Origin of the sequence: Microbacterium sp. USTB-Y, assembly GCF_023703415.1 — a bacterium.
Lineage (GTDB): Bacteria > Actinomycetota > Actinomycetes > Actinomycetales > Microbacteriaceae > Microbacterium.
Genome location: NZ_JAGMTU010000003.1, coordinates 1 through 57,671 on the forward strand (window position 1 = coordinate 1; position 57,671 = coordinate 57,671).

Here is a 57,671-nt window from a genome sequence, read left to right on the forward strand (position 1 = left end):
TGGGTTCGGTGCTGTGGCGGGGTTCGGTGCTGTGGCGGGGGTTCGGTGCCCTGGCGGGGGTTCGGCGCCGTGGCGGTGGGTTCGGTGCTGTGGCGGGGTTCGGTGCTGTGGCGGGGGTTCGGTGCCCTGGCGGGGGTTCGGCGCCGTGGCGGTGGGTTCGGTGCTGTGGCGGGGTTCGGTGCTGTGGGGGGGGTGTCGCGCACGCGCGCAGGTCGATCGCGCACGCGCGCGGGTCGATCGCGCACGCGCGCGGGGCTGCTCCCAGCATGGATCCGATCTCCCTGCAGGAAAAGCGATCATTCGCGCCGGGTATCATTCGGTTCTAACGAATGATTTGCCCGCACTGCCCGCGAGACCGAACTTCCGTTCCGAGACCGCCGATCTCCCCGTCGGTCTCGTGACGCAGGTTCGGTTTCGCGGACGATCATCGGGCGCAACGGCGCCGCGGAGACGCGCGCGGAAGGGGGCCGCCATGTTCGAACTGCGGAGGCTGCGGCTGCTGCACGAGTTCGCGCTGCGCGGCACGATCGCCGAGGTCGCGCACTCGCTCGCGTACAGCCCGTCCACGGTCTCGCAGCAGCTCGCCCTGTTGGAGCGGGAGGCGGGCGTCCCCCTGCTCGAACCGGACGGACGGCGGATCCGGCTGACCGCCGAGGGCCGAGTCCTCGCCGCGCACGCCGCCCGCGCGCTCGAGCTCGACGAGCAGGCCCGGCAGCTGCTCGCCCAGGCGCCCGCGGAGGCCGTCCGGATCAGCGCCATGCCGACCGCCGCCGAGACGATCGTGCCCGCCGCGCTCACCGCCGTCGCCGCAACGCACCCGCATCTACGCGTCGAGATGACCGAGGCGCCGCCCGAGGAGGGCCTGTTCGAGCTGACCGCGCGCCGCTTCGACCTCGTCATCGCGGAGCAGTACCCGGGTCACACCCGGGAGCGTCACGCCGGCAACGTGCACGAGCTGATCGGCGAGGATCGGATCCGGCTCGTGCTCCCTCCTGGCGAGGACCCCCTCCCCCTCGCGCTGCTGCGAGACCGGCCCTGGGTCATGGAGCCGGTCGGATCCGCCGCGCGGCAATGGGCGGTGCAGCAGTGCCGTGCGGCCGGGTTCGAGCCCGACGTGCGCTTCGAGGCGGCCGACCTGACCGCGCACGTGCGGCTCATCGAAGCCGGGCACGCGGTCGGGATGCTGCCCGACCTGATCTGGGGCGATGTCCCGCCGCCGGTGGTGCTGACCGACCTTCCCGGATCCCCCGTGCGCGAGGTGTTCACCGCGGTGCGCGAGTCGACACGCGGGTCCGAGGCGATCGCGGCCGTCCACGCCGCCCTGGCCGGCGCGTTCGCCCAGCACCGCCCCCGTCGCTGACCCCGCCGGGACGGGCGCCGGGTCGGTCGGGACGCCCGGACGGGTCGGGGCGCCGGTTCGGGGCGCGACTCCGACGCTGGGTCGGGGCGCCGGGTCGGGGCGCGGCGCGCGCGATTCAGCGCGCGGCGGGTCGTGGCGCGGCTCCAATACCGGGTCGACGCGCGCCGCGGGTCCGGGTCGCTCCCCCGCGAGCGAGCCGCTCAGCCGCGCGCGCAGTCCGAGCCGGGGACCCCAACCCTGCACCGTGCGACGATCCGCACACCCTGTGACGATCGGCACAGATCCGGTCCGCATCCGTGTGCCGATCGTCGCACGGTGTGCCGATCGTCGCACGGTGTGCCGATCGTGACAGCGCGCGGAGCGCCGCGCCGCCGCGGGAGCGGGCCGCTCAGCCTTCGCGCACCGTCGCGTGCGGGATCCGCTGGCGCATCACGCGCACCGCCTCCGCGCTCACGTCGACGAGCAGGGCGTCGCGGCCGAGCGCCGCGGCGACGGCGCCCGCGGTGCCGGATCCCGCGAACAGATCCAGCACCCGATCGCCGGGCCGGCTGGACGCCTGCACGATGCGGCGCAGGATCCCCTCCGGCTTCTGCGTGGGGTAGCCGGTCTTCTCCCGCCCCGTGGTCGGCACGATCGTGTGCCACCACACGTCGGTGGGGAGCTTGCCGCGTTCGCGTTTGGCGGCGCTGACCAGGCTCGGCGCCATGTACGGCTCGCGCTCGATGTCGTCGACGTTGAACACGTGCGCACCCGGGGTCTTCACGTAGACGAGGATCGTGTCGTGCTTGGTGGGCCAGCGCGTGCGCGGCTTGGCTCCGTAGTCGTAGGCCCAGATGATCTCGTTCAGGAAGCAGTCCCGACCGAACACGGCGTCGAGCATGACCTTGGCGTAGTGCGCCTCGCGGTAGTCGAGGTGCAGGTACAGCGTGCCGTCGTCGGCGAGCAGCCGCCAGGCCTCCTCGAGCCGCGGCATGAGGAAGTCGCCATAGTCGTCGAAGCGGTCGTCGTAGGCGTGCAGCAGCTCGCGCACGCGCTCGTAGCGGTGCCCGTGGAAGCCGTGGTTCACCTCACGCCCCGGTACAGAACGCAGGAGATCCGGTGTGTCGTCGGTGTTCGTCCCGCGTAATTCCGCGGGTCCAGGATCGCCGGCATCCGGCATCTCCTGCGTTGTGCCAGCCGGACGGTCGGCACGACGGCTCGAGACGGCGTGCCGCTCCTGCGTGCGGCCGGTGTTGAACGGCGGATCCAGGTAGATCAGCGTGAACGCGGAGTCCGGAAGGGTGCGGGCGACGTCGAGCGCCTCCCCGTGCACGATCTCGACGGCCCCCGGCGCGACCCCGGGCGACCCCGGCGACCCGGGCGACCCCGGCGCGGGCTCGACGGCCCCCGGCCCCGGCGCGGCGCCCGGCGACCCGGGCGACCCCGGCGCGGCCTCGACGGCCCCCGGCCCCGGCGCGGCACCGCGCGACCCAGGCGCGGCCTCGGCCCCGGGCGCCTCGACCGGCTCGGCGACCGGATCCGACGTCGTCCTCCGGCCCGGGGACACCCCCTCGGCGACCGGGCTCACGGGACCCGGTGCAGCCACGCCTCGGTGGCGAACTTCGTGCGCACGAGCTCCTCCGCGGCCGCGTACTCGTCGGCGGAGATCGTGCCGTCCTCGGCGCCCGTGAGCGAGCGGAACGTGCCCTTGAAGCGCTCGATGATCTCGGCGCGGCTGAGACCGGTCTGACTGCGCAGCGGATCCACCCGCTTGGCCGCCGACGCCGTGCCCTTGTCGCTGAGCTTCTCGCGTCCGATGCGCAGCACCTCGGTCATCATCTGACCGTCGATGTCGTACGAGAGCGTGGCGTGGTGCAGCACTCCGCCGTTGGCCAGCCGCTTCTGCGCGGCGCCGCCGATCTTGCCGCTGGGGCCGGCGATGTCGTTGAGCGGCTGGTAGACGGCGTCGATGCCGAGCGAGCGCAGGGCCTGCAGCACCCAGTCGTCGAGGAACGCGTAGGAGTCGGCGAAGGTCATCCCCTGTACGAGCGACGCGGGCACGTAGAGCGAGTAGGTGATGATCTGGCCGGCGGCCATCATCATCGCGCCGCCGCCGGAGATCCGGCGCACGACGTCGAAGCCGTGCTTCGCAGCCCCTTCCGGATCCACCTCGTTGCGGTAGGACTGGAAGGATCCGATCACGACCGCGGACTCGTCCCACTCCCAGATCCGCAGGGTCGGACGGCGCCGACCCTCGCCGACGCGGGTGGTGAGCACCTCGTCGAGCGCGAGGTTCATGCGCGGGGAGACCGCCTTCTCGTGCAGGATCTCCCAGTCGAAGTCGCGCCAGCCGGGCGCGGTCACCAGAGCGCGGCGGACGGCGGTGCCCACGGCCTCGGGCGTGAGGCCCAGCAGCTGCGCCCCCTCGGGGAGCGCCGCACGCACCGCGGCGGCGATGGCCGAGGCGTCGGTCTCCACAGGCAGGCCGGTGACGGCGGCGTTGATGTCGTCGAGCGCGTCGTCCGGCTCGAGGAAGAAGTCGCCCGCCAGCCGGAAGCCGGCGATCGCGCCGTCCGTCACCTCGAAGTCGACGACGACGAGCTTGCCGCCAGGAACCTTGTACTCACCGTGCACCGGTCCAGCCTACGCGGCGGCACGGCGAGCGGCGGCGTGCCGGAGCTCCGGCCGTTCTGCAGGGAGGCCGAGGCGTTGTGCAGGGCCGGACGGCCGAGACCGAGTCTCGACCCGCGGAACGGCGAGGATTTCCGGGCGACGCCCCTGCAGAACGCCGAAGGTCCCTGCAGAAGAGCCCGGGTGGGGATCTGCCTCAGTCGCGCGGCGGCACGTGCTTGTCGAGCCAGGCGAGCAGGTCGGCGCGCACCTCGGCCTGCTGCAGCTCGTTGAAGATCTCGTGGCGCGCATCGGGGTAGACGAGCGTCGTCACATCGGTGAGCCCCGACCGGTTGCGGTAGTCGTCGGCGAGACGGTGCACGCTGCGCGGCCCGCCGACCGGGTCGTCGCGGCCGACCATGAGCAGCACGGGCACGTCTTTCGGGAAGTCCTTGCCGGGCCGTCCGTACAGCCGCGCGGCCTCGATCGGCCCGAACAGCTTGAGCAGCGGCACCTCGGTCGTCAGCGGATCGGCGCGGAACGCTTCCCACACCGCCGGGTCGCGCGTGAGCCACTCGAGCCCGTGGGCGTCCGGACCCTTCCACCGCGCGTTCAGCGGCATCGAGTTGAGGTCGGTCGGGGTGCGGTGGGCGGATCCGGTGAGGATCACCGCGTCGTAGGCGTCGGGATGCGCATTGAGCACCATCTGGGCGAGGAAGGATCCCCAGGAGTGACCGAGCAGCACGAGCGGCAGCCCGGGGTTCTCCGCACGGATGAGGTCGGTCAGCTGCCATTCGTCGGCCACGACCGCGCGCATGCCGCCGGGGCCGAGCCGCCCCAGCTTCGCCGCGTCGCCGTGCTGCTTCATGCCCGTGCGCCCATGGCCGCGATGGTCATCGGCATAGACCGTGAAGCCGGCCGCCGTGAGCTCGGCGATCACCGCCCCGTAACGGCCCGCGTGCTCGCCGACGCCGTGCAGCAGCTGCACGACTCCCCGTGGGGTGACGCCGGAGGCGGCGGGGTGGACGTCGTAGACGATCGCGATGCCGTGTGCGTCGATGAACTCGGCGGTGCGGGACTCAGCCATGCCCCGAGTCTACGGATCCGGCTGCCGCACGCCGCATCGGGTCCGCAGATGACGCGGCCAGAGCCCCGCGGTCAGAGCCGCTGAGGCGCTCCGAGCCCGAGCGCGGCGCAGACGGCGCGGGCCTCCTCGAGGTCGGTCACCTCGTGGCCGCCGCCGTCGTCGGCCGCGGATCCCATCCGCACGGATCCCGAGGCCGCGACCGTGCGCTTGGCGGAGAAGTGCAGTGCATCGACGCCGGTCGCCGCGATCTCCGCCGCGTTCGCCGCGGTGATGCCGCTGCCGGCCATCACCTCGATGCGGCCGCCGGCGGTCGCGACCAGGGCGCGCAGCAGGTCCGCTCCGTCCTGCGCGGCCGAGGCGCCGCCCGAGGTCAGCACCCGGGTGAGGCCCAGGGAGACCGCGTGCCGGAGGCCCGCCAGCGGATCCGGGGTCACGTCGATGGCCCGATGCAGGGTGACCGCCGCCTCGGCGCGCACGTCGCGGGCCGCATCCCGCAGCCGCGCCAGGGCGTCGACTTCGAGCTCCCCATCGGCCGTCTGCGCGCCGATCACGACGCCGGTCGCGCCGTGGGCGAGCATCCACCGCACGTCCCGCACGGCGGTCGCGATCTCGTCCGCGTCGTAGTGGAACCCGCCGGCTCTCGGACGCACGAGCACGTGCACCTCGGGACCGCCGTGCGCCGCCTCCTCGACCGCGAGCTCGAGCGTCGCCGGCGAGGGCGTCAGACCGCCGAGTGCGAGCCCCTGCGTCAGCTCGACGCGGCGAGCGCCGATCTCGCGGGCGACGCGCACTCCGGCGGCATCCTGGACGGCGACTTCGAGCGCGAGGGGCATTCGTCCATTGTCACGGGCGGACCGCACGAGCGGAACGGACGCGCCGCGATTTGTTCGGCATCTTTCGGAACATCGGATCCCCGCATTCGACCCGGATCCGGCGAGCACTCCCCCGGTCCGAGCCCACGAGGGGGAATACTTAGTTAGGCTATCTAAGCAATGGATGCCGAGAGACTTCACGAGACCGCGACCGAACTGCGTCTCGCCACGTTCCGGCTCGCCCGCCGCCTGCGCTCCGTGCGCGCCGTGGACAGCCGCAACGCCGCGATGAGTGACGCCCAGCTCGCCGTGCTCGCCGCACTCCGCGCCCACGGCAGGCACTCCCTGACCGCCCTCGCCGACCGCGAGCGCGTCACGGCGCCGACCATGAGCGCGCTCGTCACCGGCCTCGAGGAACACGGGTACGCGGTGCGGATCCCCGACGACCAGGATCGCCGGCGCGTGCACGTCGAGATCACTCCCGCAGGCGAGAGCGTCGTGGCAGAGACCTTCGAGCGGCGCACGCAGCTGATCATGGCCGAGATCACGGAGCTCGATCTCACCGAGGACGAGCTGGGCGTGCTGCACGAAGCCAGCATCCTGATGCGGAAGCTGGCCGAGCTGTGAGCCAGATGTTCCGCTCGTTCGGGGCGTTCAACTACCGGATCTGGTTCTTCGGGGCGATCGTCTCCAACATCGGCGGGTGGATGCAGTCCACCGCGCAGGACTGGGTGGTGCTGACCGAGCTCACGCACAACGACGCCACGGCCATGGGCGCCACGATGGCCCTGCAGTTCGGGCCACCCCTCGTGCTCGTCGGCCTCACCGGCCGCGTAGCCGACCGCTTCGACCGGCGGCGCATCCTGCTCGTCACGCAGACGACGCTCATGGTGCTCGCGCTGTGCGTGGCGGGCCTGCTGCTCACGCACGTGATGACGCTGCCGCTCATGCTCGTCTTCGCGGCGTGTTTCGGCGTCGCGAACGCGTTCGACGCCCCAGCCCGGCAGGCCTTCGTCTCCGACATGGTCTCGATGGAGAACGCCTCGAACGCCGTGGCGCTGAACTCCGCCTCCTTCAACATGGCCCGGCTGATCGGTCCGGCCGTCGGCGGACTCGCGATCGTCGCCCTCGGATCCGGCTGGGTGTTCGTCGCGAACGCGGCGACGTTCCTGGCGATGATCGTCGCCCTGATGCTCATCCGCACCCGCGAGCTGATGCCCCGCCCGAAGAACCCCCGCGCCGGAGGGCTCATGGTGGGCCTGCGCTACGTGCGCAGCAGGCCCGATCTCATGGTCGTGTTCGTGATGGTGTTCCTCATCGGCGCGTTCGGCATGAACTTCCCGATCTTCGCGTCGACCATGGCGCTGGAGTTCCACAAGCAGGCCGACGGCTACGGCGTGCTGAGTTCGGTGCTCGCGATCGGATCCCTCACCGGCGCGCTGCTGGCTGCGCGCCGCGACCGGGCGAGGGTGCGGGTGCTCATGCTCGCGGCCGGCGGTTTCGGCGTCGCGTCGCTCGTGTCGGCGCAGATGCCGACGTACGTCTCGTACGCGATCACCCTCGTCTTCGTCGGCTTCTCCACGGTCACCATGCTCACCACCGCGAACGGGTACGTGCAGACCACCACGGATCCCGCCCTGCGCGGCCGGGTGCTCGCGCTCTACATGGCGGTCGTGATGGGCGCGACCCCGATCGGCGCCCCCATCGCCGGCTGGGTCGCCGACGCGTTCGGACCGCGCGCGGCGATCTCCGTGGGCGGCGCCGCCGGCCTCGCGGCCTTCGCGATCGGCGCGGGGTGGATGATGCATTCGGGTCGGCTGCACCGCCGGGAGGACGCGCGGTTCCTGCTGTCGCTGGACGAGACCCGTCCCGTGCGGGTCGTCGAGGCCATGCAGCGCGCGGTGACCCCGCCGATCACCAGCGCGAGCACGCCCATCCGCACGGAGCCGGAGGCGCCGCGCACCGAAGCCCCACGCACCAAGCCCCCGCGTGCGGAGCCCCCGTATGCGGAGAACCCGCGCACTGAGCCCGCGCGTGCAGAAGCCCCGCGGGCCGAGTCCGCGCGGGCCGAAGCGCCGCGCGCCGAAGCCCCGCGCTCCGACCGCGCGACCGAGCCGCCGCGCACCGAAGCGCCGCGGGCCGAAGCGCCGCGCGCCGAAGACCCGCGCTCCAACCGCGCGACCGAGCCGCCACGCACCGGATCGGGCGACGGCGCGTGAGCGGCGCCGCCGCCGAGGAGGCCCGCGCCCGCCGTTCGCTGCTGCCCGCGCTCGGCGCGCTCTCGGCGTTCGGGCCGCTCTCGATGGACCTGTACATCCCGGCGCTTCCCCAGCTCGGCCGCGACCTGCACACGACCGAGGCGCTCGCGCAGGTGACGATGAGCGCCTGCTTGATCGGGCTCGCCCTAGGCCAGCTGCTGTGGGGGCCGATCAGCGACCGCTACGGACGCCGCCTGCCGCTGCTCTGGGCCGTCGGCGGGTTCGCGGTCGCCTCGATCGCGTGCGCGTTCTCGCCGTCGATCGAGCTGCTCATCCTGGTCCGCCTGCTGCAGGGGCTCTGCGGCGCCGCCGGGATGGCGATCGCCCGCGCGGTCGTGCACGACGTGTTCAAGGGCCCCGCGGCGACGGCCGGGTTCGCCACGCTCACGGCGATCTCGGGGGCGGCGCCGGTGCTCGCGCCGCTGCTCGGCGGCGCGCTGCTGACGTTCACCGACTGGCGCGGCCTCTTCGTCGCCCTGGGCGTGATCGGCGCCCTGCTGCTGCTCACCGCGGCGCTGTACGTGCCCGAGACGCACCCGCTCGCCGAGCGGACCACGGGCGGGCTCGGCAACGATCTGCGCGGGATCGGCGCGGCCCTCGGCAACGGGCCGTTCCTGGTGTTCGCCCTCACCCTGGGCCTGGCCTCGGCCGGATTCTTCGCCTATCTGCAGATGTCCTCGTTCGTCCTGCAGAACCAGTACGGCGTCGACGCGCAGGGCTTCGCGCTCATCTTCGCGATGAACTCCGCGGGCATCGTGCTCGGCGCGTGGATCAGCCGCCGCCTCGCGCGTCGCCCTCCGCGCCCCGCGCGCACCCTCGGGGGCGCAGCCGCGGGGACCGCCGGCGAGCACCGCATCGACGGCCGCCGCATCGTGCTGACCTCGCTCTCGATCGGCACCGCGGCGGCCGCGGCCGTCCTGCTGAGCGCCCTGCTGCACAGCCCGCTGCCCTGGCTGCTCGCGCCGCTCTTCGTGCTCGTCGGCCTGCACGGCGTGAACAACCCCACGCTGACCGCGCTCGCCCTGTCCCGCATCACGCGCGGAGCCGGATCCGCCTCGGCCGTGCTCGGCACGCTCGCCGCCCTGCTGGGTGCGCTCCTGCCGCCGCTGCTATCAGGGACCGGGGTGTCGGCCGCGCTCATGGGCGCGACGATGCTGATCGCTTTCGCGTCCGCGCTCGTGCTGCTCGCCGCGACCGGACGCATCACGCGTGCGCGAAGCTGATGCCGCGAACTTCTTACGAATCCGTGATCTTCCCGAGCCGGGCGCCGCGAGGGTTCCTACGCTGAGGACATGACCGGATCCGCGTCGCGCGTCAGACTGCCGGCTGCCGCGGCCGGCGTCGCGGCGGCTCTGCTCGGCATCGGCGCCGGCGAGCTCGCCGCGACGCTGCTCGCGCCGTCGTCGAGTCCGTTCGCCGTCGTCGGCGGGTTCCTCATCGACGGCGCGCCCGCGTGGGCGAAGGACACGGCGATCGCGTGGTTCGGCACCGGGGACAAGGCGGCTCTGCTCACCGGGATCGCCCTCGTGCTGCTCGCCGCAGCCGGCGCCCTCGGGCTCCTGCAGCGACGCTTCCGCGGGGTCGGGGTCGCCGGATTCCTGGCGCTGGGCGCCGCCGTCGCGGTACTCGCCCCGCTGCGCGCCGACGCCGCCCCGCTGTCCTGGCTGCCCGCGCTGGTGGCCGGCATCGTCGCCGCACTCGTCGTGCGCGCCCTCGTGCGACGGCTCCCCGACCGCGAAACCGAACCTGAGTCCCGAGACCGCGCGACAGAACCGCTGTCTCGGGACGCAGGTTCGGTCTCGCGGTCCACCGCCCCGCAGCCCACCTCCCCGCCGTCAGCAGCCCCGCGCTCCGCCGCCCCACCGTCAGCAGCCCCGCGATCCACCGCCCCGCAGTCCGCAGCCCCGCCGCCCGTGGCCGCCGCCCCGGCAGCGGACGGTCCCACCCGCCGGCGCTTCCTCGCCTGGACCGCCGGGGCCGCCGCGGTCGGGATCCTCGCGACGGTCGCGGCGACGGCGGGCCGGGCCGGATCCGTCGCCGTGACCGCCGTGCGCACGGCGCTCCGCCTGCCGAAGCCGGCCGTGGCCGCCGCGCCGATCCCCGCCGGCGCCGCCCTGAAGGTCGACGGGATCAGCCCGCTGATCACGCCGAACGCCGACTTCTACCGCATCGACACCGCCCTCGTCGTGCCGCAGGTGGATCCGGCGCAGTGGCGGCTGCGCATCCACGGCCTCGTCGCGCACGAGGTCACGCTCACCTGGGACGAGCTGCTCGCGCTGCCGCTCGTCGAAGCGGCGGCGACCCTGTCGTGCGTGTCGAACGACGTCGGCGGCGACCTCATCGGCAACGCCGTGTGGCTCGGCTACCCGATCCGCGAGCTGCTCGCGAAGGCGCAGCCCGCCGCCGCCGCCGACATGGTGCTGTCCACCTCGGTCGACGGCTTCACGGCGGGCACCCCGATCGAGGCCCTGACCGACGACCGGAACGCGCTGCTCGCCATCGGCATGAACGGCCGGCCGCTGCCGATCGAGCACGGGTTCCCGGTGCGCATGGTGGTGCCCGGGCTGTACGGCTACGTCTCGGCGACGAAATGGGTCACCGATCTCGAGGTCACCCGATTCGACCGCGCCACGGCGTACTGGACCGCTCGCGGCTGGTCGGCGCGCGGCCCCGTCAAGCTCGAATCGCGCATCGACGTGCCGAAGTCCGGCCGCGCGCTCCGGGCCGGGGACACCGTGATCGCCGGCGTCGCCTGGCAGCCGCACGCCGGCGTCTCCGCCGTCGAGGCGCAGATCGACGACGGTCCGTGGCAGCGCGCCGAGCTCGCGCCCGCCATCTCGGCCGACACCTGGGTGCAGTGGCGCCTCCCGTGGGCCGCGACCGCAGGACAGCACACCCTCCGCTGCCGGGCGACGGGTGCGGACGGCACGGTGCAGACCGCGGATGTCGCTCCCCCGGCTCCCGACGGCGCGACCGGCTGGCACACGATCGACGTCTCGGTGAACGCCTGAGATCCTCACGGAATCCATGCGCTTCACTTCCTTCACGAATTTGTGAAATCGGCGTAGCATCGCCGCCATGAACACGATCATCCGCACCGACGGCCTCACCAAGCACTACGGCCGCGTGCATGCGCTCGACGGGCTGGACCTCGGCGTCGACGAGGGCCAGGTGCACGGCTTCCTCGGACCGAACGGAGCCGGGAAGTCCACCACGATCAGGATCCTGCTGGGCCTGGCCCGCAAGACGGGCGGCACCGCGACGGTCTTCGGCGAGGATTCCTGGACCGCATCCGTCGGGATCCACCGGCGCGTCGCATACGTCCCCGGCGACGTCAGCGTCTGGCCGAACCTCTCCGGCGGAGAGGCGATCGACTTCCTCGCGCGCCTCCGCGGCGCCTCGACGAAGGACCCCGGCTACCGCGCCGAACGCGAGCGCCTGATGACGGCGTTCCAGTTCGACCCCCGCAAGAAGGGCCGCGCCTATTCGAAGGGCAACCGGCAGAAGGTCGCGCTCATCGCCGCCTTCGCCGTGCCGGCCGAGCTGTACATCCTCGACGAGCCGACGAGCGGGCTGGATCCGCTCATGGAGGTCGTCTTCCGCGACGAGGTGCAGCGGCTCCGGCGGGGCGGGGCGACCGTGCTGCTGTCCAGCCACATCCTCTCCGAGGTCGAGCTGCTCTGCGACCGGGTCAGCATCATCCGCGCCGGGAGGATCGTCGAGTCCGGCACGCTCGCCGAGCTCCGCCACCTCACCCGCACCGAGGTGTCGTTCGAGGCCGCGGACGAGTCCGCGCTCGCCGGGATCCCCGGAGCGCACGACGGCACGATCGACGACGGCCGGGCTCGGTTCACCGTCGACAGCGATGCGGTCCCGGCCGTGCTCCCCGTGCTCGCCCAGCGCGCCGTCACCGGCCTGCGCATCGAGCCGCCCTCGCTGGAGGAGCTCTTCCTGCGGCACTACGGCGACGACCTCGCCGCCCTCCGCGCCGCCGAGGAGGACTCCTCGCCGCATTCCGGCACCCGCGCCTCGCGCCGGGCCGCTGTGAAGGGGTCCTGATGTCCGCCCTCCTCCGCCAGCGCCTGCGTCGCGACTGGCTGCAGGTGCTGCTGTGGATCCTGGCCACGGTGCTCATGGCGTACGCGGGTTTCGCGGGCGTCACCCAGTCCTACGGGACGCTCAAGGATCGCGTCGAGGTGCTCTCCGCCGTGATGGCGAATCCGGTCATCATGATGTTCCGCGGCCTCCCCTCCGGCGCCTCCGAGGGGCAGTTCCTCTCCTTCGAGATCCTGCCGTGGCTGACGATGCTCGCGGCCCTCATGAGCACGTTCCTCGCCGTCCGCCAAACGCGGGGCGACGAGGAGGCGGGTCGCACCGAGCTCGTCGCCGCCACGCCGGTCGGACGCGCGCTGCCCACGGTCGCGACGATCGTCCACGGTGTCGCCGCGAACGTCGTCCTCGGCGTGCTGGTCGCGCTGGCGCTGATCGGATCCGGGCTCGACCCCGCCGGATCCTGGCTCATGGGCGCCACCTCGGCGACCACCGGCATCGCCTTCCTCGGCATCGGCCTCATCGCCGCCCAGCTCATGCGCACCTCGCGCGGCGCCAACGCCCTGACGGTCTGGATCCTCGTCGGCACGTTCCTGATCAACGGCATCGGCAACGTCGCGGGGACCCCGAGCGACGACCTCACCCGCATCACCAGCTCCGGCCTCGTCTGGGCCTCGCCGTTCGGGTGGGCCGAGCAGGCCCGCCCCTATGACGCGGACAACGCCTGGCCCGCCGTGCTCGGACTGGTCGTCGGGCTCGTCCTCGCCGGGGTCGCGGTCGCCCTGCAGTCGATGCGCGACATCGGCGAGGGCTTCGTCCCGGCCCGCCCGGGTCGGGTGCACGCCCGACCGGCGCTGTCCACGCCGCATGCGCTCGTGTGGCGGCTCACCAACGGCGCGATCATCGGCTGGGCGATCGGCGGCGCGCTCACCGGGGTGCTCGCGACCACGCTGTCCGGGCTCGCCGGGCAGATCTCCGGGCAGAACCCGGCGGTGCAGCAGATCCTCGACAAGATCGGCAAGGCGGGCAACCTCGAGGAGACCGTGGTCTCGGTGTTCTTCACGATGATGGGGATCCTGGCCGCCTGCGCCGCGGTGCAGATCGTCGCGCGGGCACGGCAGGAGGAGGCGCACGGCACAGCGGAGGCCGTGCTGGCGCTGCCTGTCGGTCGCGTCCGGTGGCTCCTGGACTATCTGCTCGTCGCGACGTCCGCGATCGCGATCATCGTCGTGGCGGCGGCGATGCTTGCGGCCTACGCGGGTCTCGCGGGCAACAAGGACGCGGGGTCGCTCGTCCGGGTCGTCACGGTGGTCGGACTCGGGCAGGGCCTCGCCGCCTGCGTGTTCACCGTGCTCACGGCCCTGGTGTTCGTGCTGCTCCCGCGCGGCACGATCGGCATCGCCTGGGCTCTCGTGCTGCTCGCCACCGTGTTCGGCCTCTTCGGTCCGCTGTTCGGGCTGCCGGAGTGGACCACGCGGTTCTCGCCGTTCGCGGTCACCCCGATCGTCGACGGCAGCGGGACCGACCTCCGCGGGACGTGGTGGCTCGTGCTCGTCGTGGTCGCGGGCGCGGCCGCGTCGCTCGCCCTGATGCGCCGTCGCGAACTCCAGACCGCGGGATGATGGGGTCATGAAGGCGAAGGATCCGGCACCCGCCGTGCACCACGGTGTCGATGCCGCGGAGGCCGCGGCGGCGATGATCGCCGCCGTCGGCTTCCCGCGCATGCCCGGGCGCGTGATGATGGCGCTCATCGCCGCACCCGCGGACGGGTACACGGCGGCGGAGCTGGCCGATCGGCTGGGCGTCAGCGCGGCCGCCGTCTCGGGGGCGGTGCGCTATCTGCAGACGATCCAGGTGATCCGCCGCGTCTCCCGGCCCGATCGCCGGCGCGACCACTACGTCATCATCCCGGACACCTGGTACGGGCTGATGACGAACAACGGCCCCATCTACGAACGCCTCGCCGCGCACATCGAGGCGATCGGCGCGGAGCACGACGAGGACCACGCCGCCCGGGACCGGGCGGCGGAGATGGCCGAGTTCTTCCGTTTCATGGCGGGACGCATGCCCCAGCTGATCGCCGAGTGGGAAGCCCTGCGCGCGGCGCGGCGCGCGCCGGACTGACCCGGCGACTCCCTTACCCGTGGTTCCCTGACCCGTGGTTCCCTGACCCGTGGTTCCCCTACCAGTGGTTCCCTTGCCCGTGGTTCCCTTGCCCGTGGTTCCCTTGCCCGTGGTCCCCTTGCCCCAGGGGTGCCGCCCGCGGGTTCCCCCGCCATCCGCGGTTCCCCCGCCGTCCGCGGGTTCCCCCGCCATCCGCGGTTCCCCCGCCGTCCGGGACACAACGCAGGAGAATCCCGTGGATTGCCGCCGGATCCTCTCCCGCGCCGGGGGTTCTCCTGCGTCATGTCCCGGATCCCGGCGTGCCGGGTCGACACCAGGCCGGATGCGAGCCGCCCCCGCCGTGCGGTGCCGGAACCGGGTGCGGCCCGCACGACGCACTGCCTCCTACGCCGAGACCCCCACGTGGCGTCGAAACCCCCACGCCGCAGCGACTGCGTGTGGGGGTTTCGACGCGCCGTGGGGGCCTCGGCGAGACCGGCCGTGCGCCACTCGGGCGTGCGCCACTCGGCCGGGCGAGACCGGCCAGACGCCACTCGGGCGTGCGCCACTCGGCCGGGCGAGACCGGCCAGGCGCCACTCGGGCGTGCGCCACCGGGGCGCTGCGGCGTCAGTGCTCCAGCACGAACCTCAGCTGCTCGAGCGCCCAGTCCAGCTCGGTTGCGCGCACCACGATCGGCGGCGCGATCCGGATCGTCTGGCCGTGCGTGTCCTTCACCAGCACGCCGCGGTCGAGGAGCTTCTCCGCGATCTCGCGGCCGGTGCCGCGGGACGGATCGATGTCGACGCCGGCCCACAGCCCCGCGACGCGCACCGCGGTGACACCGTGGCCGATGAGCGCTTCAAGCCCCTCGCGCAGGTGCACCCCGAGCGCCTTCGCGCGCTCCTGGAACTCGCCCGACTCGAGCATCTCGACGGCGCGCAGCCCGACGGCCGCCGCCAGCGGGTTCCCGCCAAAGGTGGATCCGTGCTCGCCCGGACGGATCACGCCCAGGACGTCCTCGTTCCCGACGACCGCCGAGACGGGCAGGATCCCGCCACCGAGCGCCTTGCCGAGCAGATAGAGGTCGGGAACCACGCCCTCACGATCGCACGCGAAGGTCTCCCCGACCCGTCCGAGCCCGGACTGGATCTCGTCGGCGATGAACAGCACGTCGCGCTCGTCGCAGATCTCGCGGATGCGGCGCAGGTACCCGTCCGGCGGGATGATCACGCCGCCCTCGCCCTGGATAGGCTCGATGAGCACCGCGACCGTGTCCTCGGTGATCGCGGCCGCGATCGCCTCGGCGTCGCCGTAGGGCACGGCGTCGAAGCCGGGCGTGAACGGACCGAACCCGTCGCGCGCCGAGTCGTCGTCGCTGAAACCGACGATCGTCGTGGTGCGGCCGTGGAAGTTGCCGTTCGCGACGACGATGCGCGCCGCTCCCTGGCGCACGCCCTTGACCCGGTACCCCCAGGCGCGGGCGACCTTGATCCCGGTCTCCACCGCCTCGGCGCCGGTGTTCATCGGCAGCACCAGATCCTTGCCGCACAGCCGGGCGAGCGCCTCGGCGAACGGCTCCAGGCGGTCGTTGCGGAAGGCGCGGCTGGTGAGCGCGACCCGGCCCAGCTGCTCCTCGAGCGCGGCGACGAGGGCGGGGTGGCGGTGCCCGAAGTTCACGGCCGAGTACGCGGCGAGCAGATCGAGGTAGCGCTTGCCCTCGACATCGGTCACCCAGGCGCCTTCGGCGCGGGCGATCGTCACCTCGAGCGGCGCATAGTTGCGGGCGACGTGCGGCTCGGGTGCTCCCGGTGCCTGAGCCTCGGCGGCCGAGGCCTCTCGGACGGCGGCGGCTGTCACTTCGCACCGCGCAGTTCGAGCGTGCAGCACTTGATGCCGCCGCCGCCGAGCAGCAGTTCGCTGAGGTCGACGGTGAGCGGGTTGTAGCCGCGCTCGCGCAGCTGCTTCTCGAAGCCGGTCGCGCGCGGCGAGATGATGACGTTGTAGCCGTCGCTCGCCGAGTTGAGTCCGAACACGGCGCCGTCCTCGTCCGAGACGAGGATCGCGTCGGGGAAGCGCTCCTCGAGGATCGCGCGGCTCGCGTCGTCGAAGGCGTGCGGAAGGTAGGCGATGTTCGCCGCGGCCGGTCCGCCGTTCTCCTCGCCGATGACGGGGTCGAGCACGGTCAGGGCGGTGTCGAGGTGGTAGAAGCGCGGGTCGACGAGCGTCAGCGTGACGACCTCGCGGCCGAACACCTCGCTGACCTCGCGGTGGCTGTCCCCCGCGGAGCGGAAGCCGGTGCCGGCGAGGATCACGTCGCCCGCGAGCAGGAAGTCACCCTCGCCCTCGTTGATCTCCTTCGGCATCACCGTGTCGAAGCCGTTCGCGCGGAACCAGTCGGCGAACGCGGGGGACTCGCCCTGGCGCTGCTCGTAGTAGAACGAGGGGACGTAGGCACGGCCGCCGATCACGAAACCGCCGTTGGCCGTGTAGACCATGTCGGGGTAGCCGGCGAGCGGCTCGATGAGCTCGACCTCATGACCTAGCTCGAGATAGAGGTCGTACAGCTTCTGCCACTGCGCGACGGCCTTCGCGGTGTCGGTCGGGTTCGCCGGCTCCATCCACGGGTTGATGCTGTAGTTCACCGTGAAGTGCTCCGGCTTGCACATCAGGTACCGGCGGTGGTGCGCGGTGCGGGCAGGCGTGGCGGCCGTGGCGGTCTCGGGCGTCGACATGAGGCTCCTCAGAATCTCCGGTGGCGGACGCTGTCCTGAGGCCCGGCGGTCCTTCGATCCGTTGTGCGGAGAAGATGCGACACGGGCACGCCGCCGTCCATTCTCGCACCCGACCCTGAACGTGGCCAGATCACCGGGCGTTCAGATGACCTCGGCGCTCCAGTCGTCCGGGTTGCCGTAGCGGTGCGCGGTGATCGCGATCGCCTGCTCGTGCAGGAAGGGCAGGAGCTCGATACGGCCCGCGGTGGTCACCTCTCCGGCGAGGATCGCGAGATCCGGATCCCCCTGCACGGCCTCGGCGAGCGTGGCGTGCAGGGAGGCGACGTCGTCGGCCGCGCCCACGATCCGCACGCGGTTCGGCCGCAGCGGCGCCAGGGCCTCGTCCAGGAGCCCGGCTCCGTTCCCGTCGCGATTCTTGCGGCTTTCCGCCCGGCTCTCCGACGATTTCTGCGACGGGAGCGGATCCGGCGACGGGCTCGACTCGGATCCGGCGGGACCCGTGAACCGCTCGATCCACTCCGCATCGCTCTCCACGAACACCGTGACACCGGCCTCGCCGAGCACGCGGCGCACCGCGGCGGGGAGGCCGATCGGCGAGGAGAGCGTGAAGGCGCCGCCGCCGCGGATCGCGGCGATCGCGACGCGCAGCAGCGCGCGCAGGGGCGCCTCCCCCGTGGCCCGCACCGCGACCGGCACGGCGCGATACCGGAACAGGTTGCGCTCCACGCCGAGGCGCGAGACGTCACGCACGCGTCCGAACTCGCGGTCCCATGCCAGGGCGTCCGACAGCGCCGCCCGGCGCAGCCACTCGAACGCGGTGTAGTCCAGCGACGGCTGGGCCGCCTCGATGAGCGCGGTGATGCGCGAGTCCAGCCCGCGCAGGTGCAGGGTCGTGGATCCGCTGCCGCCCGTGTCGCGCCACGCGCCGAGGCCGATGAGGTGGTTCGGGCCGCCGGCCTTGGTACCACCGCCGACCGAGGAGCGCTTCCAGCCGCCGAACGGCTGGCGCTGCACGATGGCGCCCGTGATGCCGCGGTTCACGTACAGGTTCCCGGCCTGCACGCGGTCCAGCCAGAGCGCGAGATCCGCGGGATCCTGCGTGTGCAGGCCCGCGGTGAGGCCGTAGTCGACGCCGTTCTGCAGTTCGACCGCCCGCGCGAGCGTCGGGGCGTGCATGATGCCGAGCACCGGCCCGAAGAACTCCTCGCGGTGGAAGCGCGATCCCGGCTGCACGCCGAGACGGATGCCGGGGGTCCACAGCCGGCCTTCGGATCCGGGGATCTCGCGCGGCTTCAGCAGCCACTTCTCGTCGGGGCCGAGCTCGGTGAGGGCCCACTGCAGCTTGCCCTGCGGACGCTCGATCACGGGACCGACCTCGGCCCGCGGGTCGTCCGGCCACGCCACCCGCAGCGAGCGCGTGGCGTCGACGAGCTGCCGGGCGAACCGCTTCGAGCGCCCCACGGGCCCGACCAGGATCGCCAGCGAGGCGGCCGAGCACTTCTGCCCGGCGTGCGCGAAGGCGCTCTTCACGAGATCCGCGACGGCGAGGTCGAGGTCGGCGGAGGGGGCGATCACGAGGGCGTTCTTGCCGCTCGTCTCGGCGAGCAGGGGCAGGTCGTGCCGCCAGCTGCGGAACAGCGCCGCGGTCTCGAAGGATCCGGTGAGGATCACCCGGTCGACGTCGGGGTGCGCGATGAGGTCCCGGCCCAGCTCGCCCTCGGAGATGTCGACGAACGCGAGCAGATCGCGCGGGATCCCCGCGTCCCAAAGCGCGGCCGCGATCACGGCCGCCGAGCGCCGCGCCTGCGGGGCCGGCTTGAACACCACGCCGGATCCCGCGGCGAGCGCGGCGAGCACTCCCCCGGCGGGGATCGAGAGCGGGAAGTTCCACGGCGGCGCGACGACCGTGAGCCGCGACGGCACGAACGCGGCCCCCTGCACCGCGTCGAGCTCCCTGGCCCGCGCCGCGTAGTACTTCGCGAAGTCGACGGCCTCGCTCACCTCGACGTCGCCCTCGGCGAGCACCTTGCCGGTCTCCGCGGCGGCCACCTCGATGAGCTCCCCGCGACGGGACTCGAGCACCGCCGCGACGCGCAGCAGCACCTCCCCGCGTTCGGCGGCGGGGCGGGCGCCCCAGACGGCGGCCGCGCCGCGCACCCGGGCGAGGATGCGCTCGATCTCGGCGGGGTCGGTCACGAGCGCGCTGCGGACGAGCCCCTCGCCCGCGGTGCTCTCCGGGATGCGCTCCAGGATGCCGCGCGCCCACGCGCGGTTCGCCGGCAGCGCCGGGTCGCTGTCGGGGGTGTTGCGGAACCCGGGGGCGCCCGCGGCGACGGCGGTGTCGTCCTCGCGCGCGGCGAAGACCGCGGTCTCCACGAAGGTGTCGCCGGGGTCGACCGCCTGGGCGATCCCCAGCACGGCCTGGGTGAGGGCGGCCGCCTCGGTGTCGGGGTCGGTGGTGAGCGCGGCGGACTCGTGCACGGGCGCGAGCCGATCCTGCCGGCGGCGGGGGCCGGACGGCAGACCGGGGTCGGCGGAGCGCTCCAGGGAGAGCGCGAACCGGTTGATCTCGCGGTCCAGCAGGTCGGGGTTCTCCTGCAGCCGGAACGCGGCGGACAGGAAGTTGTCCTTCGACGCGTTCTCCTCGAGCCGGCGCACCAGGTAGCTGATCGCGACGTCGAACTCGCGCGGTCTCACCACGGGCACGTACAGCAGCACGTGCCCCACCTCCCGGCCGACGGCCTCGACCTGGCCCTGCGCCATGCCGAGCAGCATCTCGAACTCGACGGGCGCGGATCCGGATGCCGCCTCCCCGGCTTCGGGGCGCACCCCTCGGTCGCCGGCGAGCAGCCAGGCGTAGGCGATGTCGAAGAGGTTGTGCCCGGCGACGCCGACGCGCACGGCGCGCACGGACTCGGGGGTGAGCGCCGCGTCGAGGCAGCGCAGATAGTTCGCGTCGGTGTCGATCTTCGTGTCGTACGGGGCCGGGGTCCAGCCGTGCAGCGAGGCCTCCACCCGCTCCATGGCGAGGTTGGCGCCCTTCACGAGCCGCACCTTGATCGGCGCCCCGCCGTGGTCGACCCGGTCCTTCGCCCAGGCGGTCAGCTCGCGCAGCGCCGGCAGCGCATCGGGCAGGTAGGCCTGCAGCACGATGCCCGCCTCGAGACGGGCGAGACGCGGATCCTCCATGATCCTCGTGAACACCGCGATCGTGAGGTCGAGGTCGCGGTACTCCTCCATGTCGAGGTTGATGAAGGTCGGGTGAGACCCGGCCGTCGAGTCCGCCGCGACGCCCGCGGCGGTGAGATACAGCGGCAGCAGCCGCTCGGCGACCTGCTCGACGACCTCGTCGAAGGCCCACATCGAGATGCGGCTCATGACGGCGGACACCTTGACCGAGACGTAGTCGACGTCGTCGCGGCGGATCAGCTCGTGGATCCCGTCGAGGCGGCGCTGCGCCTCGTCCTCGCCGAGCACGGCCTCGCCGAGCAGGTTGAGGTTCAGCCGGGCGCCCGTCGCGCGCAGCTTGGCGATCGCCGGACCCAGCCGGGCGGGCCGGGCGTCGACGATGAGGTGCCCGACCATCTCGCGCAGCACCGTGCGGGCGATCGGCACGGTCGGCGCAGGAAGCCCCGGCGCCACCAGACCGCCGGCGCGCACCGCGGCACGCAGATACCAGGGCAGGAAGCCAGGAACGAGCGGGGCCACACGGTGCAGTCCCGAGGCGGCCGCGCCGAGGCTCTCCGGCCGCATCACGTCGTCGACGAAGCCGAGCGTGAACGGCAGCCCGTTCGGATCCCGCAGCACTCCGGCGAGCCGCTCGGCGGCGGGATCCGCATGGGAGGCGGCGGCCTCGTCGATCCAGCGCTGAGCGAGGGCGACGGCCCGGCGTGCGCGCTCGGTCTCCGAGGCGTTCAGCCACTGCGGCATCGGTGGTCCTTCCCTTCCCGCACCCTTCGGGTGGGCGCGCGCGTGCTCCCTCCCAGCATGGCGCTCCCCCGGCCGGGCGAAGAGGCGGCACGCCCGCCGGGGCGCCTGAATATGCTGTACCCGTGGGGGAAGAGGACGAAGCGGATGCCGCGGCGCGTGCGGCGTCGGAAGCCGACGTCTCTGCGTCTGCCGCAGCGAGCGCGACCGCGAAGAGGCGCGGACTCATCCGTCGCGGCTTCGACCTGATCCCCACATCCTGGTTCGCCGCCGGAGTTACCGCGATCTTCCTCGCCGTGACGGCCGCCTTCGGAGGGCTCGCCACCGTCGAGGATCCCGTTGCACATGTTCTGCCCGGCGAGGACTTCCACGGCGCCGGATTCGACATGAGAGTCACCGGTGCAACGATCGTGGATGCGCGCAAGGTCACGAGCTTGCAGCCGGGCGCCGGCCAGCGCGTGCTACTCGTCGCCCTGGATGCGACGGTCACCGAGCCGAGCCCGCGCGTCACCGCGGACGACGGATCACTGCAGGGGATCCGCGTCGAGGGCGTCGAGGCCAAACCCGTGATCATCCGTCCGGACGACAACGCCCTCGCGACGATTCTGCAGCCGGGCGTGCGGACATCGCTGCTGCTCGCCTGGCTGGTGCCCTCCGATCTGCAGGGCGAACGGGTGACCGTCCGGCTCCCCCTGGCGGACGAGGCGAAGAACAACATCCGATCGGGCACGCGTTGGGACTTCATCCGGTTCGGGGCCGAGACCCAGGTCACCGTGGTCGACGGCGGCCGCGGGGATCCGGAGCCGACCGCATGATCGGGCCGCGCAGACGCGCCCTGCTCGGCTGGACCGCCGGCGCCGCGATGATCGCGGCCTCCGCCGCACTCGTCGCGGTCACTCCCGGACCGAACGTCGACCCCGCCCCGTTCGTCGTCACCGTCGCACAGGGCGAGCGCGGGGTCGGGCGCAACATCGATGTCACGGTCGGGGACGTGCGGCGGACGCAGGAGATCTCGGTCCCCTCGTACACGAAATGGAGCGCCACGGGCAACTGGCTCGTGGTCGACCTGAAGGCGGCCGCGGTCGTGACCCAGTCCGGCGCGAGCCTCTCCGGCGCCCAGTTCCTCATCGACGGCAAGACCTACACCGCGTCGAACCGCCCGGACACGCTCTTCACCCTTCTGCAGAATTCACTCGTACCCGGCGTTCCCAGGGCAGGAGCGATCGTCTTCGAGCTCCCGGGAAGCCTGACCTCGGGAACCGGCGAACTCGCCTTCTCGGTCAGCAGCGACGTGCGGGCGGACTCGCAGATCCGCGTCCCGATCGACCTCGCAGAGGTGCCGACCACGGATTCCGTCGAGCTCCCGCGCGTGGGGTGGTCCCGATGACAGCACCGGATGCGCCGTCGCCCGCCAGCACTGTGGAAGCGGGCAGGATCCGCGAACGTCCTTCTCGGGAGAGGCGAGCAGGCACGCTGCTCTCGCTCGGCGCCCTCGTGCTGCTCATCCCCGGTGTCCTCCTTGCGACGGGTCTCACCCCGTGGACCGAGGATCGTCCTGAACCCGTCGTGGCGGGAGCATCCGGCACGGCCGAGGTCGGCGACGCGACCTGGGGACCGGTGAAGGCCGTCATCCTCGAGGACACCACGGGCCTGGACGTGCCTTCCGGGTCGAAGCTCATCGCCGTGAAGGTGCCGGTGGCACCGCACGACCCGGCCGCTCATCCGGTGCACTGCCAGTCTCCTCGCCTCGTGGAGCAGCGCACCGGACGCACGTGGGAAGAGGCCACGCTCGACATCGGGGTGCCTTACAGCGCGACGGAGCCCGTGCGATGCAACCCGGACGAACCGAACGCGGCGCTCATCGTCGCCTTCGTCGTCCCCGCGGGTTCCACCGGGCCCTATTGGGTCGATGTGCCGTTGACGGTGGGCGACTCGACGCCGTTCCCGCGCTTCTCCGTCATGCCCTGAGGCGCAACCGATGCGTCGGCCGCCAGTGCCGCGTCCACCGCATCGGGCACGACCTCGTCGACGACCTGCGCGGCTTGCAGCACCGCCGCCGCAGCTGCCTCCTGCGGCGTGGCGCCCCCGGCGACCGCGCTCTCCACGGCTTTCACGGCAGCTCCTCGGCGCAGCGCCCCGAGCGTCGCGTCGTAGCCGGCGGCGACCACCGCGATCCGCACCGGCTCCACGATCATGGGGACCAGCAGGAAGATCGGCGTCTGGTAGCGCATCCAGAAGGTCGCCATGTCCTGCGGACCGATGAGCGTGACGATCCAGCCCGGACCGAACCCCTGGATCGCGAGCACGACCGTGTACAGCAGGACATAGCTGCCGATCACCACGGGGCCGGCGCGCCACATGAGCAGCAGTGAGCGCCCGATCGGACGAAAGCGATCGAGCAGATCCTCCCCGATGTCGCCGAGGCGTGTCCGCGCCCACTCGGGCAGCACCGTGTAGCGCCTCTGCACGGTGCGCACGTAGCGGTTCCCGGCGTACCGGGTGGAGACGGTGATCCGCTCCGCCGCGATCGCCTGTCCGTAGATGACTCCCGCCACGGCGAGCCAGGCGAGAGGCTGCAGCAGGACGCCGCCGAGCTGCCCGATCAGCCACAGCACGCCGTCCCAGACCCAGCCCAGGACCGCGATCCGCTCGGCCACCCAGGCGTGCACCTCGCCAATCCACACCATGGCCGCACGGTGCGCGACCCAGTCCCCGACCGTGCGGGTGATGTCGCCGAGAGTCCACACGAAGAAGAAGAGCCACACGGCTTCGAGGTACACCGCGACCAGGGACAGCGACCGCGGCAGTTTCTCGTCCCAGCGCTTCCACGCCCAGCGGAGGCCGTACGCGACCACGATGATCACCCAGGTCCAGACCCCGAACCCGGCGGAGCTCACGTCCTCGCCGGACACGTCCTCGCCCGCCCAGATCCTCCCCGTGTGGACTTGGAGGGCGAGCCGCACGTACTCGAAGAAGTCGTCGCGCAGGAATCCGTATGCGGCGTACACGGCGAAGAAGGGCAGGACTCCGGCGAGCAGAGAGTTTACGAACGTCGCCACGCGCTCCCGGGCGCTCTCCGGAACCGAGGCGATGAACCCCAGTTCGCGCAGCGCACTGCGTGCGACGAGGAACATCGCCACGAAGCTGACGAGACGTGCCAGCACGGCCAGCGGCAGCAGGAGCAGACCGCCTGTGCTCCACCAGCCTCCGACGAACCCCGCCAGTTGCAGAGCGAAGTGATTGCCGAGCCAGCCGGCCAGGAACCACGCGAGCAGCTGAGGGGCGGAGCGCAACAGCACCCGACCGACCGTTCGAAGTATGTCCCCCACTGGGCGCAGATTATCGTGCACGCGAGCTGAGCCTCCGATGCGACAGCTGGGTGATCCTTCGGGCCGATCTGAAGGATCACCCAGCTCAGGTGCCGCCTATTCTGAACCAAACAGCAGGTTAGAAGCGTCCACGTGCGCCAGAGTCCCCATGTTGATACGCATACGCGGCGTTCTCAATTGCCTGCGCGATTCTGTTTGCAGTGCTGGCCGCCGAAGACCTGTTGCCCTGCCCAATGTAACCCTGAAGATTGCTCACCGTCTGAAGGAATGTCGAAGCTGCGGAACCCAGAAAGATGGGCCTACCGCACTCAGTTCCTGATTGGGCGTAGCTTCTCGCGCGTCCGAAGTCGCCTCCGCTTGCCGCCGAAGCTGCGCTTCGGAAGTTTTGCGCACACGCTATCCATGCGTTCACGTTGGGCACGTAACCTGCCTGGATTGTTCCGGCGCTGACGTGCACAGTAGCCGCTTCAGAAGCTATTGCCGGGGAACCTGTCATCATGACCGCAGCGAGAACCGGAGCAGCCAAAAGCGTGATTCTGTTGATGACCTTCTTTGTCTTCATACGTACCCTCCTAGGTTTGCGTCCTTGTCTCAAGGATTGCTTCACCAACGTAACAGGGGGCCTCCGACACCAACGGCCCTCCAAATCGGGAGGGTCCGGTCTAGTCACATCAGCGGCATGCCGCTCAGACAAGGACGAGACTAAGCCCAGTCGAACAGACTGCAGCCCTCAGTCCGCCCAGACGCTCGGCGCAGGTGCCTTGGTCGGGGGCAGGGCCGAGGCGGCGGCCCAGTCGTGGATCCAGTCCTCGACGTCCGGCACGTCCTCGGGGCGGCCGAGAGCCCCGAAGAACTCCTCGTGCGAGACGGTCCCTCCCGTGCGTCGCAGCATACGCGCACGCACGATCACCCGGGCGTACACCTCGCCGTCCACGACGGCGCGATGCTCCATGAACAGCGCCTTGTCGTCGTGCCCGATGAAGCGCGACTCGATGTCGAAGCGCTGCCACAGCTCGAGGGACTTGCGGAACGTGACGGTCTCGCTCGAGACCACGGCGTACCAGCCGCGCTCCTTCATCGCGTCGAACAGCCCGGTGCGGATCAGGAGGTCCCACCGTCCGAGGTCGAACAGGGACAGATACCGACCGTTGTTCATGTGCCGCAGGATGTCGAGATCCGTCGGCAGCGTGGTCAGGCGGATCCGCCCGACGGCGGTCGGCGCGAGGGTCCGCCCCCGGCGGGCGCGCCGGCGAGCGGAGAGGACGACGAGCAGGGTGCGCCAGATCACGTTCACACGAGGAGCGTAGTGAATCCGGCACGGATCCCCGTGATCGTTTGTCGGATCCTCACAGTCCCTCAGGAGTCGGAAACCGCGTCGAAACAGACCTCGGCCCTCGATTTCGCGTCGGCGCACGGCGCGCGTAGAGTCACGATCATGAGCGCCGAAGCCCTTCCCACCGTCACCGTCCGGCCTGTTCGCGATGTCGATGCCGAAGCGCTCGGCCGTGTGCACGCGAAGTGCTGGCACGAGACCTACGACCACCTCATCAGCACCGCGACGCTCGAGGCCGTGTCGCCCAAGCGCCTCGCCGAGCTGTGGACGCACTGGGCCTCGCAGGGCGAGGAGTACCGCATGAGCGCGGCGCTCGTCGACGGCGAGATCGTGGGCTTCGTCGGATCCGGCCCGGCCCGGGACGAGAACCCGCCGGCAGAGCGCGAGCTCTACTTCATCTACCTCCTGGACGCCTGGCACGGCACCGGCATCGGACAGCGGCTGTTCGACGCGGCCGTCCACAAGGGCGAGTCGAGCTACCTCTGGGTCGCCGAGGACAACCCCCGCGCGCACCGCTTCTACGTCCGCAACGGCTTCGCGCTCGACGGCGCCAGCCAGCAGGAGCCCTTCCTCGGCGAGACCATCAAGGAAGTCCGCTTCGTACGCTGACCGCTCCGCGCGCCCGTGCGGCGCGCTTCGGCCCGGTCCCCGTCGAGGCCCCCTCTGAGCACCCGCGCCCCCTCGGGCGTGCGGCGCCAGGAGGGGGCCTCGGTGCTGCGAGGGGGCGTCGGGAAGCCAGGCGCACTGGCGCCCGCGTGCAGCGCTCGCGGGCCGGGCCGGCTCAACGCGCAGCGGCGTAGATGAGCACCTTTCCGGTGTCCTCGTCGCGCTCGCCGCGCAGCGTGTACCCGAGGCGGTCCAGGATCCGGATCGAACCGGCGTTGTCCGCATCGACGGTCGCCCAGACCTCGGGCAGCCCGAGCCCGAAGCCGTAGGCGGTGACGGCACGGGCGAGCTCGGTGCCGATCCCCTGCCCCCACTGCGACCGCGCGAGGACGTAGACGAGCTCCCAGCCGGGCACGTCGTCGCTCGGCGAGGGCTTGATCTCGGCGTGCCCCACGACCGCCCCGTCGCGCTCGACCGCCCATACGGCGAAGCGCTCGGCCGGATACACGGTCTCGAAGATCCGCCCGAACAGCGCACGGTCCTCCTGCTCGGCCTGCAGGCCGTCGCCGACGTAGCGGGCGACGTCCGCGTCCTGGAAGAGCGCGACGAACGCCTCCTCGTCGGCGCGCGCGTAGGCGCGCAACCGCAGCCTCGCGGTCTCCAGCGCCGCGGTCGGCGCCGACGCCAAGCCGCCCTTGGCCGGCTCCTCCGTGGTCACCGTCCGGATACCTGCCCGAAGAGCTTCGCGATGGGGGCGAGGACGAGGGGCCGGGCGGCGGCCCATCCTGCGGCGATCACGACGAGGGAGAGCAGGAACACCCAGAACCCGGTCCAGGTCACGGCGTCTTGCGCGGCGAACATGTGGTTCAGGTTGCGCAGCATGCCGGTGAGCAGCACGAGCGCCACGTGCACCACGATGAACGCGGTGAAGAACAGCATCGTCGGGAAGTGCACCGCGCGGGCGATCTCGATCGGATAGGCCTTCGACAGGCCCGCCGCCTTCTTGGGCCAGAGCCCCGACATCCGGAACCCGGTGGCGATGGCCACGGGCGCGGCGAGGAAGACGATCGTGAAGTAGGCGAGCTGCTGCAGGCTGTTGTAGTTCACCCAGCCGTTCTCGGTCGGCCAGTCGAAGGAGACGTACTGCAGAGCCGCCGAGAGCGCGTTCGGGAACACGTCCCAGCTCGTCGGCACGATCCGCATCCACTGGCCGGTGACGAACAGCAGCACCACGAAGATCACGCCGTTGACGATCCAGAGCAGGTCCAGCCCCTGGTGGAACCACAGGGTCAGGCTGATCTTGCCCTTCGGGTTGCCCCGCGGCGTCCAGAACGCGGTCGGCCGCTTCTCGCTGCGCACGCGCAGGCCGGAGCGGATGATCAGCGTCATCAGGAACACGTTGAAGAAGTGCTGCCAGCCGATCCACCCGGGGATCCCGACGGGCGCGCCCGCGGGCAGGTGGTACTCGCCCGGATAGGTCGTGAGGAAGTCCTGCATGAACGGCAGGCTGAGGAACGCCCGCACGATCGCGATCGCGGCGCCCGCGAGGACGGCGAGGCCCGCCGCGGCGAACAGCCCGCCGATCGCCTGCGGCCAGGTGGGACGCAGCTTCGACGCCGCGGGCTCCGCCGCGACGTGACGGGGGGCCGAGCCGTTCCAGACGGTGCGCGTGAACGGCAACGGCGCAGAGACATCCGGGCGCACAGCGACGGCGGATCCGGCCCCGGCATCGTTGAGCGAGGACGCCGCAGCCCGCACGGGGTCGTTGAGCGAGGACGCCGCAGGCGCCCGAGACGAAACGCCGTCCGGCACGGACCGTGCATCGTCTCGCTCGGCGACCACGACGACCGTCCCGGCCGGCGGCCACGGCTCACCGCCGGCCACGCGCGGCAGACCGCGACGCAGGACGGATCCGGTCGCGGGGGCACTCGGCGCGGCCGCCGCGGACGACGCCGCAGCCCCCACGGAGTCGTTGAGCGAGGACGCCGCAGGCGCCCGAGACGAAACGCCGTCCGGCACGGACCGCGTTTCGTCTCGCTCCGCTCGCTCGACGACCCCGGGGGCGCTCGGTACGACCACCGTCGCAGCGCCCGCCGGGGGCCACGGCTCACCGCCGGCCACGCGCGGCAGACCGCGACGCAGGACGGATCCGGTCGCGGGGGCACTCGACGCGACCGCCGCCGCACCCCCGGGAGCCGCCGCCGAGGACACCGAAGCCCCCACAGGGTCGTTGAGCGAGGACGCCGCAGGCGCCCGAGACGAAACGCCGTCCGGCACGGACCGCGTTTCGTCTCGCTCCGCTCGCTCAACGACCCCGGGGGCGACAGTCACCCGGGTCGCCTCGGCCTCGGGCCCGGGGGCGACAGTCACCCGGGTCGCCTCGGCCTCGGGCCCGGGGGCGGCAGCCGGCTCCGCCGACGCTCGCTCGACGACCCCGGGGGCGACGACCCCCGGAGCGGCGACCGCGTCGAGCGCACTCGCCGCGACCACTCCGGCCGGCGGCCAGGCCTCGCCGCCTCGGATACGGGGCAGTCCCCTGCGCACGGTCGTCATGGTCAGCTCTTCCGTGCGCGCAGCGCCTCGATCACCTGCGGCACGACCGTGAACAGATCGCCCACGATCCCGAAGTCCGCCACATCGAAGATCGGCGATTCCGGATCCTTGTTGATCGCGACGATCGTCTTCGCCGTCTGCATGCCCGCACGGTGCTGGATCGCGCCCGAGATCCCGACCGCGATGTACAACTGCGGCGACACCGACACACCCGTCTGACCCACCTGATGCGCGTACGGGATGTACCCCGCATCGACCGCGGCACGGGAGGCGCCGATCGCCGCACCCAGCTCGTCGGCGAGCTCCTCGACGAGCGCGAAGTTCTCCTGGGATCCGAGCCCGCGCCCGCCCGACACGACCACCTTCGCGCCGCGCAGCTCGGGCCGCGACGACGCGGCCTCGACCGCCTCGATCGGCTCACCGGTCGCCGCGGCGGCACCCGACGCCGCCACCGCAAGCTCCTCGACACGGGCATCGGCGACGGCCTCGGCGCGGGCGTCGATCGCGCCCTGGCGCACCGTGATCACCGGGACGCCGAACGTCGGAGCCGAGTCGGTGAGGAACGCCCCGCCATAGACCGAATGATGCGCGACCACGCCCTCGTCGTCGCGGGAGACCCCGATCGCATCGACCGACAGCGCCAGGTGCTCGCGCACGGCGAGACGCGCAGCGGCGTCGCGGCCGGCGATCGAGTTCGAGACGAGCACCGCGTCGGGGCCGACCGCACGGTACGCGGCCTGCAGCGCGTCGACCACCGGCACGGTCACCGACCCGCCGTCGACATCTGCGGTGAGCACGACCTGCGCACCTGCCGCGACAGCCGCGTCGACCGCCGCCTGTGCGGTCCCGGAGGGGGCGGCCACGAGCGCCACCGGGGCGCCGAGCTTGGCCGCGGCGCCGAGCAGACCCGCGGTCGAGGGCGCGGCGCCACCGGCCGGGGTCACGTCGACGAGGACGAGGATCGCCGCAGCGCCGTCTACGAACTCGGGGTACGCCATGCTCACACCAGCCTGTTCTGCGCGAGGAACTCGACGAGCTGTGCGGCCGCGTCCCCTTCGTCGGTGATCTTCACGCCCGCCGCTCGCGGAGGCTTCTCGGCCACGGCGGTGAGGATCGTCTGCGGCGCCTCTGCGGGATCGGCGCTGACGCCGAGGTCGGCGAGGGAGAGCACCTCGAGCGGCTTCTTCTTCGCCGCCATGATGCCCTTGAAGTTCGGGAAACGCGCATCAGGCAGCGCCTCGGTGATCGAGATCACGGCGGGCAGCGGCGCGCTCACCTGCTGGGATCCGAAGTCCGTCGCCCGGGTGCCGGTCACGGCGTCGGCGCCGATAGACACGGCGCTGAGGGCGGTCGCCTGCGCGTAGCCGAGATGCTCGGCCAGCATCGCCGGGATCACCCCGCCGGATCCGTCGGTCGAGAGGTTCCCCGTGATCACCAGATCCGGCCCGCCACGACGGACCGCCGCTGCGAGCACCGCTGCGGTCAACCCCAGATCAGCCCCGCGCAGCGCCTCATCCACGACATGCACCGCAGACCCGGCACCGATCGCCAACGCCCGGCGGATCGACGCGGTCGCCGACTCCGGAGCCATCGACAACGCCACGACCTCGGTGCCAGGGTTCGCATCGGCATAGCTCAGGGCAACCTCGAGGGCACGCTCGGTGATCTCATCCAGCACCACCTCACCGGCACCGCGATCCGCGAGCCCCGTCTCCAGGTCGAGCTTGCGGTCCCCGTAGGTGTCCGGCACCTCTTTCGCCAAGACGAAGATCTTCATCGAGCCTCCTCACGCGACCTCGGTCGGCCGTTCGGCCGCGGGCGGAATCACCCGGTTACCGGGCGATAACGTGGTGCCAGCGTACCTCAGCGAAGGGGCCGGATCCGACCGTCCCGCCCCTCCGCCGGGAGGTCCTGGCACAACCCTCCAACCCGCACGCCGCGCCGGGGCGCGCGCTTTGGCGGAGCGCCACGAACGCCCCCGGACCTGGTCCGCCGGAAGCCGGGGATCCGCCGGCCGCCCCGGTAACGTAGGGACATGGCCCGCCCGCATCCGCTGCCCGTCGACCCTCTCGCCGAGGCGAAGCGGCAGTGGCTCGCGCACGGCTGGACCGACGCCGCCGACGGCATGTCCCTGGTGACCTCGGTCATGCGCGCGCAGCAGCTCCTGCTCGCCCGGGTCGACGCGGCGCTGCGGCCGTTCAGTCTGTCGTTCGCCCGGTACGAGGTGCTGCGGCTGCTCGCGTTCAGCCGCACCGGAACCCTCCCGCTGTCCAGCGTCGTCGCGCGCCTCCAGGTGCACGCGACCAGCGTGTCCGGGACGGCCGACCGGCTCGTCCGCGACGGTCTCATCGCCCGCCACCGCGACCCGCACGACGGACGCGCGGCGCTGCTCGAACTCACCGAGGCCGGGCGCGAGCTCGTCGAGCGCGCCACGACGGCGCTCAACGACGAGGTCTTCGCCGAGCCGGGGATCTCCTCGGACGACACCGCGGACCTCGTCGCGATCGTCGCGCGCATGCGCAAGGCGGCCGGCGACTTCGCCGATCCGCGCCCCCAGCCGGATCCGCTCTGATGGGTTCGTTCGTCCTCGAACGGACGATCGCCGCACCGGTCGAGCGGGTGTTCGCGCTCTCCCTCGACGTCGGCGTGCACGTCGACTCGATGGCGACGCATGCCGAGCGCATCGTCGGCGGCGTGCGCTCCGGGCAGATGGCCGAGGGCGACACGGTGACGTGGTCGGCCCGGCATTTCGGGATCCGATTCCGGATGACCTCGCTCGTGTTCGACGTCGATGCCCCGCAGAGGTTCTCGGACCGGCAGCTCCACGGCCCGTTCGCCGCGTTCCGGCACCGGCACACGTTCGTGCCGCTCCTGGCCCCTGACGAGCCCGAAGCGTCCCGCACCCTCATGCGCGACGAGATCGAGTTCCGCTCGCCGTTCGGTCCGCTGGGGCGCCTGGTCGACGCCCTCATCATGCGCCGCCATCTCATCCGCCTCATCGAGCAGCGCAACGACGCCCTCGCCGCACGGGCGAGCGCGTCGTAGGCTGGCCCGCATGACCGAACTGCGGATCCGCACCGTCCTCGAGCCCTTCGGCCCCGCCGGCGCCATCGTCCTCACCGACGAGCAGGTCGCCGAGATCAGCACCGCAAAGGCGTTCCCGGTCGTCGTCACGATCGGCGCCAACTCCGCACGGCTGCGCCTCGGCCGGATGGGCGGGAAGAACTGCATCGGGTTCAGCAAGGCCAATCGGGCGGCGATGGGCATCGATCTCGGCGACGAGTTCGACGCCGTGATCGCGCCCGACACCGCCGAGCGCACGGTCGAGGTGCCCCCGGAGCTGACGTCCGCCCTCGCCGCCGCAGACCTGACGGCGGCCTACGAGGCGCTGAGCTTCACGCGCCGCAAGGAGATCGCCGTCTCGGTCGCGGATGCGAAGCAGGAGGCGACGCGCGAGCGGCGCATCGCGAAGGCCCTGGACGAGCTGCGCGGCTGACGCGCCCCGGATCCTCCCGCGGGAGGATCCGCCGTCAGTCCCCCTCGTACACGTAGGCGTCGAACCGCGCCGGGATGTTCATGCGCTGCCAGGCGAGCTCCTCGTCGCGGCGCGAGCGGTCGCCGGGGAAAGCCCGGGCCGTGTGCCGGGGCACCTGGCGGCTGTGCCCCGCGAGGTGCGCGACGGCCACCGCCTGTCCGCACACGCGCGCAGCGGCGACGGCGCTCGGATCCTGCGCCTGGCGTGCGGCCTCGTGACAGGCGAACGCCTTCTCCCGCACGGCGTCGATGTCGAGCTCGCCGCGGAGGAACGCCTCCGCGGCGGCGAGCGCCTCCCGCGGACGGTCGTCGTCGGGACGCTCGGCCTGGAACAGCGGCAGCAGCCGCTCGGCGCACGCGATGGTCCAGCCGACCAGCTCGCGCCGGTCGTCTTCGCTCAGGCGCAGGTCCGAGACGTCCGGCAGCGCTCCGTCGGCGAACAGGGGCACGACGTTGGATGTCTCGGCGTCGCGCCCGGCGGACGCGGGCCGGCGCGGATCCGAGGGGCTTCCGAGAGTGCGGAGGTCGGGCACGTCGATCACCGGTTCACGAACTGGGGCGGGCGCTTCTCGCGGAAGGCGGCCATGCCCTCCTTCTGATCGACGGTGTCGAACAGGGACGCGAAGGCCTCGCGCTCGATGTCGAGACCGACAGCGAGGGGGGTCTCCATGGCGGCGTCGAGCGCGGCCTTGGCGGCGATGATCGAGGGCAGCGACTTGGCGGCGATCGACTCGGCCAGCGTCCCCGCCTCGGAGAGCAGGTCGGCCGCGGGGACGACGCGCGAGACCAGCCCCGCCCGTTCGGCCTCCTCGGCGCCCATGATCCGCCCCGAGAGCACCAGTTCTGCGGCCTTGTAGTACCCCACGGCGCGGATGAGACGCTGCGTGCCGCCCATGCCGGGGATCACGCCGAGGTTCACCTCGGGCTGGCCGAACTTCGCCGTGTCCGCGGCGAGGATGATGTCGCACATCATCGCGAGCTCGCATCCGCCGCCCAGGGCGAAGCCGGACACGGCGGCGATGACCGGGGTGCGCACGGCGGCGAAGTCGCGCCACACGCCGAAGTGGTCGGTCGCCACCATCTCGGCGGCCGACATCGACTCCATCTCCTTGATGTCCGCGCCGGCGGCGAAGGCCTTCTCCGACCCGGTGACCACGATCGCGCCGATGCCCGCGTCCGCGTCGAAGGCGGTGGCTGCGGCGGTGACCTCCTCAGCGACCTGGGAGTTCAGGGCGTTCAGGGCGTGCGGTCGGTTCAGGGTGATCCAGCCGACCCGTCCGCGCTGCTCCGTGAGGATCGTCTCGTCTTCGGCCATGTCGTTCCCTTCGCCGCGCCTTCGTGGCACTTCCAGTATCCCCGATGCCGGTGAACGGGGGGTGTCCGCTCCCTCTCCGGCCCGCCCGCTCCCGCCCGCTCCCGTCCACCCTCTCTTCTCCGCGAGACCGAACCTCGCGCACGAGACCGACGGAACAACCCACGGTCTCGGGACGCAGGTTCGGTCTCGCGGAAGATCGAGGGGATCGAAGGGATCGAGAGGGATCGAGGGGATCGGGCTCCCGCCGCGGCTGCGGTCAGGACGCGTCGCGGATGTCGGTGATGATGCCGGAGAAGTCGCGCCCGGCTCCCGAGCCGGCGGCGAACGCGGCGTAGATCTCCTGCGCCAGTCGTCCCATCCGCGCCTCGGTCCCGGTGCCCTCGATCGCCTGCAGCGCGAGACCCAGATCCTTCGCCATGAGCGCGCCGGCGAAGCCCGGCTGGTAGTCGCGGTTCGCGGGGCTCGTCGGCACCGGTCCCGGCACGGGGCAGTTCGTCGTGATCGCCCAGCACTGGCCCGACGCCTGCGACACCACGTCGAACAGCGCTTGATGCTCCAGCCCCAGCCGCTCGCCGAGCACGAACGCCTCCGCCACGGCGATCTGCGAGATGCCGAGGACCATGTTGTTGCAGACCTTGGCGGCCTGACCGAGGCCGGGCCCGCCGCAGTGCACGATCCGCTTGCCCATGACCTCCAGCAACGGCAGCGCCGCGGCGTAGTCCTCGTCGGATCCGCCCACCATGAACGCGAGCGTGCCGTTCTCGGCGCCCACCACGCCGCCCGAGACGGGGGCGTCGACGTTGCGGTGCCCCGCCTCGACCGCGAGGGCGTGCGCGGTGCGCGCCTCGTCGACCGCGATCGTGGAGCTCTCGATGAAGAGCGTGCCGGGATCCGCAGCGCCCAGCAGCTCGTCCTGATAGGCGGCGATCACGTGCTTACCGGCTGGGAACATCGTGATGACGACCTCGGCGCCCGCGACCGCGTCCACGCCGAACTGCACGACCGGCACGCCGGCCGCCGAGGCGGCATCGACGGCGGCAGGCACCACGTCGAAGCCGCGCACCTCGTGCCCGGCCTTGATGAGGTTGAGGGCCATGGGAAGGCCCATGTGCCCGAGACCCAGGAAGGCGACGCGGGTCATGATGCGCTCCGCATCTGGTCTCCGCCGCGCTGCTGGGTCTGGGATCCGGAGGGGCGCAGCATCTCGCGTCCGACGATGAGTCTCATGATCTCGTTCGTCCCTTCCAGGATCTGATGCACCCGCAGATCGCGGACGACCTTCTCGATCCCGTAGTCCTGAAGGTACCCGTACCCGCCGTGCAGCTGAAGGGCCCGGTTGGCGACGTCGAAGCCGGCGTCGGTCGCGAAGCGCTTCGCCATCGCGCAGCGCATCGTGGCGTCCGGCGCCTTCTCGTCGACGGCCTGCGCGCCGTCGCGCACCATAAGCCGCGCGGCCTGCAGGTCGGTGCGCATGTCGGCGACCGCGAACAGGATCGACTGCTTCTCGGCGAGCGGCTCGCCGAACGCCTCCCGCTCGTGCACGTACTGCACGGCGCGGTCGAGGGCCCACTGGGCGCCGCCGATCGAGCACGCCGCGATGTTGAGCCGGCCGCCGTTGAGCGCGCTCATCGCGATCGCGAAACCCTGCCCCTCGGAGCCGAGCATGCTCGTCGCGGGCACCCGCACGCCGTCCAGGATCACCTGACGGGTGGGCTGGGCGTGCCAGCCCATCTTCTTCTCCAGGGCACCGAAGCTGAGCCCGGCGGCGTCGCCGGGCACGAGGAAGGCCGAGATGCCGCGCGCGCCGGCCGCACCCGTCCGCGCCATCACGATGTAGACCGCGGCCTCGCCGGCACCCGAGATGAACTGCTTCACCCCGGTCAGGAGGAAGTCGTCGCCGTCGCGGGTCGCACTCGTCGCGAGCGCCGCGGCGTCGGATCCGACCCCGGGCTCGGTGAGGCAGTAGCTGCCCAGGCCCTCCATCGTGGTGATCTCGGGCATCCAGCGCGCGAGCTGCGCCTCGGTGCCGTAGGTGTCGATCATCCAGACGACCATGTTGTGGATGGAGATGTAGGCGGCGATGGTCGGATCGCCCTTCGCGAGCTCCTCGAAGATCGCGACGGTGTCGACGCGCTCGAGCCCGGTCCCTCCGGACTCCTCACGCACGTAGATCCCGCCGAGTCCCAGCTCGCCGGCGCGCATCAGGGTGTCGCGCGGGAACAGGTGCTTCTCGTCGCGCTCGGCGGCGAACGGGGCGAGCTCGGTCTCGGCGAACTCGCGCACGGCGCCGAGGATGGCGGCGCGCTCCTCGCTGGTCATCGTGATCGGGGTGGCGACGGTGGTCATGTCGTGTCCTTCTGGCGTTTCGGCGGGGTGCGGCCGGGTCAGTGCATCGTGGGGATGACGAAGCTGGCGCCTTCGCGGACGCCTGCGGCAGGCCACCGCGAGGTGACCGTCTTGGTCTTCGTGTAGAAGCGGAAGGCGTCGGCGCCGTGCTGGTTCAGGTCGCCGAACCCGCTGCGCTTCCACCCCCCGAAGGTGAAGTACGCGATCGGCACCGGGATCGGCACGTTCACGCCGACCATGCCGACGTTCACGCGGGCGACGAAGTCGCGCGCCGCGTCGCCGTCGCGGGTGAAGATCCCCACGCCGTTGCCGAACTCGTGCTCGGAGGCCATCCGCAGCGCCTCTTCGTAGTCCGCCGCACGCGCGACGACGAGCACGGGTCCGAAGATCTCCTCGCGGTAGATCGACATGTCGGTGGTCACCCGGTCGAACAGGGTGGGGCCGAGGTAGAAGCCCTCCTCGTGGCCGGGGACGACGAACCCGCGCCCGTCCACGACGAGCTCGGCGCCGGCGTCGATCCCCTGCTGGATGTAGCCGGTCACGCGGTCGACGGCGGCGGCGTTGACGAGCGGGCCGTAGTCCATCCCCGGCTCGAGCGACGGCCCCACCTTCAGGGTCGCGATCCGCTCCACGAGCTTCGCGGTGAGGGCGTCGGCGGTCGCCTCCCCCACCGGCACTGCGACGGAGATCGCCATGCAGCGCTCCCCCGCCGAGCCGTATCCGGCGCCGATGAGCGCATCCGCCGCCTGGTCGAGGTCGGCGTCCGGCATGACGACGAGATGGTTCTTCGCCCCGCCGAAGCACTGCGCGCGCTTGCCGTGCGCGTTGGCCGTCGAGTAGATGTACTCGGCGATCGGGGTGGATCCGACGAAGCCGATCGCGCGCACGCGCTCGTCGGTGAGCAGCACGTCGACGGCCTCCTTGTCGCCGTGGACGACGTTGAGGATCCCGGCGGGCAGACCCGCCTTCAGGAACAGCTCGGCGATCCGCACGGGGACCGAGGGGTCGCGCTCGCTGGGCTTGAGGATGAACGCGTTGCCCGCGGCGATCGCCGGGCCCATCTGCCAGAGCGGGATCATCGCGGGGAAGTTGAACGGGGTGATGCCGGCGACCACGCCGAGGGGCTGGCGCAGCGAATACACGTCGATGCCGGCGCCGACGGCCGTGGAGTACTCCCCCTTGAGCAGGTGCGGGGCGCCGATGCAGAACTCGATCACCTCGACGCCGCGCTGGATGTCGCCCTTCGCGTCGTCGAGCGTCTTGCCGTGCTCGCTCGACAGGAGCGCCGCCAGCTCGTCGGTCTCGTCGCGCAGCAGCTCGAGGAAGCGCATGAGCACCCGCGCGCGCTTCTGGGCGTTGGTCGCCGCCCATCCCGGCTGCGCGGCCTCCGCGTCGGCGATCGCCGCGCGCACCTCATGCGCGCTCGCGAGCGGTACGCGGGCCTGGACCGCGCCGGTCGACGGATCGAAGACCTCCCCCCAGCGTCCCCCGTTCGACTCCGGGCTGCCGGGGATCTCGGATCCTCCGATGAAGTGGCTGATGTCGCGGACCATCGTGTGCTCCTGGTTCCGCATCGTCGTCGATGCAGGATCCAGAATACATGGCCTCCCAACTACTTACGATGGATCCCATGTAATTCATCGACATCTGTCGGCGCGTTCACCTGCCGGCCACCTTCGGCACGTAGAAACGGAGCTGCGCGGGCCGCAGACGCTGACCGGATCGGGTGCTCGTCTTCCCCGCGCGAGGGGATCCGCCCGGCTTTCTCGCTCGGGCCCCCGGCGGTCGGCCCCCGAGGTCTCTCGAGGGGCGAAACCGCAGGACCCCCGCCGAATCGGGTCGGCGGGGGTCCTCTCGTTCGCGGGGTCGGTCGCTCAGCGCTCCCAGGTGACCTGCGGGTCCGCCTTGCCGAAGTCCACGGTCGGAGTGTCCAGATACCCGCCGAACGTGACCGTGTAGGTCTGGCCGTCGCTGCCCTGCAGGCTCATGTCGACCGGGATCGAGTCGTACGCCGACACGACCGTCGGCGAGGATCCGTTGCTCTCCGGCTCGAGCGTGTCGAGCGCCGCGCTGCCGTCCGCCGTGAGCGTGCGGGTGACCGTGCCCTCCACCGCGGTCGCCCCGGACAGGTCGATCCCGGTGATGTCCATGCCGCACGGCGTGGATAGCGTCTTCAGCGCCACGCAGGACTCGACGGCGCTGCGCACGAGGGAACGGAACTCGGAGACTCCGGCGTCGTTGAGCTTCGTCGACACGTCGTAGAGCTCCGAGGCGTCGTCCGAGGACGCGATCGTGAACGTCGAGTCGCCGTCGATCGAGAAGTACTTCGAGTTCAGCTCGATCTCATAGGAGCCCGGGAAGACGTACGCGTCCGTGATGCCGTCGGCGGAGACCCCGTTGAAGGTCGCGTCGAGGCCCCGCAGGGCGTCGAGCGAGATGGGCGTGACGCCGTTCGCGATCTTCCAGGTGTCCTTGACCTTGTACACCTCGTACGTGGTCGACACCGAGCGGTCGCCGACCTCGAAGGTCGCCCGGACCGAGCCCGAGTACTTGCTCTCGCTGCCCTTCGCCACCGAGATGTGGCTGACGCCGCCGAGCTTGTCGGAGGCCTTCAGCACCTCGTCGGTGAGCAGCTTCTTGTCGGGGACGCCCTCGAGATAGCCGAGCGCCGTCTTCGCATCGCCCTTCGAGACGGCCGTCAGATACGCCTTGACCGAGTCGGCGGCCGTGACTGAGGAGCGTGTGATCGCGGGGACCACGAGCAGCGCCACGATCAGGATCAGGACGATCAGCACGGCGACCCCGCCGCCGATCAGTCCCCAGATCAGGCCCTTCGAGGTCTTCTTCGGCGGCTGCCCTCCGGCCTGGGCGGCGTAGGGCTGCCCCGGGTAGGGCTGGCCGGGCTGCGCCCCGTAGGGCTGCCCCGGATACGGCTGGCCCGGCTGCCCTGGGTAGGACGGACCTGGCTGCGCCCCGTAGGGCTGACCCGGCTGACCCGGGTACGGCTGGCCCGGCTGCGCCGGCTGCCCCGGCTGACCCGGGTACGGCTGGCCCGGCTGCGCCCCGTAGGGCTGGCCCGGCTGCCCCGGGTACGGCTGGCCCTGGCCCGACTGCCCCGGGTAGGGCTGAGCGCCGTCGGCTGGACCGGCGCTGCCCGGAACGATCTGCGGATACGGCTGCCCCGGCGTCGGCTGCCCCGGTACCTGCGCGCCCGGGACGGCCGGTGCGGGGTACGCCCCCGGAGGCGGGAACGCCTCGGTGGGGTACGCCTCGGTCGTCTGCTCGGACGCGGCCTCCCCGCCCGAGGGCGTGGAGAGCGTCGCAGGCTCGGCCGCCGGCTCCGGTTGTGCAGGCTGTGCCGCGGGCTCCGGGTGTGCGGGCGGGGCGGTGGGCGAAGGCACCCCCGGGGCATCGCCCGAAGCGGTCGGGGCGTCGCCCGAAGCGAGCGCGGCGTCGCCCGAAGCGAGCGCGGCGTCCGAAGCGGGCGCAGCGTCCGAAGCAGGCGCGTCGCCCGAAGCGGGCGGGGGGACGTCGCCCGGAGCCTGGCTCCCCGCCGTCGATGCCGGCGGAGTCGCGGGCGGCGGGGTCGTCCGACCCTGCTCCCCGGATCCGAAATCGAGTTCGTGCCCGCCCTGCGGCGATTCCCCGTCCGTTGCCATGGTTTCAGACTAGCGAGCGGTCCGATCCAGTTCGATGGGCAGAACTGCCCGCGCCACCGCCGAGGCCCGACGTCTGCGCCACGGATCCGGATCCGTTCCGGTCGCAGAAGATGTCGTTGACGCCCGCTCTGGGCGACATCTTTTGCGACCGGAACGAAGGAATTGCGACCCGAACGAAAGGATTGCGACCCGAACGAAGGAATTGCGACCGGAACGAAGGATCTGCGACCCGAACGAAGGAATTGCCCCGAACGAAGGAGACGCGCGACAACCGGAACGGCGGAGATGCGTGCGGCGGGGCAGGCGGCAGATCTACAGCCCCTGCGCGAGCCGGTAGTACGCCTGGTTCCAGCGCACCTGCTTCTGGAACTCCGCCAGGGTCGTGCTGTCGTCGATCACCAGCAGCTCGACCTCGGCCATCTCGGCGAAGTCGCGGAACACGTCGACGCCGACCGCGGTCGACATCACCGTGTGGTGCGCGGCGCCGGCCGTCAGCCACGCGGCCGCGGAGGTCGCGAAGTCGGGCTGCGGCTTCCACACCGCGCGGCCGACCGGCAGCTTCGGCAGGGCGGCCCGGGGCGCGACGTTCTCCACGACGTTCGCGGTGAGGCGGAACCGGTCCCGCAGGTCGCTGAGGGCGACGACGACGGCGGATCCGGGATCCGCGGTGAAGACCAGGCGCACCGGGTCGTCCTTGCCGCCGATGCCGAGCGGGTGGATCTCCAGTGTCGGCGTGCGCGTGGTCAGCGACGGCGACACCTCGAGCATGTGCGCACCGAGGATGAGCTCGTCGCCGGGGGTCAGGTCGTAGGTGTAGTCCTCCATGAGGCTCGCGCCTCCGGGCAGCCCCGCACCCATGACGTTGGCGATGCGCACGAGCAGGGCGGTCTTCCAATCGCCCTCGGCGCCGAAGCCGTACCCCTCGGCCATGAGGCGCTGCACGGCGAGGCCCGGCAGCTGCTTCAGTGCGCCGAGATCCTCGAACGAGGTGGTGAAGGCGCCGAAGCCGCCCTCCTCCAGGAACGAGCGCAGTCCCAGCTCGATCGCCGCGCCGTCGCGCAGGGACAGGTGCCGCTCGCCTCCCTTGCGCAGCTCGGGGACGACGTCGTACAGCCCCTCGTACTCGTCGACCAGTGCGTCGACGTCCGCCTCCGAGACCGCGGCCACGGCGTCGGCGAGCTCGTTCACGCCCCAGGTGTTCACCTGCACCCCGAAGCGCAGCTCTGCCTCCGTCTTGTCGCCCTCGGTGACCGCGACGAAGCGCATGTTGTCGCCGAAGCGGGCGAGCTTCATCGACCGGGATGCCGCCAGGCCCGCGGCGGCCCGCTGCCAGGTCCCCAGCTCCCACTGCACCCGCGGATCGGACGCGTGGCCGACGACGGTCTTGCGCGGGACGCCGAGCCGCGTCTGGATGTAGCCGAACTCACGGTCGCCGTGCGCGGCCTGGTTCAGGTTCATGAAGTCGAAGTCGATGTCGGCCCAGGGCAGCTCGACGTTCGCCTGCGTGTGCAGATGCGCGAGCGGCTTCTGCAGGGCGTCGAGCCCCGCGATCCACATCTTGGCCGGGCTGAAGGTGTGCATCCACGCGATCAGGCCGATGACGCGGTCGTCGGCGTTGGCCTCGAGCACCGTGCGCCGGATGGCGGCAGCGTCGGTGAGCACCGGCTTTCCGACGATCCGCACCGGCACCCCTGCCGACTCGTCGAGGATCCGCGCGATCCGCTGCGACTGGTCGGCGACCTGCGCGAGCGTCTCGGGACCGTAGAGGTGCTGACTGCCGGTGAGGAACCAGACCTCGTAGTCGTCGAGCGAGGTGGTGAGCGAAGTGCGGGTCATCGGGTTCTTCCGTTCGGAGGGGCGGTCGGGCGGACCCGTGATCGGCGTGTTGCGGATCACCGGTCCCGGTGATGCGGAGCGTTCAGAGTGCGGCGACGGCGGCGGCCTCGATGGCGAGGCCCGCCCGGTAGCGGTCGAGGTAGGCCGAGAATCCGGCGACATCGACAGGATCCGGATCCACGACGGCGACGGCCGCCGAGGCGAACACCTGTCGGTCGAGGTAGTCGCCGAGGCTCTCCTCGCCGGCGTGCGCGAGGTAGGACGCGAGCACCGCGATCCCCCACGCCCCGCCCTCGGACGCCGCCTCCCCCACGGCGACAGGCGCGTCCAGGGCACCAGCGAGGAAGCGCTGCGCGATGCCCGCGGTGCGGAACATGCCGCCGTGGGCATACATCCGGTCGAGCTGCACGCCCTCCGCGGCCAGAACCTGCATGCCGAGGGCGAGTGCGCCGAACACCCCGTAGAGCTGCGCGCGCATGAAGTTCGCCAGGGTGAAGGCGCTGTCCGGGGTACGCACGATGAGCGGGCGCCCCTCGGCGAGACCGGCGACGGGCTCTCCCGCGAGGTGGTTGTAGGCGAGCAGTCCGCCGGCGTCGGCGTCGCCGGCGAGCGCCTCATGGAACAGCGCCTCGAAGGCGGTGTCGTCGCCGATCGGGCTCCCTGCGGCGGCCGCGAAGCGGGTGAACAGCCCCGCCCAGGCCGCGAGCTCGCTCGCGCCGTTGTTGCAGTGCACCATGGCGACGGCGTCACCCGCCGGGGTCGTCACGAGGTCGAGCTCGCGATGCAGACCGCAGAGCGGCCGCTCGAGCACCACCATCGCGAAGATGCTCGTGCCGGCGGAGACGTTGCCCGAGCGCGGGGCGACGGCGTTGGTCGCCACCATGCCGGTGCCGGCATCTCCCTCGGGCGGGCAGAGCGGAATGCCCGCCGCGAGGGATCCGGACGGATCCAGCAGCAGCGCACCCTCGGCGGTGAGCGTCCCCGCCTCGGCCCCCGCGAGGAGCACCTCGGGGAGCAGGACGCTCAGCGGCGCGGGAAGCCGGCCCGCGGCGAGCGCCTCGTACGCGGCGAGCAGGGCCGCGTCGTAGTCGCCGGTCGCCGAGTCGATCGGGAACATCCCCGAGGCGTCTCCGACGCCGATGACCCGCCGGCCCGTGAGCCGTTCGTGCACGTAGCCGCCGAGGGTGGTCAGGCTCGCGATCCGCGGCACGTGCGCCTCGGCGTCGACCACGGCCTGGTGCAGGTGCGCGATCGACCAGCGCAGCGGGATGTTCACGCCGAGCAGATCGGTGAGCTCCGCCGCCGCGACCCCCGTGTTCGTGTTGCGCCAGGTGCGGAACGGCACGAGCAGGGCGCCGTCCTCGTCGAAGACGAGGTAGCCGTGCATCATGGCGGAGATCCCGATCGCGCCGAACGTCGCCGGCCGCACGCCGTGGCGCTCCTGTGCGTCGGCGACCAGGACGGCATAGGCCTCCCGGATCCCGGCCCAGACCTCATCCAGGCCGTAGGTCCACAGCCCGCCCTCGAGCCGGTTCTCCCAGGAGGAGGATCCGGTCGCGAGCACGGCGGACGGATCGGATCCGATCAGGCACGCCTTGATGCGCGTGGAGCCGAGCTCGATGCCCAGGCTCGTCCGCCCCGCGAGGATGTCGTCGCGTGCCGAGTTCATCGTGGATCCCTCTCGCCCTCGTGCTCCCGTCGCGATCTCTGCCGTTTCCCCGCCCTGGTTCCGGCACTTTCTGCGACGGGAGCGGACCGGGAACCGGCGACGTGAGCACTCATCGGCGGGCGTCCGTGCTCTGGCCGTACACGTGCTGGTACCGGTCGTAGAGGCGGTCGATCGCCTCCTGCGGGATCGGGATGAGCGGCCCCGCCTCGCGGGCGAGGTGCACCGTGCGGGCCGCGTCCTCCACCATGACGGCGGCCTTGACGGCGTCCGCGGCGTCCGCGCCGATCGTGAACGGGCCGTGGTTCTGCATGAGCACGGCACGGCTGCGATGCCCGCGCAGGGTCTGGACGATCCCCCGGCCGATCGAGTCGTCGCCGATCACCGCGAACGGGCCGACCGGGATCGGACCGCCGAACTCGTCGGCCATCGCCGTGATCACGCAGGGGATCTCCTCGCCGCGCGCCGCCCAGGCCACGGCGTAGTCGGAGTGCGTGTGCACGACGCCGCCGACCTCGGGCATGTTCCGGTAGACGTAGGCGTGCGCGGCGGTGTCGCTGGACGGGGCGCGGTCGCTGCCGACGCTCCCGGGGATGACCGCGCCGTCGAGGTCGCAGAGGATCAAGTTCTCGGGTGCGAGGTCGTCGTAGCCGATGCCGGAGGGCTTTATCACGAACAGATCCCCGCTGCCGTCCTCGGAGAGCCGGATCCGGCCCGACACGTTCCCCCCGGTCCAGACCACGAGGCCGTAGCGCACGAGCTCGGCATGCAGCCGCGCCACGTCCGCGCGGATGCCGTCGATCGCCTGCGCGATCTCGGAAGCGAAGGGGGTCATCCGGATCCTCTCGTGACGCTCCGGTCAGAACTGTGACCGGTCACGGAGAGTGTGTCATCACACTCTCCGTCCCGTCAAGGGGGCGCCGACGCGACGTCGACGCGGCGTCACCCGGCACGCTCGGGAGGACGCACTCCCCCTTACCCGTCCCGGAAGCTCCCCCGGTTCCGGACCCCCGTTCGGCGCTCTCCCCGTTCCGGCCGCCCGGTTCCGGACCCCCGGTTCAGGACCCCGTTCCGGACTCCTCCCCCGTTCAGACCCCTCCCCGTTCCGTCCCGTTCAGACCCCCTCCCCTTCTCCGACCCCCGTTCAGGTCGCACTTTCGGCTCCATCTGGATCCCACAAGCCGCAGAAACTGCGACCCGAACGAGGGAAGTGCGACCCGAAGCGGCAGGACGCCCTCGCACGCGCGCTCGGTACGCGCTCGCGGCAGGAGGCCATCGCACGCGCGCTCGGCGCGCGATCCGGGCCGTGGATCCGCGCCGTGGATCCGTCGCAGAGCGCGCAGTCAGAGGCCGAGCGCGCGCCGGATGCGGCCGAGCAGCTCAGCCGGATCCGCGAGGAGCTCCGCCGTGACCTCGATCACGGTCCACCCCGCCGCGCGAAGTCGTGCCAGCCGCTCCACGTCGGCTCCCCAGCTGTTCGCGTGCACCCGGCCCAGGTACTCTATCGCCACCTTCCGCGCAGGGTAGACCAGGTCGACGCAGCCCAGGAAGCCCGCACCGTCGAACAGATCGACGTTGAGCTGGGGCTCGGGCAAGCCCGCCGCGCGGATCAGGCAGCGCAGCTCGGACTCCCGCGGCGACCAGGAGTCCTCCCGGATCCATTCGATCGCCTCGCGCAGCATCGGTCCGCCGAGCCGACGCCCCGCACCGATGTTGGCACGGAGTTCGGCGACGGTCGCCAGCTGCGGCTTCCCGACGTGCGGGCGACCCACGCCTGGTCGCCATGCCCGGCAGAAGTGGTCGCCGAGAGCCACCAGCGCGAAGAACGGCAGGTGCCCCATCTGCGTCCACGTCGAGGCGGGCGATGCGACAGGGAGGCCGAGATCGGTCCGCACGCGGACGAGCCGCGGGTCCCCACGATGGCGCACGACGCCCGCGGCCCGCACGAGCGGACCGTCACCGAGGGTGCTCACGTGCACGCCGACGGTGGCGTCCTCACGGGCGATCGGCAGCGGTCCGCCCCAGAGCGCCGCGGCCGTCTCATGGCTGAAGTACTGACCGGGGCGCAGCCTCGGCGCGTAGGCGAGCGCATGCTCGACGCGGATCCGTCGCTGCGCGGCGAAAGGATCCTCGTCCCGTTCCGGCGTGGAGCCGGAGCGGCGGGTACGCAGACCCGAGTAGGGGCGAAGCAGGTCGGATCCGCGCAGGCGCCCCGCGCTCACGCCGAGGGCCTGAGCGTCGCGGACGGCGAACGAGGAGCCGAGCGCATCGGGGAGACGTCGGGGGCGGGGCACTCCCCCACCGTGCCAGCATCGACGCCCGGCGTCGGAGGTTATCCACAGGCGGCCTCGCGCAAGAGGACGGGTGGCGCTCGCGCGTCGGGCGCCTCAGGTCGCATTTCGGTCGCTCAGGTCGCACTTTCGGCTGCATGAGCACGCCGGAGAGAGCGGAAACTGCGACCTGAACGGGCTGTGCCTGCTGCGAATCGCAGGGTCAGCCCGCGGGCGGGACCACCGAGTCGCGCACGACGAGCACGGGTGCGATCGGATCCGACGACGCAACCGACGCAACCGCGACCGGATCCGACGATCCCGACGATCCCGACGATCCCGACGATCCCGACGACGCAACCGCGACCGGATCCGACGCGGTCGCGCCGGATCCGCCCAGCGCGATGACGCGCGCGACGGCCCGCCGGGCGAGCTCCTCGAAATCCTGCCGCACGGTCGTGAGGGGCGGCCAGGCGTACGCCGCCTCCGGCACGTCGTCGAAGCCCACGATGCTGATCTGCTCCGGGACATCCACCCCGGCCGCGCGCAGACCGCCGATCAGCCCGAGCGCCATCTGGTCGTTCGCGGCGAACACCGCGGTCGCGCCGGAGGCGATCACCTCCGCCGCGGCCCCGTGACCCGAGCGCGGACTCCAGTCGCCCGAGAAGACCGGGCCGGCGGGCAGGCCGCGCGCGGCGAGCTCCTGGGCGAAGCCGGTCGCTCGCCCTTCGGCCTCGAGCCAGTCCGCGGGCCCGGCGAGATGTGCGATCCGCTGATGGCCGGCATCGGCGAGCGTCGCCACGGCGAGGCGCGCACCCGCCCTCTGATCGACCGAGAAGTCCGCGCGCTCGGCGGCGTGCAGGATCACGGTCGGGATCCCGATGCGCAGGGCGTCGAGCACATCGAGCGTGCGCGCATGCGGCGCGAACACGATCAGCCCGTCCACGGCCTGCGCGCGCAGGTGCTCGATCGCCTGGCCGACGGAAGCCTCGTCGCCGGAGTCCGCGAACGCCGCGGTGATCCAGTATCCGGCCTCGCGCGCCGATGCCTCGATCGCCGCCATGCTGCGGGAGGGCCCGTACTGCAGCGCGTCCGAGGCGAGGACGCCGATCGTGCGCGTGCGATGGGTGCCGAGGGCCCGCGCCGCGTTGTTCATCCGGTAGCCGAGCTCCTCCATCGCCGACACCACACGGGCACGGGTGTCGGGCGCGACGTCGGGATGATCGTTCAGCACGCGGGACACGGTCTGCCGGGAGACGCCTGCGAGCGCGGCGACGTCCCGCACCCCGACGGCGCGCTGCGGCTTCGACTCACTCACGCCTGCGAGTGTACGGGGACGGCGTCGTCCGCCGGCGACGGCGCCGGTGCGCGGCGCCGGTGCGCGGCGCCGGTGCGCGGCGCCCGGAGCCCTCCACCGTCCTTTCCGTCCGCCGGTCCAAGACCGGCGCCGTAACTCCTGCCACCCGCACGGCCCATCCAGGTCGCAATCCGGGCGTTCAGGTCGCGATCCATGAGCTCAGGTCGCGATTTCGGCTCCAACAGGGCCTGCGGAACAGCAGATAGTGCGACCTGAACGATCACGACGGGACCAGGCAGGACCAGACGAGGCCAGGCGGGGCCAGGCGCGGGCACGGGGCCGCACGGGGCCGGGCACGGGACCGCACCGGGAGTCGGTCAGCGCCCCAGCCCGAGCCGCTCCAGGTACGCGTTCCGGAACCGGCCGACCGGATCCATCTGGTCCGCGAGCGCGGCGAAGTCCCCCCAGCGCGGAGTGCGGCGGCGGATCTCGGCCGGATCGAGCACGGACAGCTTGCCCCAGTGCGGGCGCGCGGTGTCGGGCAGCGCGGCCTCGATCACAGGCAGCAGCGCCTCGACCGCGGGCTGGTCCCGGCGCCAGGTGAAGTGGATCCCGACGGCGCCCTCGCCGTACGAGGAGCTCAGCCAGAGGTCGTCGGCGGCGACCGTGCGGATCTCGTTCACGAGCAGCAGCGGCGCGATCCGGTCGGCGAGCGCGCGCACCGCCTCGATCGCGCGCACCGCGTCGCGTCGCGGCACGAGGTACTCGCTCTGCAGCTCCTCCCCTGCCGAAGGGGTGAAGCCCAGCTGGAAATGCGGCAGCCGCTCGTGCCAGGGCCCTGGTTCGCCGAGCTGCGGGGTGCAGGCCTCGGCCGAGACCCCCAGGATGGGGTGCCGCTGCTCGACGGCCGGCGTGGTTCCGAGGCGGGCCAGCAGGGCCTCGTCCGCGGCGACGCCGCCGACCCGGTTCTTGATCCAGAGCTGGTCGGCGCGATCGCGACCGGTCCAGCGGCTGAAAATGCTGACGCTGGTGCCGAGCGCGGTGACCCGGTCGAACTCGGCGAGCACCGCATCCCACGCGGGCCCCTCGTGCACCGTCTGCGCCACGTCGTACGCCGGCTCCACGTCGAGCTCGAGCTCGACGATCACCCCGAGCGCGCCGAGCGACACGACCGCCCCGTCGAAGTCCGCGTCCCCGCGGCGCAGGGTGCGCTCGCCGTCCGGACCCGCGAGGGTGAGCGCCCGCACCGCGCTGGCGAGGGAGCCGATCGCGTCGCCCGACCCGTGCGTCCCCGTGGACACGGCGCCGGCGACGGAGATGTGCGGCAGCGAGGCGAGGTTCGCGAGGGCCAGGCCCCGCCGCTGCAGCTCCGCGCCGAGGTCGCCGTAGCGCACGCCTGCCGGAACGCGCACCGCATCGGGCGCGACCTGCTCGATCCCGCGGGGCATCGCGGAGAGGTCGATGAGCGTGCCCGTGGTGTCGGCGATCGCGGTGAAGCTGTGGCGGGAGCCGAGCGGGCGCAGCGGCCCGGACGAGGAGAGGACGTCGTGCAGCTCCTCGCGGGTGCGCGGTCGCCCGATCGCCGCCGCGCGGTAGGCGAGGTTGCCGGCCCAGTTCGTCCCGATGCTCATCGCCACATCATAGAGCGTCGTTACATCGATAGAAGCCGGTGCGGATCCCGGATCCGATGGGCGGGCTTAGGCTGAGCGCATGGCAGGGAGCACGCGGGCGACGATGCGCGACGTCGCGTCGCTGGCCGGCGTCTCCGCGAAGACCGTGTCGAACGTGGTCACCGGCACCGTCTTCGTGCGCGAGGACACGCGCGCCCGCGTCGAGGACGCGATGCGCAAGCTCGACTTCGTGCCCAACCTGAGCGCGCGCAGTCTGCGCAACGGCCGCTCCGGAGTGATCGCCCTCGCGCTCCCCTATCTCGCGACCTCGTTCTCCGCCGAGCTGCTCGACCACATCGTCCAGGCCGCCCGACTGAAGGGCTTCGCCGTCCAGGTCGAGCAGACCGGATCCGAGCCGCGCCGCGAGCGCGAACTGCTCTCCCGCGCCCGCGCGCACCTCGTCGACGGCCTGATCCTGAACCCCATCCGCCTCGAGGACAGCGCGCTCACCGACCAGGACCGGCAGCTGCCCGTCGTCCTGATCGGCGAGGTCGAGCAGCAGCTCGCCGACCACGTCGGGATCGACAGCGTGGCGGGCGCCGCCGCGATGACGCGGCACGTGATCGAACGCGGCGCCCGGCGGATCGCGGTCGTCGGCGGCGACGACCAGCACGCGATCGCGACGGCGACCAGCCGACTCCGGCTGCAGGGCGTGCGCCAGGCACTGGCCGAGGCGGGCCTTCCCGCGGACCCCCGCCTCACCGTCAACCACGCCGACTGGACCATCTCCGGGGGCGCGGAGGCGACCGTCGAGCTGCTCTCCCGCGGCACGCCGTTCGACGCCGTGCTCGGCTTCACCGACTCCCTCGCCGCCGGCGCTCTGCACGTGTTGCACAGCCGCGGGATCCGCGTACCCGACGACGTCCTGGTGACGGGGTTCGACGACGTCGAGCTCTCCCGCTTCACCGAGCCGGCGCTGTCGACCGTGCGGATCGACCGCGCCGCCTTCGCCTCCTCCGCCGTCGACCTGCTCGCCGAGCGGATCGCGGATCCGACCGGGACCCCGCGCACGATCACCGTGCCGCACCGGCTCATCGTCCGCGACAGCACCGCCGCCGCCCCGCGCGGCTGGACGCCCGAGCACTGACCCGTCACCGGACGGCGCGATCCCTCTCCCGGCCCGCCCGCGCCCGCCGGGCCATCCACCCCGTTCCGTGACCGGTCTCAGAAACCTCTTGCGCACTCCATTTCATCGATGTAATGATGTCGGAGTTCCCTGATCGTCCACGAAGGAGTGACGATGACACCACCTCTCGATCTGAATCGGCGGCAGTTCCTCGGCGCCGCGGGCCTCACCGCCGGCGCCGCGCTGCTCGCCGGATGCGCTTCGACCTCGGCCGCCGCGTCCGGCACCCGCACCCTGCAGTTCTGGCACCTGCTCTCCGGCGGCGACGGCGTGACGATGTCCGGCCTGCTGGACGGCGTGAACACGGCGCAGTCGGCCTACCGGATCCGTCCGACCGTGCTCGCCTGGGGCACGCCGTACTACACGAAGCTCGCCATGGCCTCGGCCGGCGGCCGCGCCCCCGACGTCGCGATCATGCACGCCACCCGAGTGCTCGGCTGGGCTCCGGGCGGTCTCCTGGACGACTGGGACACCGGCCGCCTCGCGGATCTCGGCGTGGACGCGTCCGCGTTCCCGGATCCGATCTGGAAGAAGGGCGACGTCGACGGGCGGCGCCTCAGCATCGCGCTCGACGCGCACCCCTTCGTGCTCATGTACAACACGGAGGTCTGCGAGAAGGCGGGCGTGCTCGACGGGGACGGACGCCTGAAGGAGGCGGCGAACCCCGAGGACTTCCTCGCGATGGTCGACGCGATCGCCGGGGTCACCGGCGGACACGGCCTGTCCTACGGCTATCTCGGCGACGGCTCCCAGATGTGGCGCCTGTTCTACACGCTGTACACACAGCACGGCATCGAGATGGAGATGCCGCAGGGCGGTCCCGCGGTGATCGACAAGGACGCGGCCGTGGCGTCTCTCGCCTTCATGCAGAAGCTGCTCGACGGCAAGCGGGCGGCCAAGCAGGCCGACTACGGCACCGCGGTGGCGGAGTTCGCGACCGGGAAGAGCGGCATGTTCCTCAGCGGGGTGTGGGAGCTGCGCACGATGCAGGCGGCCAAGATCCCCTTCGACGTCGCGATGATCCCGCCGGTGTTCGGCACGCGCACGGCCTACGCCGACTCGCACTCCTTCGTCCTGCCGCACCAGTCGCACCCGGATGCGGCAAGCCGCGACCTCGTGTACCGCTTCGTGGCCGACATGCTGAAGGGCTCCTTCGGCTGGGCGGAGGCCGGGCACATCCCCGCCTTCCTCCCGGTCACGGAGTCGGCGAAGTACGCGAAGCTGCTTCCGCAGGCCCACTACGCCGACGCGGCGAAGCACGTGCGCTACGACCCGCCCGCGTGGTTCACGGGGTCCGGATCCAACTTCCAGGGCCAGTTCGGCGCCGCCGCCCAGCCCGCGCTTCTGGGCGGAGGCAGTCCCGCCGAGGCCGTCGCCCGCTTCGAGGCCGCCGTCAAGCGCTTCCTCGCCCAACCCAATCCCGCCGATCCGGAGGGAGCCCGGAGATGACCTCGACGACCCCCACCACCACGACCATCGTCACCGGTCGTGCGGCCACCCGCGCGACCCGGCGCCACGCCGGCGGATCCCGTCACGGAGAGCAGCTGATCGGCTGGGCGTTCCTCGCCCCGTTCCTCCTCGCGTTCGCGCTCTTCCTCGCCTGGCCGATCCTGCACGGCCTCTACCTGAGCTTCACCGACCAATCCCTCACCGGGTCCGGCGGCGGCTTCGTCGGACTCGCGAACTACGTCGAGGCCCTCGCGGATCCGGTGATGTGGGGATCGCTCGGCAACACCGTGTGGTTCACGCTGCTGTCCACCGTCCCGCTCGTGGTCGTCGCCCTGCTCATGGCCGTGCTCGTCGATCGCGGGCTTCCCGGCCAGTGGCTCTGGCGGCTCTCGTTCTTCATGCCGTATCTGCTCGCCTCCACCGTGATCTCGCAGATCTGGGTCTGGATCTTCAACCCGCAGATCGGGGCGGCGAACAACGTCCTGAAGGCCTTCGGCCTCGAGCCGATCGCCTGGCTGCAGGATCCGAAGACCAACATGATCGCGATCGTGATCGCGACGGTCTGGTGGACCGTCGGGTTCAACTTCCTGCTCTACCTCGCAGCCCTCCAGAACATCCCGCAGCAGCAGTACGAGGCGGCGTCGCTGGACGGCGCGGGCGGATGGCGGCAGTTCACCGCGATCACGCTCCCGCAGCTGGGACCGGCGACCACCCTCATCGGCCTGCTGCAGATCCTCGCGTCGCTCAAGCTGTTCGACCAGGCGTACCAGATGCTCGGCGGCCTCTCCAGCGACACCACCCGCTCGATCGTGCAGTACATCTACGAGACCGGCTTCGTCGGGTACCGGTTCGGCTACTCCGCCGCGCTCTCCTACGTGTTCTTCGCGATCATCATCATCCTCGGCGTCGTCCAGGCGCTGATCACCCGTCGGCGGAAGGACGCCCGATGACCACCGCGACCCGCACCCTCGTCGTCCCCGGCGCCGCGCGCGCCCGCACCCGCCGGCCGATCGGCCGTCGCCTCACCGTCCTCACCGTGCTCGCCTTCGCGGTGCTGCTGATCCTCGCGATCGGCTGGCTGCTGCCGTTCCTCTGGGCGGTCGCCACCGCGTTCAAGACCGAGACCGACGCCGCCTCCGGGGACGCCGGCTGGATCGGCGCGAGCGGGCCGACGGTGCAGGCGTTCAGCGCGATCCTCTCGCAGGGCAACGTCTACCTCTGGGCGTGGAACAGCCTCTGGACCGCGACGGCCGTGACGGTGATCACCGTCACGATCTCGGCCCTCGCCGCCTACGCGTTCTCCCGCCTCGACTTCCGTGGCCGGAAGTGGCTGTTCGTGGTGATCATCGCCGCGATCGTCGTCCCCCCGCAGGTGCTGATCATCCCGCTGTTCTACGAGATGCTCGCGATGGGCCTGGTCGACACGCACTGGGGCCTCATCCTGCCGCAGGTGGTGGCGCCGGCGATGGTCTTCATCCTGAAGCGGTTCTTCGACGCGATCCCCGTCGAGCTCGAGGACGCGGCGCGCGTCGACGGTGCGAGCAGGTTCCGGGTGTTCTGGTCGATCGTGCTGCCCCTGTCCCGGCCGATCCTCGCCTCCGTCGCGATCTTCGTGTTCATCGGAGCGTGGAACAACTTCCTCTGGCCGTTCCTCGTCATCAACGACACCGGCCTGATGACCCTGCCCGTCGGCCTGCAGACCGTCATCAGCGCCTACGGCGTCCAGTACGCGCAGGTCATGGCCCAGGCCGTCCTCGCCGCCCTGCCCCTCATCATCGTGTTCCTCATCTTCCAGAAGCAGATCGTCAAGGGAGTCGCCACCAGCGGCTTCGGCGGTCAATGACCCGAACGGATCGGATCCCCATGTCCCACGCCCGCATCACCATCGACCGCGACTTCTCGATCGCCGACGTCCCGCGCCGCCTGTTCGGCCAGTTCGTCGAGCACATGGGCCGCTGCGTCTACACCGGCATCTACGAGCCCGGCCACCCGGCGGCGGACGCCCGCGGCTTCCGCACCGACGTGCTCGAGCTCGTGCGCGAACTCGGACCGACCGTCGTCCGCTACCCCGGCGGCAACTTCGTCTCCGGCTACCGCTGGGAGGACGGCGTCGGGCCCGTCGCCGATCGTCCCGTGCGCATCGACGGCGCCTGGCACACGATCGAGACGAACGCGTTCGGCCTGCACGAGTTCATGGACTGGTCCCGCGAGGCCGAGGTCGAGGTCATGGAGGCCATCAACCTCGGCACCCGGGGCGTCGAGGAGGCCCGCGCACTCGTGGAGTACGCCAATCACCCGGGGGGCACGTACTGGTCGGACCTGCGCCGGCGCAACGGCGCCGAGGATCCGTTCGACATCAAGCTGTGGTGCCTGGGCAACGAGCTGGACGGCCCCTGGCAGATCGGCCACAAGACCGCGCACGAGTACGGCCGTCTCGCCCAGGAGACCGCCAAGGCGATGAAGCTCGTGGATCCGACGATCGAGCTCGTCGCGGTCGGATCCTCGAGCCGGCAGATGCCGACGTTCGGCACCTGGGAGCACACCGTGCTCACGCATGCGTACGACGAGGTGGACTACGTCTCGATGCACGCGTACTACCAGGAGCACGACGGCGACGTCGCGTCGTTCCTCGGCGACGCCGTCGACATGGATGCGTTCATCGACGGCGTGGTCGCCACGATCGACGCGGTCAAGGCCGCCGGCAAGCACACCAGGCAGGTGGACATCTCGTTCGACGAGTGGAACGTCTGGTACCAGTCCGGCCTGGACAGCGAGGACCAGCCGCACCAGGTGGAGAAGGCCTGGCGCGAGCACCCCCGGCTCATCGAGGACGCCTACAACGTCACCGACGCGGTCGTGGTCGGCACGTTCCTGCACAGCCTGCTGCGGCACGGCGACCGGGTGAAGATCGCCAACCAGGCGCAGCTCGTGAACGTGATCGCGCCGATCCGCTCGGAGGAGGGCGGACCCGCGTGGCGGCAGACCATCTTCTGGCCGTTCGCCCGGATGGCGCGGATGGCGCAGGGCCGGATCCTGCGCCTCGCCGTCTCATCGACGAAGACGCCCACCACCCGTCACGGGGACGTGGACGACGTGGACGCCGTGGCCACGTGGGACGAGGAATCGGGCCGGCTCGCGCTCTTCGTCGCGAACCGCTCGCTCGACGGGGAGGCGACCGTCGACCTCGACCTGTACGGCCTGCGCGCGACCGCGGTCCGTTCGGCCGAGGTGCTCACCGTCCCGGAGGACGGGGACCGGCTCACCGCGAACCTCGTCGGCGCGCCGGACGCGGTCGGGCTGCGGCCGCTCGACGGGGTCGCGCTCGACGACGGCGCGGTGCGCCTCACCCTCCCCGCGCTGTCCTGGTCGGCCGTGGAGTTCGACGTCGCGCGGAGCTGATCGGCGGCCCGTCCCGCCGCCGGGGCGCAGTCGATTCGTTCAGGTCGCACTCTGGCGATTCAGGTCGCAGAATCGGCTGTTCCCAGGCCCCGGGAACAGCCGATTCTGCGACCTGAACGGGATCCGGACCCGAGTAGAGGATCCTGATCCGAGCAGGCAGGCCGCGCCCAGGGCGGCGGCGGAGGTCTCCCACATCCCCCGCCGCCCCCTGATCCGTCCGAGGGCTTGACGTGTGCGCTTCTGGAATCTATAAAGAAACTTAGCTAATAGATTTCAGGAGCTTCGATGACGTCCTCCCCCGCCCCCGGCACCCCCGGCTGGCTCGCCCTCCGCAACGACCAGGCCGCCCTCTCGCTGCTCCTCGACGAGGGCCCGCTCACGCGCAACCGCATCGGCGAGCTGACCGGGCTCTCCAAGCCGACCGCGGCGCAGATCGTGACGCGCCTGGAGGAGGCCGGGTTCATCCACCCCGCCGGCGAGCTCTCCGCCGGCCGCGGCCCGAACGCGGTCACCTACGACGTGCGGCTGGACCGGAGCCTGGGCGTCGCGATCGACGTCGACGAGACCGTGCTGCGCGCGACCGTCGTCGACGCCCGCGGCACGGAGCGCCCCGTCGCGACGATCCCGATCGACGCGGCGCACCCGCGCTCGGCCGAGGGCGACGTGCGCCGGGCGATCGACGCCGCCTGCCGCGCGGCCGACGTCGACGCCGGCGCCGTCGTCGAGATCGTGATCGGCGTGCAGGCCGCCAACGACCCCGCCGCGGATCGTCTGAACTTCACCGACACCCTCGACGGCTGGCCCATGCAGAACGCGCGCGGCGAGCTGGAGGCGGGCCTCGGCATCGCCGTCACGCTGGAGAACGACGTGAATCTCGCCGCGATCGCCGAACGCGCCGAGGGCGCGGGCGCCGACGCCCCGGGATTCGCGCTGCTCTGGCTCGGCGAGGGCCTCGGCCTCTCGATCGACCTGGACGGCACGATCCTGCACGGCGCCACCGGTGGTGCGGGCGAGATCGGCTACCTGCCCGCGCCCCGCACGGCGATGGCGATCGACCCGGACGCGGAGGACCTGCAGGAGCTGGTCGGCGGATCCGCCGTCGCACGCTCGGCGACCTCCGCCGTCGGCAGCCCGCTCGACTACGCCGGGGCTCTCGCCGCTCTCGCGAGCGCGCCGGATCGGATCGTGCCCGACCTCGCCGCGCGCATCGCGCTGGCCCTCACGCCGGTCATCGCCGTGCTGGATCCGTCGCTGGTGATCCTCGGCGGCCCCACCGGGGTCGCCGGCGGGGCCGCGCTGGCGGACGCCGTGTCCGCCGCGCTGCGCGCCTCGTCGGGCTGGGACCCCGCGGTGCGCACCACGGGAGCCCCGGCCGATGCCGTGCTCCTCGGCGCCCGGCACGTGCTCGTGTCACGCCTGCGCGGACGCCTGCTCCCCGAGTGATTCGCAGCACGGCCGACCCCCGGCCGTGCCGCCAGATCCCCCTGAACAGAGAGGTTCACATGAAACGCCACACCCGGCTCCGCATCGGAGCCATCGCCGCGCTCTCCGTCACCGCCGTCGTCCTCGCGGGCTGCTCCGGCGGATCCGACACCACCGTCGCCGCCACGGCGCCCGACCATCTGTCCGGCACGGTCACCCTCTGGGAGTTCTTCAGCGACCGCGAGGCCGGAGTCGTCCAGTCCGTCATCGACGACTTCCACAAGAAGTACCCGGATGTGAAGGTCGACGTGCGCACCGGTCAGGAGGACGACAAGATCATCAAGGCCATCGCGGCCGGCAACGATCTCGACGTCGCGATCTCGGGCGCCGTCGACAACGTGGGCGCGTTCTGCTCGTCGGGAGCGCTGCGCGACCTCACGCCCTACATCGAACGCGACGGCGTCGACCTCTCGCAGCTGTCCGATGTGGCGCGCAGTTACACCTCCTTCGACGGCAAGCAGTGCGCGCTGCCGATGCTCGCCGACGTGCAGGGCCTCTACTACAACACCGACCTGCTGCAGGCGGCGGGCTACAGCGCACCGCCGAAGACGCTCGGCGAGCTCGAGGCGATGGCGGTCAAGCTCACGACCTACAACACCGACGGATCCATCAAGACGCTCGGCTTCAACCCGCTCATGGGCGCCTACGAGAACGCCCCGACCGTCTTCGGAGCCGCCGCAGGCGCCGAGTGGATGAAGGACGGCAAGAGCGCGATCGCCTCCTCCCCCGCCTGGAAGGAGCTGATGACCTGGCAGAAGAAGTTCATCGACGAGATCGGCTACGACAAGCTCAAGGCGTTCACCGCCGGTCTCGGAGACGAGTTCTCCGCGGGTCAGGCGTTCCAGACCGGCCAGCTCGCGATGAACCTCGACGGCGAGTGGCGCGTCGCCTTCCTCGCCGATCAGGCACCCGATGTGAAGTACGGGGTCGCGCCCTTCCCCGTGCTGGACGGCCACGAGGACCTCTACGGCGGCGGGTTCTCCTCCGGCACGATCGCAGGCGTCTCCAAGGGCTCCAAGAACCCCGAAGCCGCCTGGGCGCTGCTGCGCTATCTCACCCTCGACACCGATGCGGTCGTGAAGCTCGCCAACGGCCTGAAGAACGTCCCGACCACGAAGGACGCGCTCGCGTCCTCGAAGCTCGACCTCCCGGAGCAGTTCGGGACGTTCCTCGACATCGCGAAGAGCCCGCACCTGACCTCGATCCCGGCGACCGTGATCGGCAGCGCGAACCAGGTCGCGCTCTCCGGCTACTGGACCAGGTTCCAGTCCGGCGGCGGGGGCGACATCGACGCCGGCCTCAAGAAGGTCGACAAGGACATCGACGACCAGCTCGCCCTGAGCGAGGGCCCGTGATGACCGCGACCCTCGCGCCGGGGCGCGCGGAGCCCCCTCCGCGCGCCCCGGGCGCCACCGCCCGCCGACGCGGATCCGCCGTCCGCCGTCGTCGATGGAGCATCGCCCTGATGCTGGCTCCGACGCTCCTCGGCCTCGCCGTCTTCTTCGTCTACCCGCTCGTGGCGAACCTGTACTTCTCCTTCACCCGGTACGACCTCGTGTCCGCGCCGCAGTGGAACGGCCTGAACAACTACGTCTACCTGTTCACGAAGGATCCGCGGATCGCCACGGCGGCCCTGAACACCCTGTGGTTCGTCGTGATCCTGGTGCCGGTGCGGATCGTCTGCGCCCTCGCGGTCGCCGGGCTCCTGCTGCGCGCCCGCAGCGCCGGCGGCGTGTGGCGCACGATCTTCTACCTGCCCGCGCTCGTGCCGCCCGTGGCGTCGGTCGTCGCGTTCGTGTTCCTCTTCAACCCGGGGACGGGCCCCGTCAACCTCGTGCTGAAGAGCCTCGGCATCCCCGGTCCGCTCTGGTTCAACGACCCC

At 71.8% G+C, this 57,671-nt stretch carries 47 protein-coding genes and 1 pseudogene (1 of these 48 running past the window's edge); 23 read left to right on the forward strand and 25 right to left on the reverse strand.

What is annotated here, in order from left to right:
* The first annotated feature begins 472 nt into the window (after positions 1-472).
* The gene (locus J8G10_RS07260; protein WP_251442439.1) at positions 473-1,360 is read left to right on the forward strand and encodes a LysR family transcriptional regulator; all 888 of its coding nucleotides are present in this window, start codon (positions 473-475) and stop codon (positions 1,358-1,360) included.
* 388 nt (positions 1,361-1,748) lie between these two features.
* Here J8G10_RS07260 and J8G10_RS07265 read toward each other — a convergent pair whose 3' ends face one another.
* From J8G10_RS07265 to J8G10_RS07280, 4 genes are all read right to left on the reverse strand, one after another.
* Positions 1,749-2,675 (reverse strand): site-specific DNA-methyltransferase, encoded by a 927-nt coding sequence (locus J8G10_RS07265; RefSeq protein ID WP_251444335.1) that lies wholly within the window; start codon positions 2,673-2,675, stop codon positions 1,749-1,751.
* Positions 2,676-2,923: 248 nt separating this feature from the next.
* On the reverse strand, positions 2,924-3,973 hold the full coding sequence (locus J8G10_RS07270) for a biotin/lipoate A/B protein ligase family protein (protein WP_251442441.1): 1,050 nt from the start codon (positions 3,971-3,973) through the stop codon (positions 2,924-2,926).
* A gap of 193 nt (positions 3,974-4,166) precedes the next feature.
* Positions 4,167-5,036, reverse strand: a complete 870-nt coding sequence (locus tag J8G10_RS07275) for an alpha/beta fold hydrolase (protein ID WP_251442444.1) — start codon at positions 5,034-5,036, stop codon at positions 4,167-4,169.
* Positions 5,037-5,107: 71 nt separating this feature from the next.
* Positions 5,108-5,869 carry a copper homeostasis protein CutC gene (locus J8G10_RS07280; RefSeq protein ID WP_251442449.1) on the reverse strand — a complete coding sequence of 254 codons (762 nt, stop codon included), beginning with the start codon at positions 5,867-5,869 and terminating at the stop codon, positions 5,108-5,110.
* Positions 5,870-6,028: 159 nt separating this feature from the next.
* On the opposite strand from J8G10_RS07280, the gene J8G10_RS07285 reads away from it, so the two are divergent.
* The 7 genes and pseudogenes from J8G10_RS07285 (at position 6,029) to J8G10_RS07315 (ending at position 14,280) form a co-directional block, all read left to right on the forward strand.
* A complete protein-coding gene (locus J8G10_RS07285; RefSeq protein WP_251442452.1) occupies positions 6,029-6,475 on the forward strand; it encodes a MarR family winged helix-turn-helix transcriptional regulator in 447 nt (148 codons plus the stop codon).
* A gap of 5 nt (positions 6,476-6,480) precedes the next feature.
* Positions 6,481-7,818, forward strand: a pseudogene (locus tag J8G10_RS07290) (MFS transporter); the annotation flags it as partial.
* Between the two features lie 245 nt (positions 7,819-8,063).
* Positions 8,064-9,329, forward strand: a complete 1,266-nt coding sequence (locus J8G10_RS07295) for a multidrug effflux MFS transporter (protein ID WP_251442454.1) — start codon at positions 8,064-8,066, stop codon at positions 9,327-9,329.
* A 69-nt stretch (positions 9,330-9,398) separates the two neighbouring features.
* Positions 9,399-11,117 carry a molybdopterin-dependent oxidoreductase gene (locus tag J8G10_RS07300; protein WP_251442457.1) on the forward strand — a complete coding sequence of 573 codons (1,719 nt, stop codon included), beginning with the start codon at positions 9,399-9,401 and terminating at the stop codon, positions 11,115-11,117.
* A 67-nt stretch (positions 11,118-11,184) separates the two neighbouring features.
* Positions 11,185-12,165 carry an ABC transporter ATP-binding protein gene (locus J8G10_RS07305; RefSeq protein WP_251442460.1) on the forward strand — a complete coding sequence of 327 codons (981 nt, stop codon included), beginning with the start codon at positions 11,185-11,187 and terminating at the stop codon, positions 12,163-12,165.
* Positions 12,165-13,778 carry an ABC transporter permease gene (locus tag J8G10_RS07310; RefSeq protein WP_251442463.1) on the forward strand — a complete coding sequence of 538 codons (1,614 nt, stop codon included), beginning with the start codon at positions 12,165-12,167 and terminating at the stop codon, positions 13,776-13,778. Before J8G10_RS07305 ends, J8G10_RS07310 begins: the two co-directional genes overlap by 1 nt.
* Before the next feature lie 7 nt (positions 13,779-13,785).
* The gene (locus tag J8G10_RS07315) at positions 13,786-14,280 is read left to right on the forward strand and encodes a GbsR/MarR family transcriptional regulator (RefSeq protein WP_251442467.1); all 495 of its coding nucleotides are present in this window, start codon (positions 13,786-13,788) and stop codon (positions 14,278-14,280) included.
* Between the two features lie 607 nt (positions 14,281-14,887).
* On the opposite strand, the gene rocD is transcribed toward J8G10_RS07315, so the two are convergent.
* The 3 genes from rocD to J8G10_RS07330 all read right to left on the reverse strand — a co-directional run bounded on the left by rocD (position 14,888) and on the right by J8G10_RS07330 (position 20,922).
* On the reverse strand, positions 14,888-16,117 hold the full coding sequence (gene rocD / locus J8G10_RS07320; RefSeq protein WP_251442470.1) for an ornithine--oxo-acid transaminase: 1,230 nt from the start codon (positions 16,115-16,117) through the stop codon (positions 14,888-14,890).
* Positions 16,114-16,992, reverse strand: a complete 879-nt coding sequence (ddaH, locus tag J8G10_RS07325) for a dimethylargininase (RefSeq protein ID WP_251442472.1) — start codon at positions 16,990-16,992, stop codon at positions 16,114-16,116. Before ddaH ends, rocD begins: the two co-directional genes overlap by 4 nt.
* A 141-nt stretch (positions 16,993-17,133) precedes the next feature.
* Entirely contained in the window at positions 17,134-20,922 is a 3,789-nt protein-coding gene (locus J8G10_RS07330; protein WP_251442474.1) for a bifunctional proline dehydrogenase/L-glutamate gamma-semialdehyde dehydrogenase, read from the reverse strand.
* 122 nt (positions 20,923-21,044) lie between these two features.
* On the opposite strand from J8G10_RS07330, the gene J8G10_RS07335 reads away from it, so the two are divergent.
* From J8G10_RS07335 to J8G10_RS07345, 3 genes are read left to right on the forward strand one after another with little or no spacing between them, the layout of a single operon-like run.
* A complete protein-coding gene (locus tag J8G10_RS07335; protein WP_251442489.1) occupies positions 21,045-21,734 on the forward strand; it encodes a hypothetical protein in 690 nt (229 codons plus the stop codon).
* Entirely contained in the window at positions 21,731-22,306 is a 576-nt protein-coding gene (locus J8G10_RS07340) for a DUF4352 domain-containing protein (RefSeq protein ID WP_251442492.1), read from the forward strand. The genes J8G10_RS07335 and J8G10_RS07340 overlap by 4 nt, the downstream gene beginning before the upstream one ends.
* Positions 22,303-22,887: a hypothetical protein gene (locus J8G10_RS07345; RefSeq protein WP_251442495.1), complete on the forward strand. Its 585-nt coding sequence runs from the start codon at positions 22,303-22,305 to the stop codon at positions 22,885-22,887. The genes J8G10_RS07340 and J8G10_RS07345 overlap by 4 nt, the downstream gene beginning before the upstream one ends.
* Here J8G10_RS07345 and J8G10_RS07350 read toward each other — a convergent pair.
* Both J8G10_RS07350 and J8G10_RS07355 read right to left on the reverse strand, forming a co-directional pair.
* Positions 22,818-24,218: a hypothetical protein gene (locus J8G10_RS07350; protein ID WP_251442498.1), complete on the reverse strand. Its 1,401-nt coding sequence runs from the start codon at positions 24,216-24,218 to the stop codon at positions 22,818-22,820. The two genes, J8G10_RS07345 and J8G10_RS07350, sit on opposite strands and share 70 nt — an antisense overlap.
* A 760-nt stretch (positions 24,219-24,978) precedes the next feature.
* Positions 24,979-25,542 (reverse strand): acyl-CoA thioesterase, encoded by a 564-nt coding sequence (locus J8G10_RS07355; protein WP_251442501.1) that lies wholly within the window; start codon positions 25,540-25,542, stop codon positions 24,979-24,981.
* A 141-nt stretch (positions 25,543-25,683) separates the two neighbouring features.
* On the opposite strand from J8G10_RS07355, the gene J8G10_RS07360 reads away from it, so the two are divergent.
* On the forward strand, positions 25,684-26,190 hold the full coding sequence (locus J8G10_RS07360) for a GNAT family N-acetyltransferase (protein ID WP_251442504.1): 507 nt from the start codon (positions 25,684-25,686) through the stop codon (positions 26,188-26,190).
* A 172-nt stretch (positions 26,191-26,362) separates the two neighbouring features.
* Here the strand turns inward: J8G10_RS07360 and J8G10_RS07365 are convergent, their stop codons facing one another.
* Genes J8G10_RS07365 through J8G10_RS07380 form a run of 4 tightly spaced genes read right to left on the reverse strand, consistent with a single transcriptional unit; the run spans position 26,363 to position 30,517 of the window.
* Entirely contained in the window at positions 26,363-26,905 is a 543-nt protein-coding gene (locus tag J8G10_RS07365; protein WP_251442507.1) for a GNAT family N-acetyltransferase, read from the reverse strand.
* A complete protein-coding gene (locus J8G10_RS07370) occupies positions 26,902-28,740 on the reverse strand; it encodes a cytochrome b/b6 domain-containing protein (RefSeq protein WP_251442510.1) in 1,839 nt (612 codons plus the stop codon). Before J8G10_RS07370 ends, J8G10_RS07365 begins: the two co-directional genes overlap by 4 nt.
* Before the next feature lie 2 nt (positions 28,741-28,742).
* Positions 28,743-29,738 (reverse strand): electron transfer flavoprotein subunit alpha/FixB family protein, encoded by a 996-nt coding sequence (locus tag J8G10_RS07375; protein ID WP_251442513.1) that lies wholly within the window; start codon positions 29,736-29,738, stop codon positions 28,743-28,745.
* Between the two features lie 2 nt (positions 29,739-29,740).
* Complete coding sequence (locus J8G10_RS07380; RefSeq protein ID WP_251442515.1) at positions 29,741-30,517, reverse strand: electron transfer flavoprotein subunit beta/FixA family protein; 777 nt, start codon at positions 30,515-30,517, stop codon at positions 29,741-29,743.
* A gap of 258 nt (positions 30,518-30,775) precedes the next feature.
* On the opposite strand from J8G10_RS07380, the gene J8G10_RS07385 reads away from it, so the two are divergent.
* From J8G10_RS07385 to J8G10_RS07395, 3 genes are read left to right on the forward strand one after another with little or no spacing between them, the layout of a single operon-like run.
* Positions 30,776-31,312, forward strand: coding sequence for a MarR family winged helix-turn-helix transcriptional regulator (locus tag J8G10_RS07385; protein ID WP_251442518.1), 537 nt, complete (start codon positions 30,776-30,778; stop codon positions 31,310-31,312).
* Complete coding sequence (locus J8G10_RS07390; protein ID WP_251442522.1) at positions 31,312-31,785, forward strand: SRPBCC family protein; 474 nt, start codon at positions 31,312-31,314, stop codon at positions 31,783-31,785. Before J8G10_RS07385 ends, J8G10_RS07390 begins: the two co-directional genes overlap by 1 nt.
* A gap of 10 nt (positions 31,786-31,795) precedes the next feature.
* Positions 31,796-32,236, forward strand: a complete 441-nt coding sequence (locus J8G10_RS07395) for a YdeI/OmpD-associated family protein (protein ID WP_251442525.1) — start codon at positions 31,796-31,798, stop codon at positions 32,234-32,236.
* Between the two features lie 34 nt (positions 32,237-32,270).
* On the opposite strand, the gene J8G10_RS07400 is transcribed toward J8G10_RS07395, so the two are convergent.
* The 12 genes from J8G10_RS07400 to J8G10_RS07455 all read right to left on the reverse strand — a co-directional run bounded on the left by J8G10_RS07400 (position 32,271) and on the right by J8G10_RS07455 (position 48,294).
* Positions 32,271-32,816, reverse strand: coding sequence for a putative immunity protein (locus tag J8G10_RS07400; RefSeq protein WP_251442528.1), 546 nt, complete (start codon positions 32,814-32,816; stop codon positions 32,271-32,273).
* Positions 32,813-33,589, reverse strand: coding sequence for an enoyl-CoA hydratase-related protein (locus J8G10_RS07405; RefSeq protein ID WP_251442531.1), 777 nt, complete (start codon positions 33,587-33,589; stop codon positions 32,813-32,815). The genes J8G10_RS07400 and J8G10_RS07405 overlap by 4 nt, the downstream gene beginning before the upstream one ends.
* 256 nt (positions 33,590-33,845) lie before the next feature.
* Positions 33,846-34,730, reverse strand: coding sequence for a 3-hydroxyisobutyrate dehydrogenase (mmsB, locus tag J8G10_RS07410; protein WP_251442534.1), 885 nt, complete (start codon positions 34,728-34,730; stop codon positions 33,846-33,848).
* A complete protein-coding gene (locus J8G10_RS07415; RefSeq protein WP_251442537.1) occupies positions 34,727-35,935 on the reverse strand; it encodes an acyl-CoA dehydrogenase family protein in 1,209 nt (402 codons plus the stop codon). Before J8G10_RS07415 ends, mmsB begins: the two co-directional genes overlap by 4 nt.
* 38 nt (positions 35,936-35,973) lie before the next feature.
* Positions 35,974-37,488, reverse strand: a complete 1,515-nt coding sequence (locus tag J8G10_RS07420) for a CoA-acylating methylmalonate-semialdehyde dehydrogenase (RefSeq protein ID WP_251442539.1) — start codon at positions 37,486-37,488, stop codon at positions 35,974-35,976.
* 321 nt (positions 37,489-37,809) lie between these two features.
* A complete protein-coding gene (locus tag J8G10_RS07425; protein ID WP_251442544.1) occupies positions 37,810-39,594 on the reverse strand; it encodes a hypothetical protein in 1,785 nt (594 codons plus the stop codon).
* A gap of 312 nt (positions 39,595-39,906) precedes the next feature.
* Positions 39,907-41,430, reverse strand: coding sequence for an L-arabinose isomerase (gene araA, locus J8G10_RS07430; protein ID WP_251442547.1), 1,524 nt, complete (start codon positions 41,428-41,430; stop codon positions 39,907-39,909).
* Between the two features lie 82 nt (positions 41,431-41,512).
* On the reverse strand, positions 41,513-43,099 hold the full coding sequence (locus J8G10_RS07435; RefSeq protein WP_251442550.1) for a xylulokinase: 1,587 nt from the start codon (positions 43,097-43,099) through the stop codon (positions 41,513-41,515).
* A 109-nt stretch (positions 43,100-43,208) separates the two neighbouring features.
* Positions 43,209-43,931, reverse strand: coding sequence for an L-ribulose-5-phosphate 4-epimerase (locus J8G10_RS07440; protein WP_251442553.1), 723 nt, complete (start codon positions 43,929-43,931; stop codon positions 43,209-43,211).
* 508 nt (positions 43,932-44,439) lie between these two features.
* Positions 44,440-45,390, reverse strand: a complete 951-nt coding sequence (locus J8G10_RS07445; protein ID WP_251442556.1) for a hypothetical protein — start codon at positions 45,388-45,390, stop codon at positions 44,440-44,442.
* Between the two features lie 199 nt (positions 45,391-45,589).
* Positions 45,590-46,684, reverse strand: coding sequence for a LacI family DNA-binding transcriptional regulator (locus J8G10_RS07450; protein WP_251442557.1), 1,095 nt, complete (start codon positions 46,682-46,684; stop codon positions 45,590-45,592).
* A gap of 356 nt (positions 46,685-47,040) precedes the next feature.
* A complete protein-coding gene (locus J8G10_RS07455; protein ID WP_251442560.1) occupies positions 47,041-48,294 on the reverse strand; it encodes an FAD-binding protein in 1,254 nt (417 codons plus the stop codon).
* A 79-nt stretch (positions 48,295-48,373) separates the two neighbouring features.
* On the opposite strand from J8G10_RS07455, the gene J8G10_RS07460 reads away from it, so the two are divergent.
* The 8 genes from J8G10_RS07460 to J8G10_RS07495 form a co-directional block, all read left to right on the forward strand.
* Positions 48,374-49,420, forward strand: coding sequence for a LacI family DNA-binding transcriptional regulator (locus tag J8G10_RS07460; RefSeq protein ID WP_251442563.1), 1,047 nt, complete (start codon positions 48,374-48,376; stop codon positions 49,418-49,420).
* A gap of 153 nt (positions 49,421-49,573) precedes the next feature.
* A complete protein-coding gene (locus J8G10_RS07465; RefSeq protein WP_251442566.1) occupies positions 49,574-50,908 on the forward strand; it encodes an extracellular solute-binding protein in 1,335 nt (444 codons plus the stop codon).
* Complete coding sequence (locus tag J8G10_RS07470) at positions 50,905-51,858, forward strand: carbohydrate ABC transporter permease (RefSeq protein ID WP_251442569.1); 954 nt, start codon at positions 50,905-50,907, stop codon at positions 51,856-51,858. Before J8G10_RS07465 ends, J8G10_RS07470 begins: the two co-directional genes overlap by 4 nt.
* Positions 51,855-52,751 carry a carbohydrate ABC transporter permease gene (locus tag J8G10_RS07475; protein WP_251442572.1) on the forward strand — a complete coding sequence of 299 codons (897 nt, stop codon included), beginning with the start codon at positions 51,855-51,857 and terminating at the stop codon, positions 52,749-52,751. Before J8G10_RS07470 ends, J8G10_RS07475 begins: the two co-directional genes overlap by 4 nt.
* Positions 52,752-52,771: 20 nt before the next feature.
* Positions 52,772-54,307, forward strand: a complete 1,536-nt coding sequence (locus J8G10_RS07480) for an alpha-N-arabinofuranosidase (protein WP_251442575.1) — start codon at positions 52,772-52,774, stop codon at positions 54,305-54,307.
* Between the two features lie 285 nt (positions 54,308-54,592).
* On the forward strand, positions 54,593-55,750 hold the full coding sequence (locus J8G10_RS07485) for an ROK family transcriptional regulator (protein WP_251442578.1): 1,158 nt from the start codon (positions 54,593-54,595) through the stop codon (positions 55,748-55,750).
* 59 nt (positions 55,751-55,809) lie between these two features.
* The gene (locus J8G10_RS07490; RefSeq protein WP_251442581.1) at positions 55,810-57,144 is read left to right on the forward strand and encodes an ABC transporter substrate-binding protein; all 1,335 of its coding nucleotides are present in this window, start codon (positions 55,810-55,812) and stop codon (positions 57,142-57,144) included.
* Positions 57,144-57,671 carry the 5' portion of a carbohydrate ABC transporter permease gene (locus tag J8G10_RS07495; protein WP_251442584.1) on the forward strand. 477 nt of this gene lie beyond the right edge of the window, so 528 of the gene's 1,005 nt are visible here — the first part of the coding sequence; its start codon is at positions 57,144-57,146; its stop codon lies beyond the right edge, outside the window. The genes J8G10_RS07490 and J8G10_RS07495 overlap by 1 nt, the downstream gene beginning before the upstream one ends.

Bases quoted from the DNA above. Each gene is read 5' to 3' on its own strand.
- J8G10_RS07340 (WP_251442492.1), top strand. From the start codon at position 21,731: ATGATCGGGCCGCGCAGACGCGCCCTGCTCGGCTGGACCGCCGGCGCC.
- J8G10_RS07440 (WP_251442553.1), bottom strand. From the start codon at position 43,931: ATGACCCCCTTCGCTTCCGAGATCGCGCAGGCGATCGACGGCATCCGC.
- ddaH (WP_251442472.1), bottom strand. From the start codon at position 16,992: ATGTCGACGCCCGAGACCGCCACGGCCGCCACGCCTGCCCGCACCGCG.
- mmsB (WP_251442534.1), bottom strand. From the start codon at position 34,730: ATGACCCGCGTCGCCTTCCTGGGTCTCGGGCACATGGGCCTTCCCATG.
- J8G10_RS07425 (WP_251442544.1), bottom strand. From the start codon at position 39,594: ATGGCAACGGACGGGGAATCGCCGCAGGGCGGGCACGAACTCGATTTC.
- J8G10_RS07360 (WP_251442504.1), top strand. From the start codon at position 25,684: ATGAGCGCCGAAGCCCTTCCCACCGTCACCGTCCGGCCTGTTCGCGAT.
- J8G10_RS07300 (WP_251442457.1), top strand. From the start codon at position 9,399: ATGACCGGATCCGCGTCGCGCGTCAGACTGCCGGCTGCCGCGGCCGGC.
- J8G10_RS07485 (WP_251442578.1), top strand. From the start codon at position 54,593: ATGACGTCCTCCCCCGCCCCCGGCACCCCCGGCTGGCTCGCCCTCCGC.
- J8G10_RS07480 (WP_251442575.1), top strand. From the start codon at position 52,772: ATGTCCCACGCCCGCATCACCATCGACCGCGACTTCTCGATCGCCGAC.
- J8G10_RS07420 (WP_251442539.1), bottom strand. From the start codon at position 37,488: ATGGTCCGCGACATCAGCCACTTCATCGGAGGATCCGAGATCCCCGGC.
- J8G10_RS07260 (WP_251442439.1), top strand. From the start codon at position 473: ATGTTCGAACTGCGGAGGCTGCGGCTGCTGCACGAGTTCGCGCTGCGC.
- J8G10_RS07455 (WP_251442560.1), bottom strand. From the start codon at position 48,294: ATGAGCATCGGGACGAACTGGGCCGGCAACCTCGCCTACCGCGCGGCG.
- J8G10_RS07490 (WP_251442581.1), top strand. From the start codon at position 55,810: ATGAAACGCCACACCCGGCTCCGCATCGGAGCCATCGCCGCGCTCTCC.
- J8G10_RS07305 (WP_251442460.1), top strand. From the start codon at position 11,185: ATGAACACGATCATCCGCACCGACGGCCTCACCAAGCACTACGGCCGC.
- J8G10_RS07465 (WP_251442566.1), top strand. From the start codon at position 49,574: ATGACACCACCTCTCGATCTGAATCGGCGGCAGTTCCTCGGCGCCGCG.
- J8G10_RS07280 (WP_251442449.1), bottom strand. From the start codon at position 5,869: ATGCCCCTCGCGCTCGAAGTCGCCGTCCAGGATGCCGCCGGAGTGCGC.
- J8G10_RS07460 (WP_251442563.1), top strand. From the start codon at position 48,374: ATGGCAGGGAGCACGCGGGCGACGATGCGCGACGTCGCGTCGCTGGCC.
- J8G10_RS07285 (WP_251442452.1), top strand. From the start codon at position 6,029: ATGGATGCCGAGAGACTTCACGAGACCGCGACCGAACTGCGTCTCGCC.
- J8G10_RS07435 (WP_251442550.1), bottom strand. From the start codon at position 43,099: ATGAACTCGGCACGCGACGACATCCTCGCGGGGCGGACGAGCCTGGGC.
- J8G10_RS07315 (WP_251442467.1), top strand. From the start codon at position 13,786: ATGAAGGCGAAGGATCCGGCACCCGCCGTGCACCACGGTGTCGATGCC.
- J8G10_RS07470 (WP_251442569.1), top strand. From the start codon at position 50,905: ATGACCTCGACGACCCCCACCACCACGACCATCGTCACCGGTCGTGCG.
- J8G10_RS07310 (WP_251442463.1), top strand. From the start codon at position 12,165: ATGTCCGCCCTCCTCCGCCAGCGCCTGCGTCGCGACTGGCTGCAGGTG.
- J8G10_RS07415 (WP_251442537.1), bottom strand. From the start codon at position 35,935: ATGACCACCGTCGCCACCCCGATCACGATGACCAGCGAGGAGCGCGCC.
- J8G10_RS07390 (WP_251442522.1), top strand. From the start codon at position 31,312: ATGGGTTCGTTCGTCCTCGAACGGACGATCGCCGCACCGGTCGAGCGG.
- J8G10_RS07395 (WP_251442525.1), top strand. From the start codon at position 31,796: ATGACCGAACTGCGGATCCGCACCGTCCTCGAGCCCTTCGGCCCCGCC.
- J8G10_RS07275 (WP_251442444.1), bottom strand. From the start codon at position 5,036: ATGGCTGAGTCCCGCACCGCCGAGTTCATCGACGCACACGGCATCGCG.
- J8G10_RS07385 (WP_251442518.1), top strand. From the start codon at position 30,776: ATGGCCCGCCCGCATCCGCTGCCCGTCGACCCTCTCGCCGAGGCGAAG.
- J8G10_RS07380 (WP_251442515.1), bottom strand. From the start codon at position 30,517: ATGAAGATCTTCGTCTTGGCGAAAGAGGTGCCGGACACCTACGGGGAC.
- J8G10_RS07370 (WP_251442510.1), bottom strand. From the start codon at position 28,740: ATGACGACCGTGCGCAGGGGACTGCCCCGTATCCGAGGCGGCGAGGCC.
- J8G10_RS07345 (WP_251442495.1), top strand. From the start codon at position 22,303: ATGACAGCACCGGATGCGCCGTCGCCCGCCAGCACTGTGGAAGCGGGC.
- J8G10_RS07330 (WP_251442474.1), bottom strand. From the start codon at position 20,922: ATGCCGCAGTGGCTGAACGCCTCGGAGACCGAGCGCGCACGCCGGGCC.
- J8G10_RS07375 (WP_251442513.1), bottom strand. From the start codon at position 29,738: ATGGCGTACCCCGAGTTCGTAGACGGCGCTGCGGCGATCCTCGTCCTC.
- araA (WP_251442547.1), bottom strand. From the start codon at position 41,430: ATGACCCGCACTTCGCTCACCACCTCGCTCGACGACTACGAGGTCTGG.
- J8G10_RS07405 (WP_251442531.1), bottom strand. From the start codon at position 33,589: ATGGCCGAAGACGAGACGATCCTCACGGAGCAGCGCGGACGGGTCGGC.
- J8G10_RS07475 (WP_251442572.1), top strand. From the start codon at position 51,855: ATGACCACCGCGACCCGCACCCTCGTCGTCCCCGGCGCCGCGCGCGCC.